We start from the raw sequence: 54,722 nt of genomic DNA on the forward strand, positions 1-54,722 counted from the left end.
GCCGCCACCGGCAGGAACGAGCTGTCCTGACGGAACAGGTCCGTGCCGTTCGAGCGTTCCACGCGGAGCTGGTAGGCGTAGTGGCGCAGGTAGTGGCCGGGGTGGTTGTACGACTCGAAGCGGACGGAGCCCGCCGCCGCGCCGGCGCGCAGGACGAACGTGGCGTCCCCGGCGAACGTGCTGGTGCCGTCGTTCGCGTCGAAGCGCGCGCGGAAGTCCCAGTGGCGCAGGTACTTGCCGAACGCGTCGCGGAAGGAGTAGCCACTGCCGTCGGCGAGGCCGGCGACGACCGTGAAGGTGGCGGCCTGCTTCTCCGCGGTGGTGCTGGAGCCGCTGACGACCGGCAGGTCCAGCAGCGAGGACCGCTGCTGCCAGTAGCGGGTCGCGTAGTTGGCGGAGCGGAAGGAGCGGGTGACGTTCCGGGCCAGGGCCGGTCCGCCCGCCACGGTCTCCTTGACGACCGTGAAGTGCCGGGCCGTGCCGGAGATCGCGGGCAGTGCGGCCGGCGCCGTCCAGGTGGCGAAGGTGTCATGGCTGTCGCTGTAGTAGTAGTTCCCGTCGCCGTAGCCGTCGAAGAAGATCCGCCAGGCCCCGTTGTCGAGCCGCACCAGCGCCGGGCCCTCGCGGTAGCCGCCCCAGCCGGCCCAGTCGCCGGTCCGGCGGATCGTGTAGGGGCCGGCGAGGTTCGAGGCGGTGGCGTACTCGATGTACTTCGTCGTCTCGTTCTTCGGGAAGGCGTGGTACGTCGAGCCGGTCCGCACGATGAACGTGTCGATGTGGTTGGCGCCGATGCCGGCCAGGGGCACTGGTGAACTCCACGCCGTGAGGGCCGAGTCGGTGGCCCGCAGCAGATAGGGCGTGAAGATCCACTCGTTGTCGGTGGTGGAGCAGGAGACGATGAGGTGCACGCTGCCGTCGCCGTCGACGAACCACTCCGGCGCCCAGGCCCGGGAGAGGTTGGCCACGGGAACTCTGTAGTCGTACAGGAAAGTCCAGTTGACGCGGTCGGAGCTGCGGGCGAAGCCGATGGTCGTGCTGGTGTCCTGCCAGGTGCGCGTGGTGTAGGTGACGTAGTAGGAGCCGTCGGTGTGCCTGATGACGCTCGCGTCGCGGATCCGGCCGGCGGGTGGCGTGTACGCGGAGGCGCGCAGCAGGCGGAAGTCGGTGGCGTCGTCCGACTGGTAGACGTTCACCGTGCCGTCGTCGCTGTCGAGGAACGGCACGATCGTGTAGCGCGTGGCCGAGCCGCTCGGGGGTGCCGCCGCCAGGGCGCTGCCGAGCAGTCCGGGCGTCCCGCCCAGCAGCGCCGCCGAGGCGGGCACGGCGGCCAGGGCGCGCAGCAGGCCGCGGCGGGACGGGGCGACGGGATGTGGGGTCACGGAGCTCTCCCTCGAGCAACCGGATTCGACATGTCGAACAGAGTTCGGCACATCGATCAGCGAGTGGGGGCTCAGAAACTAGAGGCCGGTCGAAGGGCCGTCAATGGTTTGAACAGCGGCGGATGAGCCCAGTGAGGAAGACGTGGCCCGTGGGTGAACGTCCACTGCCGACAGCGGCGTTCCCCCGCCGGCCACCGGACGTTACCGTTCGGTAGACAAGCCGCTTCCGGAGGTGTCCGCATGACGCTCGACCGTGCCGCAGGCCTGACGGAGACCGCTCGTGCGCTGGCCGCCGGGGAGGTGACGTCCCGGGCGCTGGTGGAGCGCACCCTGGCGCGCGTCGAGGCGACGCAGGGCGACCTCAACGCCTTCCGGATCGTGCGGACCCGGGCGGCGCTCGCGGAGGCCGAGGCGGCCGACCGGGAGCTGGCCGCCGGGATCCGCAAGCCGCTGCTCGGTGTGCCCGTCGCGGTGAAGGACGACATGGACGTGGCCGGCGAGCCGACCGCGTTCGGCTGCTGCGGGGAGTTCCCGCCGGTCACCGAGGACGGCGAGGCCGTACGGCGGCTGCGCGCGGCCGGGGCCGTGATCGTCGGCAAGACCAACACCTGCGAGTTCGGGCAGTGGCCCTTCACCGAGGGGCCCGCCTTCGGCGCGACCCGCAACCCGTGGAGCCCGGACCACACCCCTGGCGGTTCCTCGGGCGGCTCGGCGGCGGCGGTCGCCGCCGGGCTGGTGCCCGCCGCGCTCGGTTCGGACGGCGCCGGTTCGGTGCGGATCCCGTCCGCCTGGACCCATCTGGTGGGCATCAAGCCGCAGCGCGGCCGCATCTCCACCTGGCCGCGCGGCGAGTCCTTCCAGGGCATCACCGTCAACGGCACCCTCGCCCGCACGGTCGCCGACGCTGCCCTGCTGCTGGACGCGGCGAGCGGCAACCACGCCCGGGACCCGCACCGCCCGCCGGCGCTGGACGTCTCGGCCGCCGTGGGGCGTGACCCCGGGCGGCTGCGCATCGCGCTCTCCCTCAAGCCGCCGTTCACGGCGGTGCCCGCGCGCCTGCTGCCGGAGGTCCGCACCCGGGTCGAAGCACTCGCCGAGCACCTCGCCGCCGCGGGACACCGGGTCGAGGAGGCCGACCCGCCCTACGGGCAGATCGGGCTGACGTTCGTGCCGCGCGCGACGGCCGGGATCGCCGAGCGGGTGGGCGAGGCGCCGTTCCCGGCGCTGCTGGACCGGCGCACCCGGGACGCGGCCCGGCTGGGCCGGCTCCTCGGCGGGGCCCCGCTCAGGGCGGCGCGGCGGGCGGAGGCCGTGCTGCACCGCCGTATCGGCGCGTTCTTCACCTCCTACGACGTCGTCCTCGCGCCCACGACCGCCGCTCCCCCGCCCCGCATCGGCGCCCTGCTGGAACTCAGCGGGTTCGCCACCGACCGGGCGATGATCGCCGCCTGCCCGTACGCCTGGCCGTGGAACGTGCTGGGCTGGCCGGGGATCAACGTGCCCGCCGGCTTCACGCCGGACGGCCTGCCCGTGGGGGCCCAGTTGCTCGGCCCGGCGAACAGCGAGCCGCTGCTGGTGCAGGTCGCCGCGCAGCTGGAGGCGGAGCTGCGCTGGTCCGAGAAGTGGCCGTCGCCGCCGGTCACGGTCCGTTCCGCCGCGGCCTGAGCGCTCCTGGGCGCCGGGTGCCGCACGCCGCTCGACGCACGGCCGGGAAGGGCGCCGGTGGACGACGAGCGCCCCGCCGGGCGTGGTCGCGGACGCAGCCTCTAGGGTGCCCCCGTGACCGCGATTCCGGATGAGAACGTCCCCGGCCGCCACGGCCCCTCCGCCACCGTCCAGGCCGACCCGCGCGAGGTGGGCCGGGTGCGCACGGAGTACTCGCCCGCCCACGACGGCGACCCCGACCCGGGCGAGATCGTCTGGACGTGGGTGCCGTTCGAGGAGAACGACGGGCGGGGCAAGGACCGGCCCGTGCTCGTCGTCGCCCGCGAGCCGGCCGGGACGTTCCTCGCCGTACGGCTGTCCAGCAAGCGGCACGACGGCGACCGGGAGTGGGTGCCGATCGGCAGCGGCCCCTGGGACCGGTCGGGCCGGGAGTCGTGGGTCGACGTCGACCGGGTGCTGCGCCTGCACGAGGACGGCATGCGCCGGGAGGCCTGCGCGCTGGACCGCATGCGGTTCAACGCGGTCAGGCGCCGGCTGCAGGAGCGCTACGGCTGGAGCTGAGCGCCTCGGCGGGGCCCGGGCCGTCCGCGTGAGCGGTGCCGAGCACCTTCTCGAAGGCGCCCAGCACCCCGCGGTCGTTCGTCCGGTCCAGGACCCGGAACATCCCGTGCTCGAACATGCCCGCGAACTGCTCGCCGGGCCCCAGCAGCCCCGAGCGCCCCCGCCCCCTGCGCCGGGTCGTCGCGGAGCACCACGCCCGCGTGGGGCGCGTGCCCGGGCGCCGTTGAGGCAGCCGCCGCCCGGGATGGGGGCACCTCCCTGCTCGAACGAAGTCGAGAGCTCGCCGGGACGGCCGAGGCGGAGTTCAGCACGGCCACGGGTCCGCCCAGCCGGCTGGCGGCCTCCGGACCGCTCCCGCCGGTGACCTCGACCAGCGTGCGCGTCACCCGGACGGCGGACACCGTTACCGGTTCCGGCCCGTGGACCCGCGTGCCCTCGCGCGCCGCCCGCACCGGCGCCGCGCAGGAGACCTCGCGCCCGCCCGGGGCGCGGCCAGGCCCCGCCGCGACGATCCGCCCGGATCCCGCGCGATACCGCGCAGCCGCGCGCTCACGGCGCCACCCCCGTGCGCGCCGTGACCGCGTGCCGCGCGGCCGGTTCTGTCGTGCTCACGACGGCATCGTGGCCGACGCCGAACCCCGGCGCAACGCGATTTCCGTGGCCGGGAGAACGCCGGGAAAGCACCGCAGAACGCACGACCGCCCCCCGTGACGGAACCAGAACGTCCCGATTCGCCCCCTTGTGCCGAGCGGCTCGAACGTCTTGGGTGGAACGAGTGATCCCGGCCCGGGCCGCCGAAGAGCCCGGACCGGTGGCATGGTGGAATCTCAGGAGGATCCCGACATGTCCGATGCGACAAGTGGCTGTACCGAGCCACGCACCCTGTTGTCCGAGGCGGAGGTCGAGGCCCTGGTCCGCGGCATCTGTTTCAAGACCGGCCCGCCGCGCCGCCTCGGTGTCGAGGTGGAATGGCTCGTCCACGAGCTGCGCGCACCGCAGCTCCCCGTCACACCCGAACGACTCGAAGCGGCCTACGCCGCACTGCGGACCCTGCCCCTGAGGTCGGCGCTCACCGTGGAGCCCGGCGGCCAGCTGGAGCTGAGCTCGCCCCCCGCCGCCTCCCTGACGGAGGTCGTCCGCACCGTCTCCGCCGATCTGGACGCCGTCCGCGCGGTCCTGCGCGAGGACGGTCTCGCCCTCGTCGGCCTCGGCCACGATCCGTGGCACGAACCCCGCCGGTTCCTGCGCGAGCCGCGCTACGACGCCATGGAGGCCTGCCTGGACCGCGACGGTCCCGCCGGCCGCGCCATGATGTGCACCTCGGCCTCCGTGCAGGTGTGCCTGGACGCCGGCCACGAGGAGCCCGGCCCCCTCGGCCATGTGCGGCGCTGGTGGCTCGCCCACCACCTGGGCGCGGTCCTGGTGGCGGCGTTCGCCAACTCCCCGCTCGCCGGCCACCGGCCGACCGGCTGGCTGTCGACCCGGCAGCTGCTGTGGACCAGGATCGGCGCCGGCCGGGCGGGCGGCCCGCCGCTGGACGCCGACCCGCGCGGCGCCTGGGCCCGGCACGTGCTGGACGCCCCCGTGATGTGCGTACGGCACGACGGCGCGCCGTGGGAGGTCCCGGACGGGCTCACCTTCCGCGAGTGGATCCGCACCGGCGCGCCCCGCCCGCCCACCCGGGAGGACCTCGACTACCACGTCAGCACGCTGTTTCCGCCGGTCAGGCCGCGCGGCCATCTCGAACTGCGCATGATCGACGCGCAGCCCGGCGACGACGGCTGGATCGTGCCGCTGGCGGTGGTCGCGGCGCTGTTCGACGACCCGGAGGCCACCGAGACCGCCTACCGGGCCGTGAAGCCGCTGGCCGAACGGACACTGGGGCTGCCCGCGCCGCACAACCCGCTGTGGCTGGACGCGGCCCGCTCGGGACTGGCCGACGCCGAACTGCGCGAGGTGGCCGTCACCTGCTTCACGACCGCGCTGGACGCCCTGCCCCGGCTGGGCGCCGCCCCCGGGGTCGTCGAGGCCGTCACCGCCTTCCTGGACCGCCATGTCGTCCTGGGCCGCTGCCCCGCCGACGACCTGCTCGACCGACAGCGCGGCACGGACGGTCGCGCCGACGAGAAGGACTTCCGCCCATGACCGACCTCTCCCCCGCCGTCGCCACGGACGGCGGCGCCGCCGATCCGGAGGCACTGCGTTCGCGCGCGGTCGCCGCGCTCATCGTCGCCCGCGACCGCACCACACTGCTGACCAGCTGCGTCGAGGAGCCCGACCTGACCGCGCAGCACTCACCCCTGATGTCGCCGCTGGTGTGGGACCTCGCCCACATCGGCAACCAGGAGGAGCAGTGGCTGCTGCGGGCCGTCGCCGGGCAGGAGGCGATACGGCCCGAGATCGACAGCCTCTACGACGCCTTCGAGCACCCGCGCGCCGAGCGGCCGAAACTGCCCCTGCTCTCCCCCGCCGAGGCCCGCCGCTACACGGCCGACGTACGCGCCCGGGCGCTGGACGTGCTGGAGAAGGCCGCCCTCCACGGGACGCGGCTGACCGAGGCCGCCTTCGCCTTCGGGATGATCGCCCAGCACGAACAGCAGCACGACGAGACCATGCTGATCACCCATCAGCTGCGCACCGGTCCACAGGCCCTGACCGCCCCGGACCCGGAGCCGGTGCCGCTGTTCACCGGCCCGTCCGAAGTCCTCGTGCCGGGCGGCCCCTTCACCATGGGCACCTCCGACGAACCGTGGGCCCTGGACAACGAACGCCCCGCGCACCGGCGCGAGGTGGCGCCTTTCTTCATCGACACCACGCCGGTGACGAACGCCGCCTACCAGGCGTTCATCGAGGACGGCGGGTACACCGACCACCGCTGGTGGGCGCCAACGGGCTGGGCGCACATCCGCAGGCACGACATCGGCGCCCCGCTGTTCTGGCGGCGGGACGGCAGGCAGTGGCTCAGGCGCCGCTTCGGCGTCACGGAGGTCGTCCCGCCCGACGAGCCCGTGCTGCACGTGTGCTGGTACGAGGCCGACGCGTACGCCCGCTGGGCCGGACGCCGGCTGCCCACCGAGGCCGAGTGGGAGAAGGCGGCCCGCCACGACCCGGCCGGCGACCGTTCCACGCGCTACCCCTGGGGCGACGCCGACCCGGGCCCCGAGCACGCCAACCTCGGCCAGCGGCACCTGCGCCCCGCCCCCGCCGGCAGCTACCCGGCCGGCGAGTCGCCGCTCGGCGTACGGCAGTTGATCGGCGACGTCTGGGAGTGGACGGCGAGCGACTTCCTGCCCTACCCGGGCTTTCGGGCGTTCCCGTACAAGGAGTACTCGGAGGTCTTCTTCGGGCCCGAGCACAAGGTGCTGCGCGGCGGTTCGTTCGCCGTGGACGCGGTGGCCTGCAGGGGCACGTTCCGCAACTGGGACTACCCGATCCGCCGGCAGATCTTCTCCGGGTTCCGCACGGCCCGCTCGGAGGACGTCTGATGTGCCGTCACATCGCTTATGTGGGACCCGAGGAGCCGCTCGGCCGGTTCCTGGTGGAGCCCCCGCACGCGCTGTACCGGCAGTCGTGGGCACCCCGGCACCAGCGGTACGGGACGGTCAACGCCGACGGTTTCGGCGTCGGCTGGTACGCGGAGAAAGACCCGGTGCCGGCCCGCTACCGCCGGGCCGGGCCGATCTGGGCGGACCTGTCGTTCGCCGACCTCACCCGGGTCGTGCGGACCACCGCGCTGCTCGCCGCGGTGCGGGACGCGACCCTGTCGGGCGCCGACGCGGAGGCCGCCGCGGCCCCGTTCGCGGCGGGGGCCTGGCTGTTCAGCCACAACGGTGCGGTCCGGAGCTGGCCCGGCTCCCTGGCCGCGCTGTCCCGGACGCTGCCGCACGAGGACCTGCTGTCGCTGGAGGCCCGCAACGACTCGGCGCTCGTCTGGGCGCTGGTCCTGGCAAGGCTGCGCGGCGGTGACGAGGAGGGCCAGGCATTGGCCGACACGGTGCTGGAGGTCGCGGCGGCGGCCCCCGGCTCCCGCCTCAACCTGCTGCTCACCAACGGCGACACCGTCACCGCGACCGCCTGGGGCGACACCCTGTGGTACCTCACCCGGCCCGGCGGCGGCACCGTCGTGGCCTCCGAGCCCTACGACGACGACCCGCACTGGCGGGAGGTCCCCGACCGCACGCTCCTCGCGGCCAGCCGCACGGACGTGCTGCTCACCCCGTTGAAGGAGCCGGCCGAACCCCTCGCGCCATCCTCGAAGGAGCCCCGTACGTGAGCCCGTTCCACCTCACCCGCACGCTGCCCGGGGACGCCACGGAGGCCGCGCTGCGCGCCGACGTCCACCGGGGTCTGACCGGCCGCCCCAAGACGCTGCCGCCCAAGTGGTTCTACGACGCGCACGGCAGCGACCTGTTCGAGCAGATCACCGGACTGCCCGAGTACTACCCGACACGCGCCGAACGGGAGATCCTCCTCGCCCGCTCCGGCGCCATCGCCGCGGCGACCCGCGCCCGCACCCTGGTCGAGCTGGGCTCCGGCTCCTCCGAGAAGACGCGGCACCTGCTGGACGCCCTGACGGACCTGCGCACATACGTCCCGGTCGACGTCAGCGGCAGTGCCCTCACCCAGGCCGGGCAGGCGCTCGCCGCCGAGCGGCCCGGGCTGGACGTGCACGCGCTGATCGCCGACTTCACGGCGGAGCTGACGCTGCCGGACACGCCCGGGCCCCGGCTGGTGGCGTTCCTCGGCGGCACCATCGGCAACCTGCTGCCCGCCGAGCGCGCCGCGTTCCTGGCCTCCGTGCGCGCCCTGCTCGCCCCGGGCGACGCCCTGCTGCTCGGCACGGACCTGGTCAAGGACGAGGAGGTGCTGGTCCGGGCCTACGACGACGCCGCCGGGGTGACGGCCGCGTTCAACAAGAACGTGCTGACCGTGATCAACCGGGAGCTGGGCGCCGACTTCGAGCCCGGCGCGTTCGACCACGTGGCCCTGTGGGACGCCGGGCACGAGTGGATCGAGATGCGGCTGCGCTCCCGTACGGCGCAGACGGTGAAGGTGCCGGCGCTCGGCCTCGCCGTCGACTTCGCGGCGGGCGAGGAGCTGCGCACCGAGGTCTCGGCGAAGTTCCGGCAGCAGGGCGTGCGCGCCGAACTGTCCGCGGCGGGGCTGGACCTGGCGCACTGGTGGACGGACGACGCGGGCCGGTTCGCGCTGTCGCTGAGCGTGGCGCGCTGACACCGGAGGGTTCCTGGACGGCGGCGGGGCGGGGACGACGTCTCGCGCTTCGCCGTCGCGTGGGGCACGGTGGAGTGACGCGTGGCACACCGGTCACTCACGGAGGAGCAGCGGCATGTCGAACCACACCTACCGGGTCACGGAGATCGTCGGCACCTCGCCCGACGGCGTCGACCAGGCCATCCGCAACGGCATCGACCGGGCCTCGCAGACCCTGCGCAACCTGGACTGGTTCGAGGTGACGCAGGTGCGTGGCCAGCTGGAGGAGGGCCGGATCGCGCACTGGCAGGTGGGACTCAAGGTGGGCTTCCGGCTGGAGGGGTCCGAGTAGCGCAGCCGGTCCACCGCACGGGTCCCGGTCTCAGGTGCGTCCTTCCCGCTCCTGCGCCGCCTTCATCTCGGCGGACCGGTCCGCCCAGTCGGCCCGTACGACGGTGAAGCCCGCGCGCCGGGCGTCCTCGCAGACCAGTTCGTCGTCGTCGACGAGGACGCGCACCTCGCGCGTGCGGGCGAGGCGCTTCAGGATCTCCAGCTTGGTGAACCGGGCGGGCCGGCGGTCGGCGTCCCGCCGCATGTACACACGGCCCTCGGGCAGCCCCTGCGCGGCCAGCCAGTCCAGCGTGTCGCGCCGGCAGCGCTCGGGCCGCCCGGTGAGGTAGACGATCTCGCAGTCCCGGGCGCTCTCCCCGACCAGCGCGATGCCCTCGGTCAGCGGCCCGTCCTGCGGCGCCGCCGCGAAGAACCCGTCCCAGTCCTTCGGCCTGCGCTCCAGGAAGCGCTGCCGGTGCGCGGTGTCGGCGAGGGTGTTGTCCAGGTCGAAGACGGCCAGCGGGGCCTTGCTGCGATCGTCGTTCACGCAGCCCAGCCTAGGCCCCCGGCCGCCGTCCCCGCCCCCCGGCCGCGTCGGTCCGCACCAGGCCGAGCCGGTGGCGCATTTCGGCCAGCCTGGCCGGAGAAGCGATCCGGATCACTCGCCGCTCTGCCTTTTCCCGCAGGCCGTCGCGGGATCGTCCGTTTCGCGACCAGGCGTGAACGAGCCATGCGCGCGGGGCCATTCATCGGCACAGTTGATGGCTCAAGCACGGCACTGACATACTCCGCTTCCAGCCTCGCCACCACCCGTGGCCGGGGCTGGTCGGGGATCTCCACACCGATCCCCAGGCCGTATACGTGTTTCCGGGCAGCGAGTCGTCCCGGTTTCACGAACCCCCCACACAGCCCGCACCCCCACAGTGTCCCCGGCGTCCCTCCACCCTGCGCGAAAAGCCGGGCGCGGCGCTGACTCGACGGGGTCGAGTGCGGGGCACGAAGCAGCGAAGAAGGTGCGCCTGTGCCCGAATTTCCACCGCGGCGGGACGACACTCCCCCCTTTCCGCATTCGCCCGTCGAACATACTCCGCGGTCCCGCGTATCCGACCATCCGGAATTTCACTCTCTGCGTCGCGCACAGCGCCGGTTCGGCATCAGGGCGACGATCCTTTCGGTCGGCGGATTCCTGCTGTATGTACTGCTGTCGAGTTTCGTCCCCGCGGTGATGAACCAGCCCCTGTTCGGCCGTCTCACGATCGGACTCGGGCTCGGCCTGGGGCAGTTCGCCGTCATTGGCGTCACCGCCTGGTGCTACGTCCGGCACATGCGCACCCGGGTCGACCCGCTCGCCCGGGGCCTGCGCTCCCGCCTGCAGCACGAGAACCAGAGCCGTCGCGCCCGGTCCGCCGCGCGGACCGACGGGGCCGGCCGCCCGCTCCAGCCGGGCACCGGGGGGTTCCGCACGTGGTGACCGCCGCCGCCATCGACGACCGCAGCCTGCAGCTGACGTTCGTCCTGTTCCTGACCGTGGTCGTGATCACCCTGTTCACGGCCCTGCTGACGGCTCCGCAGCGGGACGAGATCAGCGAGTTCTACCTCGGCAACCGCGCCATGTCGCCGCTGCGCAACGGCCTGGCCATGTGCGGCGACTACCTCTCCGCGGCGACGCTGCTGGGCAGCACCGGACTCGTCGCCCTGACGGGGTACGACGGGCTGATGTACCTGGGCGGCACCACCGTGGCATGGATGATGGTGCTGCTGCTGATCGCCGAACCCCTGCACCGCACGGGCAGGTTCACGCTCGGCGACACGGTCGCGCTGCGCCTGCCCCGGCAGCAGCGGCCGGTGCGGGTCGCCCTGGCCGTGTGCGTCCTGGTCATCGCGACGCTCTACCTGGTGGCCCAACTCGTCGGCAGCGTGGCGCTGCTGACGCAGTTCACCGGCGTGCCGAGCGGCACCACCCGCACCCTGTGCGTGGTGGTGATCGGCACCTTCGTGATCCTTTACGCCTCCCTCGGCGGCATGCCCGGCGCGACGGTCATCCAGATCAGCAAGGCCGTGATGCTGGTGGTGGGCGTGCTGTTCACCGCGGGCTGGGTGCTGTACCACTTCGACTGGAACCCGAGCGCGCTGCTTCAGCGGGCGTCCGAGCGCAGCGGATCCGGGCCGGGCTTCCTGGAACCCGGACTGCGCTACGGCGGCACCGTCAGCAACAAGCTGGACTTCCTCAGCCTCGAACTGGCCATCGTGCTCGGTCTCGCCGCCCTTCCGCACGTGCTGATGCGCCTGCTCGCCCCGCGCAGGAGCGGCGTGCTGCGCTCCTCCGTGCTGTGGGCCGTCGGCCTGGTGGGCGCGGTCTGTTTCGGCGCCGGCATCGTCGGCCTCGGCGCCACCGCGCTGCTCGGCCGGGAGACCATCGTCAGCACCGACCGCACCGGCAACTCCGCCGTACTGCTGCTCGCCCACGAGCTGGGCGGCAGTGTGCTCACCGCGCTGCTGACCTGCCTGGCGTATCTGACCCTGCTGGCCGTGGCGGTCGGTCTCACCCTGGCCGCGGCCTCGTCCCTGGCGCACGACCTGTACAGCGAGGTGATCCGCAAGGGCCGGGCGACCGAGACGGAGGAACTGACCGTGGCCCGGCTGTCCGGGGCGGTCATCGGGATCCTCGGCATCCTGCTCGCCCTGGTCGCCTGGGGCGCCAACACCGCGACGCTCGCCTTCCTGGCCTTCGCCATCGCCGCGTCCGCGATCCTGCCGACGATCGTCTACACCCTGTTCTGGCGGCGCTTCTCGGCCGGGGGAGCCCTGCTCAGCCTCTACGGCGGCCTGCTCTGCTCCGTCCTGCTCGCGGCGTTCTCCCCGGTGGTCTCCGCCACCCCGGGCTCGTTCTATCCGGACGCGGACTTCGCCTGGTTCCCGCTGCAGAACCCGGGCATCGTCTCCATCCCCGCCGGTTTCCTGCTGGGCTGGCTCGGCACGGTGCTCGACAAGGGGCCGGCGGAGGAGGCCGGGACGCGCGAGGCGTTCGAGGTGCGGATGTTCGTGGGCGCCGACGACTGACACGGACACCGCGCGGGACGGCGGCCGGACGGCACGGGGACGCACGTTGTTAATGGGATCCATTTTCATGTAGCGTCCTCGGTGCCGTCCACCCGAGGAGGAGTCCCATGGCTGTCCCGAAGCGGAAGATGTCCCGCAGCAACACCCGTCACCGCCGCGCCCAGTGGAAGGCGGCGACGCCGGCGCTGGTCCCGGTCACCGTCGACGGCGTCCGGCACCTCGTCCCGCAGCACCTGGTCAGGGCCTACGAGCGCGGCCTGCTACGCCCCGAGGGCTGAGCCCGCCGCCGTGTAGAACCGCGCGCGGACCCGGTGCAGCCAGGCCTCCACGGGAGCCTCGTCGGGCTCGTCCGGCAGCACCGTGGGTCCCGCCCGGAAGGCGTCCACGTACCGCTCCAGCAGCGGCTCGGCGGCCGACGGGTCGGCGGCGACGCGCTCGCCGAAGGCGTGGTACTCCGCCGGGTCCTCGACGCGGATCGTCAGCCGCCCGGTGGTGTACAGCTGCAGGCCCTGCTCGCACAGCCGCTTCAGGTGCCGCGCGTGCTTCGCGGTGCGCCTGCGGGTGTCCGCGGAGAACGATCCGTCGCCGCGGGCCTCCAGCCGCCGGAACTGCCGGGTGGCGTAACCGAGATAGGCGTCCCGGACGCGCCGGGCGGACAGGAACGCGGTCCGTATGCCGATGAGCTCGTCACCGAGCGGGGTCCGCACCTCGTACAGGTCCTGAGGGAGCCACACCAGCTCCATCGCCGTCGGGTTGCCGCCCAGCGCCAGCCGGCACCACTTGGCGGCCTCGTGCAGCGTGCGGTCCGGTGCCGTGCTGACGTGGGACTCCCTGGGCCGGTGCAGGCCGTGCAGCTGGGCCGTGGGCGCGGCGAACAGGCCGAGGCGGTCGATGTCGGAGCCCTCGCGGGCGAGTCCGTAGGCGGTCGATCCGACGATGCCGCACAGCAGGACGTTGGGGACGGTCACGGGCGGCCGCCTTTCGCTTCCGGGTACCCGGACATTGTCGTGACCTGGGCGAACGCGGTCATCCGAATTTCCGGCGGTGCTGCCGGTGCGGCGACGGAATACCGGCGGCCCCGTGCGGCGTAGAACCTCGTATGGAACCCGTGCGCCTGTCCGTCCTCGACCGCTCCCGCACCCGCGAGGGGCACACCCACCCCGAGGCGCTGCGCGACACGGTGCGGCTGGCGCGGGAACTGGAAGCGCTCGGCTACCACCGGGTCTGGGTGTCGGAGCACCACGGCGTCCCCGGGGTGGCCGGTTCCGCGCCGACCGTGCTGGCCGCGGCGGTGGCGGCCGCGACCCGCACGATCCGGGTCGGCACGGGCGGGGTGATGCTGCCCAACCACCGGCCGCTGGTCGTGGCCGAGCAGTTCGGGGTGCTGGAGTCGCTCTTCCCCGGGCGGATCGACATGGGCCTCGGCCGCTCCGTCGGCTTCACGGACGGGGTGCGCAAGGCCCTCGGCCGCGACAAGGGCGACGCCGAGGACTTCGAGGCGCAGCTGCGGGAGCTGCTGGGCTGGTTCCGGGGCACCTCCCCCACCGGGGTGCGCGCCCGCCCGGCCGAAGGGCTGACCGTGCCGCCGTTCGTCCTGGCCATGGGCGAGGGCGCCGGCATCGCGGCCCGCCTCGGTCTGTCCCTGGTCATCGGCGACCTGCGCGACCGGGACAAGATGCGGCGCGGCATCGACCACTACCGCGAGCACTTCCGTCCCTCACCCTGGGCGCCGGAACCGTACGTCGTCGTCTCCGGCACGGTCGCCGTGGCCGCCACACCCGAACAGGCCCGGCGGCTGCTGATCCCGGAGGCCTGGTCGATGGCGTACTCGCGCACCCACGGCACCTTCCCGCCCCTGCCGCCCGCCGAGCGCGTGGAGGCGCTCACCCTCACCGGCAAGGAGCGCGACTTCTACGAGGCCGGGCTCGCCGGGCACATCGCGGGCACCGAGGAGCAGGTCGCGCACGAGCTGCAGACCCTGCTGAAGGAGACCGGGGCGCAGGAGGTCCTCGTCACCACCAGCACCTACGACCGCGAGGCCCTGCTGGACTCCTACCGGCGGCTGGCCGCGATCACCTCCGGTTAGAGTCGGTGCCCATGCACGACCCCGATGACGCCCCCGACCCGTACGTCCGTGTCCGAGGAGCCCGCGAGCACAATCTGCGTGGGGTGGACGTCGACGTCCCGCGGAACGCGCTGGCCGTGTTCACCGGTGTGTCCGGCTCGGGGAAGTCGTCCCTGGCGTTCGGCACGATCTACGCCGAGGCGCAGCGGCGCTACTTCGAGTCGGTCGCGCCGTACGCGCGCCGGCTGATCCACCAGGTCGGCGCGCCGAAGCTCGGGGAGATCACCGGTCTGCCCCCGGCCGTGTCGCTCCAGCAGCGGCGCGCGGCACCCACGTCGCGCTCCTCGGTCGGCACGGTCACCAACCTCTCCAACTCGCTGCGCATGCTGTTCTCCCGGGCCGGCACCTATCCGCCCGGCGCCGGGCGGCTCGACTCCGACGCCTTCTCGCCCAACACGGCGGCCGGGGCCTGCCCGGAGTGCCACGGGCTCGGGCGGGTGCACCGGACGACCGAGGAGTCGCTGGTGCCCGACCCGTCGCTGTCGATCCGCGAGGGCGCGATCGCCGCGTGGCCGGGCGCCTGGCAGGGCAAGAACCTGCGGGACGTCCTGGACGCGCTCGGGTACGACGTGGACCGGCCGTGGCGGGAGCTGCCCGCCGAGCAGCGCGAATGGATCCTCTTCACCGACGAGCAGCCGGTGGTCACCGTCCACCCGGTGCGGGACGCCGACCGCATCCAGCGGCCCTACCAGGGCACGTACATGAGCGCCCGGCGCTATGTGATGAAGACCTTCGCGGACTCCAAGAGCCCCACACTGCGGGCGAAGGCCGAGCGGTTCCTCACCAGTGCCCCCTGTCCGGCCTGCGGCGGCAGCCGGCTGCGGCCCGAGGCCCTGGCGGTGACCTTCGGCGGCCGGACCATCGCCGAGCTGGCGGCCGTGCCGCTGGTGGAGCTGGCCGCCCTCCTCGACGCGACGTCGCAGACGGCCCGGGTCCTGACCGACGACCTGAAGTCCCGTATCGCACCGGTCGTGGAACTGGGTCTCGGTTACCTCGGCCTGGACCGCCCCACCCCCACCCTCTCGGCGGGCGAACTGCAGCGCCTGCGCCTGGCCACCCAGCTGCGCTCCGGCCTGTTCGGGGTGGTCTACGTGCTGGACGAGCCGTCGGCCGGGCTGCACCCGGCGGACACCGAGGCGCTGGTCACGGTGCTGGAGCGGCTGAAGCGCGCCGGGAACTCGGTGTTCGTCGTGGAGCACCACCTGGACGTCGTACGCGGTGCCGACTGGCTGGTGGACGTGGGCCCGGGCGCGGGCGAGCACGGCGGGCGGGTGCTGTACAGCGGCCCCGTGGCCGCCCTGGCCGGTGTCGAGGAGTCGGCCACCGCCCGTTACCTCTTCGACCGCTCCCCCGCCCCCACCCGGGAGGTCCGCACCCCGAACGGATGGCTGAAGACGGGCCCCGTCACCCGGCACAACCTGCGCGGGGTGAGCGCCGCGTTCCCGCTCGGCGCGTTCACCGCGGTCACCGGCGTGTCCGGTTCCGGCAAGTCCACGCTCATCGGTGAGATCACCGAGGAGACGGCGGGGGTCGGCCGGCTGGTCTCGGTCGACCAGAAGCCCATCGGCCGCACGCCGCGCTCGAACCTCGCCACCTACACCGGCCTGTTCGACGTGGTGCGCAAGGTGTTCGCGGCCACCGACGGAGCCCGGGAACGCGGCTTCGGCGTCGGCCGGTTCTCCTTCAACGTGGCCGGGGGGCGGTGCGAGACGTGCCAGGGCGAGGGGTTCATCAGCGTGGAGCTGCTGTTCCTGCCGAGCACGTACGCGCCCTGCCCGGACTGCGGCGGGGCCCGGTACAACGCCGGGACGCTGGAGGTGACGTACCGGGGGCGGAACATCGCGCAGGTGCTGGACCTGACGGTGCGGAGCGCGGCGGAGTTCTTCGCGGACACCCCGGCCGTGGCGCGCAGCCTCGCCACGCTGCTCGACGTGGGCCTCGGCTACCTGCGGCTGGGCCAGCCCGCGACCGAGCTGTCGGGCGGCGAGGCGCAGCGCATCAAGCTGGCGAGCGAACTGCAGCGCGGCCGGCGCGGCCACACGCTCTACCTCCTCGACGAGCCCACGACCGGCCTCCACCCGGCCGACGTGGACGTCCTGATGCGCCAGTTGCACGGCCTCGTGGACGCCGGGCACACCGTGATCGTGGTCGAGCACGACATGTCCGTCGTCGCGGGCGCGGACTGGGTGATCGACCTCGGCCCCGGCGGTGGAGACGAGGGCGGCCGCATCGTGGCGGCGGGCCCGCCGGCCCGGGTGGCCCGCTCGGCGAAGAGCCGGACGGCGCCGTATCTGTCCCGCACGCTGTCCGGGATCCGCTGAGGCGACCGCACGTCTGCCGCGGGGCGGGTGCACCCGCCCGTCCCACGGCGCCCGCCAGTGAGCCGGCCCTGGGACCCCCGGCCCGGACGGCGGCTCGCGTCAGGCCACGAGCGCCGTACGCGTCCAGGCCGGGACCGCCTCGCGGGGCTGGGCGGCATCGGCGAGGGAGCGGCGGTCGGGGTGGGTGCCCGGCGGGATGGGGGCGCGGACCTCGACCTCCGCGAGCAGGCCGCGGGCCGTCGCCACCCGCCACAGCGAGGCGAGCAGGGTGTCGTCGCCGACGAACGCGGCGGCGGTGCCCGGCGCTCCCCCGGAGAGCCGGTAGCCGATGCGGACCGGCTGGACGGGGACCCCGGCGTCCAGCGCGGCCTGGAAGACGGCCCGGCGGAAGGTGCCCTGGGCCCGGCCGCACCAGGTGCTGCCCTCGGGGAAGGCCGCGACGGCCGTGCCCTCGCGCAGGGCGTGGCCGATCCGGGCGACGGTGTCCGGCAGGGCGCGCAGCCGGTCGCGGTCGATGAACAGCACGCCGCCGCGCGCGGCCAGCGCCCCGGCGACGGGCCAGCGCCGCACCTCGCTCTTGGCCAGCATCCGGGCGGGGCGCACCGCGGCGAGCAGCGGTACGTCCAGCCAGGAGATGTGGTTGGCGACCAGCAGCAGTCCCCCGGCCGGGGCGGCGGTGCCGGTGATGCGGACCCGGACCCCCGCGGCCCGCACGATCCACCGGCACCACCGCCGGACCAGGGGCGCCGGTACCCGGGCGCCGAACGGCAGCAGCGCGATCCCGGCGAGGAGCAGCACGGCGACTCCCGTCAGCCGCAGCACGGCGCGTGCCGCGACCCGCGCGGGCACCGCCCCCGGCGTCTCGACGCAGGCCCGCGGCGTGCAGGGCGCGGTGGGCAGCCAGGCGCTCATCAGGCCGGCACGAGGGAGAGGAAGTGCCGCAGGTAGCGGGCGTTGACCCGGCTCATCGGCAACAGCACGTACAGGTCGGCGACGCCGAAGTCCGGGTCGTGGGCCGGCTCGCCGCACACCCAGGCGCCCAGGCGCAGGTAGCCGCGGAGCAGGGCGGGCGGTTCGACACGGGCGGCGGGCGCGGGACCCGGCACCCAGGGCAGCAGCGGCCGGACGCGGTACTCCTCGGGCGACAGGTGCTTGGCGCGCACCCGGTCCCAGGTGGCGGAGGCCAGCGTGCCGCCGTCGGCGAGCGGGACGGAGCAGCAGCCGGCGAGCCATTCGTGGCCGCGGTCGACCATGTAGCGGGCGATGCCGGCCCAGATGAGGCCGATGACGGCGCCGTCGCGGTGGCCGGGGTGCACACAGGACCGGCCGACCTCGACGAGCTGCGGCCGGATCCCGTCCAGCGCGGACAGATCGAACTCGCCCTCGCTGTACAGCCGTCCGGCGACGGCCGCGCGCTCCGGCGGCAGCAGCCGGTAGGTGCCGACGACCTGGCCGGTGGTCTCCTCCCGGACGAGGAGGTGGTCGCAGTACGCGTCGAACGGGTCGACGTCGAGGCCCGGCTCCGCGCCGGTCAGCAGGGCGCCCATCTCGCCGGCGAAGACGTCGTGCCGCAGCCGCTGCGCGGCACGGACGTCCTCCTCGGTGCGGGCGAGGGTGACGGTGTAGCGGGTGGGGGCCGTGGGCTGCGCGGGACGGTCGACGGTCAGTACGCCGGTCATGGCTCTCTCCTGGTCACGGGCCGGGGGCGGCGAGCGGTGCCGCCGCCCCCTGTTGTGCCCATGCCGCCTGTCCACCGCGTGACGAGTGCCAGGAGGAAGGATGTGCGCCGGTTGAACTACTGCTTGGCGACCTTCCGGGTGGCCCGCAGCCACTCCTTGTTCATGCGGGTGATGGACATCAGCGGGATGCCCTTGGGGCAGGCCGTGGCACACTCCCCGGCGAGCGTGCACCCGCCGAACCCCTCCTCGTCCATCTGCGCCACCATGTCCAGTACGCGCGTCTCCCGCTCGGGCGCCCCCTGCGGCAGCACGTTCAGGTGGTTGACCTTGGCCGACGTGAACAGCATGGCCGCGCCGTTGGGGCAGGCGGCCACGCACGCCCCGCAGCCGATGCACTCGGCGTGCTCGAAGGCGAGGTCGGCGTCGGGCTTGGGCACCGGCGTCGCGTGCGCCTCGGGAGCCGACCCCGTGGGGGCGGTGATGTAACCCCCGGCCTGGATGATCCGGTCGAACGCCGACCGGTCGACGACCAGGTCCTTGATCACCGGGAACGCGGCCGCCCGCCACGGCTCGATGTCGATCGTGTCGCCGTCCCTGAAGGACCGCATGTGCAGCTGGCAGGTGGTCGTCCGCTCGGGCCCGTGGGCGTCGCCGTTGATGACCAGCGAGCACGCCCCGCAGATGCCCTCCCGGCAGTCGTGGTCGAAGGCGACCGGGTCCTCGCCCTTGAGGATGAGTTCCTCGTTGAGCGTGTCGAGCATCTCCAGGAACGACATGTCCTCGGAGATACCGTCCACCTCGTACGTGGACATGCTGCCTTCGGCGTCGGCGTTCTTCTGGCGCCAGACGCGCAGGGTGAGCTTCATGCGTAGCTCCGCTGGGTGGGGTGGACGTAGTCGAAGACCAGGTCTTCCTTGTGCAGGATTGGAGCCTCGCCGGTGCCGGTGAACTCCCAGGCGGCCGCGTAGGCGAACTCCTCGTCCTTGCGGGCGGCCTCGCCGTCCGGGGTCTGGGACTCCTCGCGGAAGTGGCCGCCGCAGGACTCGGAGCGGTGCAGCGCGTCGAGGCACATCAGCTCGGCCAGCTCCAGGTAGTCGACGATGCGGTTGGCCTTCTCCAGCGACTGGTTGAACTCCTCGCCGGTGCCGGGCACCTTGATCCGCCGCCAGAACTCCTCGCGGATCTGCGGGATGCGCTCCAGCGCCTTGCGCAGGCCGGACTCGCTGCGGGCCATGCCGCAGAACTCCCACATCAGCTCGCCGAGTTCGCGGTGGAAGGAGTCGGGGGTGCGGTCGCCGTCGACGGACAGCAGCAGGTTGAGCCGGTCCTGCGTCTCGGCCAGCACCTCCTGCACGACGGGGTGTTCGTCGGTGACGTCGTCGTGGCGGGGGTTGCGGGCCAGGTAGTCGTTGATGGTGGCCGGGAGCACGAAGTACCCGTCCGCGAGGCCCTGCATCAGCGCGGACGCGCCCAGCCGGTTGGCCCCGTGGTCGGAGAAGTTGGCCTCGCCGATCGCGAACAGGCCGGGCACGGTGGTCTGCAGGTCGTAGTCGACCCACAGGCCGCCCATCGTGTAGTGCACGGCGGGGTAGATGCGCATCGGCACCTCGTACGGATCCTCGTCCGTGATCCGCTGGTACATGTCGAAGAGGTTGCCGTACTTCGCCTCGACGGCCCCCCGGCCCATGCGCCTGATGGCGTCGGCGAAGTCCAGGTAGACGCCCTGGCCGCCGGGGCCGACTCCCCGGCCCTCGTCGCAGACGCTCTTCGCGGCGCGGGAGGCGATGTCGCGCGGCACGAGATTGCCGAAGGACGGGTAGATGCGCTCCAGGTAGTAGTCGCGCTCGTCCTCGGGGATCTCGTTCGGCGGCCGCGTGTCGCCCTTGGCCTTGGGCACCCAGATCCGGCCGTCGTTGCGCAGCGACTCGCTCATCAGCGTCAGCTTGGACTGGTGGTCGCCGGTGCGCGGGATGCAGGTGGGGTGGATCTGGGTGAAGCAGGGGTTGGCGAACCAGGCGCCGCGCCGGTGGGCCCGCCAGATGGCGGTGGCGTTGGAGTTCATGGCGTTCGTCGACAGGTAGAAGACATTGCCGTAGCCGCCGGAGGCGAGCACGACGGCGTCCGCGAAGTACGTGTCGATCTTCCCGGTGATCAGGTCCCGGGCCACGATCCCGCGCGCCCGCCCGTCGACGACGATCAGGTCGAGCATCTCCGTGCGCGGATGCATCTCCACGTTGCCCGCCGCGATCTGCCGGCTGAGCGCTTGGTAGGCGCCGAGCAGCAGCTGCTGTCCCGTCTGGCCGCGGGCGTAGAAGGTGCGTGAGACCTGGACGCCGCCGAAGGAGCGGGTGTCCAGCAGACCGCCGTACTCGCGGGCGAACGGCACGCCCTGGGCCACGCACTGGTCGATGATCTCCACGGAGATCTGCGCGAGCCGGTGCACGTTGGACTCGCGCGCCCGGAAGTCGCCGCCCTTGACGGTGTCGTAGAACAGCCGGTGGATCGAGTCGCCGTCGTTGCGGTAGTTCTTCGCCGCGTTGATGCCTCCTTGCGCGGCGATGGAGTGGGCGCGGCGCGGGGAGTCCTGGTAGCAGAACTGGACGACGTGGTAGCCCTGTTCGGCGAGGGTGGCCCCGGCGGAGCCGCCGGCCAGGCCGGTGCCGACGACGATGACGGTGTGCTTGCGCCGGTTGGCCGGGTTGACCAGCCTGGCCTCGAACCGGCGCTTGTCCCACCGCTCGTGGATCGGCCCGGAGGGCGCCTTGGTGTCGACGGCCGGTTCGCCGGTGACGTAGTCCGAGTACGAGGTCATGTCAGCTCACCACTCCGGTCATGACGGCCACGGGTACGGCGATGAAGCCGGCCGTGAGCAGCAGCGCGAGGACGTTCGCGACGGCCTTCAGGGCGCGGTCACGGGTGCGGCTGCCGGCGCCGAGGGTCTGGGCGGCGCTCCAGAAGCCGTGCCGCACATGCAGGCCGAGCGCGAGCATCGCGACGATGTAGACGACGTTGCCGTACCAGGTGGAGAAGGTGTCCACCACGTTCTGGTACGGGCGGCCCGTCTCGAAGCCGGGGTGCACGGTGCCGGTCGTCAGGTCGAGGATGTGCCAGACGATGAACAGGCCGAGGATGATCCCACCCCAGCGCATGGTGCGCGTGGCGTAGGAGGCGCGTGGCTTCTTGTGCACGTACTTGCCGGGCCGCGCCCTGATGTCACGGCGGCTGAGCTGGTAGGCGGAGACCGCGTGCGCGACCACGGCCACCACCAGCACGACGCGGACCAGCCACAGGGTCCACTCGTAGTGCATGAACGGCTCGCCGACGGTGCGCAGCCAGTGCGCGTAGTGGTTGAACTCGCCCGCACCGAAGAAGATCTTCAGGTTCCCGATCATGTGGACGACCAGGTACAGCAGCATGATCAGACCGCTGACCGCCATCACGGTCTTCTTCCCGACGGTGGAGTCCCACACGGTGCGTGCCATGGACGGCCGTCGGTCCGTCCGCGTTGCCAGAGCCATGAACAGCACGCTACGGACGCCGGGCCGATCGGTCCAAGACATGGTCCGGCTTGATTCCATAGAGCGGGGCTATCGTGGGTGCATGCAGTTCCAGCAGCTCCAGTACTTCGTGGCCGTCGCCGAGACCCGGCACTTCACCCGGGCCGCCGATCTGGTCCATGTCGCGCAGCCGTCGCTGTCGCAGCAGATCAAGGCGCTGGAGCGGGAGCTGGGCGCGGACCTGTTCCTCCGCGCGCGGGGCAACATCACGCTCACCGACGCCGGTCAGGCCCTGCTCCCGCTGGCCCGCCGCATCCTGGCCGACGCGGACACGGCCCGGCACGAGGTGCAGGAGCTGGTGCAGCTGCGGCGGGGCCGGGTGCGGCTCGGCGCCACGCCCAGCCTCTGCACGGGCCTGCTGCCGGACGTGCTGCGCGCCTTCCACGACCGCTACCCCGGTATCCGGCTGCTGATCGAGGAGGGCGGCTCGCACGACCTGGTGCGGGAGCTGGCCCGCGGGGCGCTGGACCTGGCGCTGGTCGTGCTGCCGCTGCCGACACCGTCGCCCGCGCTGACGACGGTGGAACTGCTGCGGGAGGACCTGGTCGTGGTCTCCTCCCCCGACGAGCCGAAGCCGGGCCGGGGACGGCGGACGGTACGCGTCGCCGACCTGGAGGGCGAACGCCTGGTGATGTTCCGCCACGGCTACGACCTGCGGGAACTGACGGTCGCCGCGTGCCGCGCGGAGGGTTTCGAGCCGGACTTCGCGGTGGAGGGCGGGGAGATGGACGCGGTGCTCGGTTTCGTCCGGGCCGGCCTGGGCGTCGCCGTCGTACCGCGGATGGTGGCGGCCAGGTCCGGACGCGGGCTGCGGGTCACTCCGCTGGCCCGGCCGGGGCTGCACCGGACGATCGCCCTGGCCCACCGCAGCGACGTGGCACCGCCCCGCGCGGCCCGCGAGCTGCAGCGGATGCTGCTGGAGCGGTGAACGGACCCGGACGGTCCGGACGCGGTCAGGGCACGGATGGGCGGCCGGGGGCCGGCCGGCGGGAGGACGCCAGCCGGAGGAGTTCGTCGACCGGCCACTGGTCGTAGGCGTGCTCGCCGTACTTGGCAGCGAGGATCCGGCCGTCGGGGCCGATCAGGAAGTCGGCGGGAAGGCCGAGCCTGCCGCCGGGCTGGCTCGTCGCCGGGAACCGCTCACGCCCCCGGACGACCTCCCACAGGCCGCGCAGCACCGGCCCCGGCCACCGGCCCCCAGGCGCGCGGGCTGAGCAGCGCGCGAGGAGCCGACTCGACACCGAACTCGGCGTACAGCCGCTTGTCCGGGTCGGCGACGACCGCGAAGGGCAGGCCGTCGGTGTGCACGCGCAGTTCCTCGGCGGGCGAGTGGAAGACCACGACCTCCCGCACCCCGGCGGCCTCGATCTCCCCGTGCCTGCGCACCACGGACCGCAGGTGCAGATGGCACACCGGGCACCCGGCGAACCTGCGGAACTGATCCCTGGCCGGGCTGCGCTGGTCGGAGGCGGTGCTCGGCGTGCTCCAGGAAGCGGGGTTCGAACTCGGTCAGCGGGTGGGCGCGCTGCGGGGCCTGCTCGGGTACGTCATCGGCGCCATCCAGCTGGAGCACCTCGGGCCCCTGTCCGGCGACGGCACGCTCGCCATCGCCGGCCTGCCGCCCGACGCCTTCCCCCGCATGACCGAGACCGCCCGGCACGCCCGGACGGTCAGTGCCGACCAGGAGTTCCTGGGCGGTCTGGCCCTGCTGCTGCGCGGGCTGGGCGCCTGATCCCGCTCCGCGCAGCGGCCCGCCGCGTCACCCCGTCGCGTCCACCAGAGCCAGTTCGTGCAGCCGCTCCGGTGGGCCCGGGCGGGCGTAGTACCAGCCCTGGGCCGTGTCGCAGCCGAGTATCCGCAGTTGCTCGGCCTGGGCGCCGGTCTCCACGCCCTCGACCGTGACCGCGAGGTCCAGGCTGTGGGCCAGCGAGACGATCCCCTCGACGATCTTCAGGTCGACCGGATCGGCCGGGAACTGCTGCATGCTCTGCGTGAAGGACCGGTCCAGTTTGAGGATGCTGACCGGCAGCCGCCGCAGGTTGGCCAGGTTGGAGTAGCCCGTCCCGAAGTCGTCGAGCGCGATGTCGACGCCCATCTCCGCGAGTCGGCGCAGCGGTTTCAGCAGGTCGTCGTCGGCCCCGATCAGCGCCGACTCGGTGACCTCCAGGCACAGCGCGTCCGGCGCGACGCCGGTCCGCTCCAGGATGTCGACCGTGTCCTGGACCAGCCCGGGGTGCGTCAGCTGGCACGGCGACAGGTTCACGTTGATGCGCAGCGGCCCCGCCTCCACGCCGCCGCGCAGCGCCCGCCACTCGCGGGCCTGGCGCACCGACTGCTCCAGCACCCACCGGCCCAGCGGCACGATCAGCCCGGTGTGCTCGGCGAGCGGGATGAACCGGTCCGGGCCGAGGACGCCGTGCTGCGGGTGCAGCCAGCGCACCAGGGCCTCGGCGCCCCGGACGCTGCCGTCGCCGAGGTGGACCAGCGGCTGGTACTCGATGAAGAACTCGCCCCGCTCCAGCGCCGTCGGCAGCGCGGTCGTCAGGCCGTGCCGGGTGATGGCGCGGGCGTCGGCCTCCGGGTCGGCCAGCTCGAAGCGGTTGCCGCCCGCCGACTTGGCCCGGTACATGGTGATGTCCGCGCTGCGCAGCACCTCCGCGGGGCTGCGCTCCCCGGCCGGGCCCTCGACGATGCCGATGCTGCCGCGCACGGTCAGCTCCCGGCCGTCGACGCTGATCGGCGCGAGCAGCGCGTTCATGATGCGGGCGGCGAGCTCGTCGACCTCGTGCTGGGTGTCGGGGCCGGTGGTCAGCGCCACGAACTCGTCGCCGCCGAGCCGCGCGACCATCTCGCCGGGCGCGGTGGCGCAGGACTGCAGCCGGTCGGCGACCTCCACGAGCAGCCGGTCGCCGGCCGCGTGGCCGAGGCTGTCGTTGACGGTCTTGAAGCCGTCCAGGTCCAGGTAGCACAGCCCGAACCGCTGGCCTTCGCCCGCGCTCAGCGCCTTCTCCAGGCGCTCGAAGAAGAAGGTGCGGTTGGGCAGGCCCGTGAGGGCGTCGTGCGTGGCCTCGTAGCGCAGCCGCAGATTGAGCAGCCGCCGCTCGGTGGTGTCCTCCATGAGGGCGAGCTGGTACTGCGGGTTGCCGTCTGCGTCGCGCAGCAGGGAGACCGTCAGGTTGGTCCACAGGACCGTCCCGTCGGGGCGGTGGAACGCCTTCTCCAGGTGGTAGTGCTCCCGCTCGCCGCGCACGAGTTCGTCGTAGAGCCGCCAGGTCTGCGGGGCGTCGTCGGGGTGGGTCCACTCCCGGACGTTGCGGCTGCGCAGCGTCTGCTCGGAGAGACCGAACATCCGCAGCAGCGCGCCGTTGACCTGCAGGATGTTGCCCTCCAGGTCGGCCATGCCGATGCCGATGGCCGCGCCCTCGAAGACGGCGCGGAAGCGGGCCTCGCTCGCGTGCAGGGCCTGGGCGACCACGCCCTGCGCCTGGAGGGCGGCCTGCGCGATGGCCTCCTGCTCGGCCAGGGTCCGCTCGCGCAGCGCCCGGGCGAAGCCGGCGGCCATCGCGTGCTGCAGGCGCGCGCACCGCGCCCGCAGGTCCTCGGGGTCGCCGTCGCCGCCGCAGTACAGCACCAGGTAGGCGTCCACGCAGTCCAGCGTGCGGCTGAGCGCCTCGGGGTCGGTGCAGTGCGCGTCCACCAGGGCGGCGCCGACCGCCTTGCCCGTGTCGGCGTCGAAGGCCCGGGCCAGCAGTGCCTCGCTCAGCCGCCGGGCCAGCGGCAGCAGCAGTTCCTCGAACTCCGGCCGGGTCGACGACGTCGAGGTCACCGGGAAGACCGCCCGGCTCCAGATCGTCGCGAACCGGCGGAGTCTGTCCTCCGGCCCGTCCGGTTCCGCGATCACGCCGTACGCCCCACGCCCGCGAAGCCGGAGAACGCGTACGGGTCCTCGTCCTCCGGTGCGGTGTCGGGCCGCCAGCGCCCCATCGCCACCAGTCCGGGTTCCACCATGTCGTACCCCTCGAAGAACCGCGCGATCTCCTCGCGCGAGCGCATGATCAGCGGGTTGCGGATGTCCTCGTACACGTCCACCGCGCCCCCGGCCCGCTCCGGCGGCAGCGGGATCCCCTCGTAGGAGGCGTGGGTGAGCACGAGCAGGCTGCCGGGCGCGAGCGCCGCGCCCAGCTCCGCCACCGCCCCGTACGGGTCGTCCTCGTCTTCCACGAAGTGCAGTATGGCAACGAGGAGCAGGGCCACTGGCTGATTCAGGTCGATCAGCCGCTCCACCTCGGGGCTGCTCAGGATGTTTTGCGGCTTGCGCAGGTCCCCGGCCACGACGGCCGCGTCCGCGTTGCCGTCGAGGACCGCCTCGCTGTGCGCCACGGCCACCGGGTCGTGGTCCACGTACACCACGCGCGCTCCGGGGCGGGCGGCCTGCGCCACCTCGTGCACGTTGCCGAACGTGGGAATGCCGGAGCCGATGTCGAGGAACTGGCCTATGCCCTCACCGGCCGCGTAGCGCACGGCGCGGCGCATGAACGCCCGGTTCGCCTGCATGATCTTGGGGAGTCCCGGCATGAACTCCATGGCCCGGCGGGCCGCTTCCCGGTCGACCTCGAAGTTGTGCGATCCGCCCAGGTAGTAGTCGTACATCCGGGAGACGCTGGGCACCGATATGTCGATGCTCCGTGGGGCCCAGGCGGGACGCTCCATCAATCTCTCCAAGGCGTAGGCGATCCGGTGTTCGAGCAGAGGCTACTGATCGCCCGCCAAGGGAGCGACCTGAAACGGAAATTGACCATCCGTTCCCGGTCACTGCCTGCGGCACGTGCCGAATTGATACCCCTCCGCCTGCCCTTCGAACATATGACGATCAGTGCCCGGGGCATTCCGGAGAGTCCCGGTCCGCAAGAGCGGGAGTGCCGGGAATTCGACGCGTTCAGGTGGAGGACGGCACAACGGTCCGCCCCTCCGTGCGGGCACGGAGGGGCGGACCGGGTGGGCGCCGTCGGGTGAGGAGATGAACCCTGGGGAGGTCGCTCCGCTATTCCGAGGCGCCGACCAGCTTGCCGTCGGGCCGCACGGCGTACCAGGTGCCGCCGACCCCCTGGCCGTTGGTGTCGCCGGGGGCCTTGTCACCGGCGAACGTGTAGATCGGCGAGCAGTTGATCGTCTGCTGCTTGCCCTTCCCGTCGGTCCGCTCGAAGATCATGTAGCCCTTCTCCTGGATGCCCTTGGTGTCGGCGAAGTCGACGGGCTCCACGATCGGCCACTTCTCCAGGCAGGCGCCGACGCAGTTGGAGACGGGCTTGGGCCACGCCTCGTCCTTCTTGAACCGGTAGACCGTCATGCCGTTCTTGTCGACGACGATCTCACCGAGCTCGGGGTCCTTGCGGGTGGACAGCCCGAGTTCCTCGGCGTTTCCGGCGCCGGCGCCCGCGCCCTCCTGCACCTTCTTGCCGTCGGGGGCGAGCGCGTACCACTTGCCGCCCACGCCCTGGCCCTTGACGTCACCGGCGTTGACGTCCTTGGCGTAGCGGTAGGCCGGCCAGCCGCCCACGGTGAGCTGCTTGGTGCCGTCGGCCCGGGTGACCGAGCCGAGCAGCGACTTGTCGATCCCCTCGCCGGCCTCGGCGTCGTCCGCGGGGACCGGCGGCCACGTCTTGGCGCAGTCGCCGTCGCAGTTCGACTTGGGCGGCTGGTCCGTGTCCTGGTCGAACCGGTACAGGGTGAGGCCGAGACTGTCGGTGACCACCTTGCCGATCTCGGCGGTGGAGACGGACAGCTTGCCCGCGGGGTTCGACGGGCTGAGGGCGCTCGGGGCGGCCGGCTGGCTCGGCGTGCCGGCGGCGCCGTTCCCGGTGCCCGAGCCGATGCTTCCGTAGTCCCCGGGCGCGGCCGTGGCGCCCACGTTCTGGCTGGCCGCCGGTGGGCTGTCCTGACCGCACGCCGTCGTCAGCGCCAGGACCGCCGCGGCGCTCGCCACGAGTGAGGCGCTCCGCCAGGAGGTCTTCATCGTCAACTCCCCATAATCGCAAGGGTGTTGCAGCGCCCTGCTGCGCCGCCGCACGGCCATGAGTACGCACGGGGACGGCCGGTGCGTTCAACGGCCGGCGAAATTTCTTCCCGGCAGCCGCGACGTCCGCCGCCCGCCACCCGCACACAGGTGCGTGTCACACGCCTCACGGGGGACCGCGCGGCAAACCGGCGCCGCCGGAACATCCCTCTTTCGGGGCAATCCCCTTGCGCACCGGCACGTCTCGGCTGCACAGGGCTCATGATCTTCGTCGTGCATGGACCCGTATGGACTCAATCCGCCCTCGCCGCACGGGCTTTGGCGCTGGCGACGCTCACCTGGGCGCTCGTCGGAGCACCGGCCCAGGTGGCGGTGGCCGATGCCTGCGCGTACGCCTCGACGGGACCGGACGGCACCGAGGCGGTGGCGGTCGCCGGCAGCATGACCTGGCCGACCGGGCCGCCGTGCCCGCCACCGCCACCGCCCCCCGACTGCACGCCGCCCCCCAAGCCCCCGCCGCCCCCCAAGCCCCCGCCGCCCGCACCGACCCCGACGCCGAGCCCGGACCCGCCACCACCGCCGCCGCCGTCTCCCGAGCCCCCGCCCCCTCCCCCGCCGCCGAGACCGGCCCCGACGGCACGGCCCGAGCCGCCGGCACCGCCCCCCGCGCCACGTCCGGTGGAACCCCCGCCCCGGCCGGCGCCCAGGCCCGTGCCCCCGCCGCCCCCGACCCCGAAACCGAAACCGTCGGCGACGCCCGCACCGGGCCCGTCCGCGAAGGCCGTGCACTACCCGCGCTACCGCGCCACGCCGCCGCGGCCCCGGCGGACCGGCGGCACACTGTCGCCGCTCACCTTCGTCCTGCTCGTCACGGTGCCCGCGGTGGTCGCCGTCGCCGCGCTGCGCGCGCGCTGATCCCTGAACCCCTGGAGGCACCTCTTGCCGGAATGGCTTGTTCTCACCCTCGCGATGCTGGCCGCCTGCGCCGTGGTGGTCGTCATCACCCTCGTACGGCACCGCAGGGCGCCCGAGGACGAGGACCCCAGCGAGACCCCTGACGTCATCGAGTACATGACGATGTGGATCGGCGTGGTGTACGCCATCGTCCTGGGTCTGGCGATCGCCGGTGTCTGGGAAGGGCGCAGCGCCGCCCAGGACCACGTCCAGGCCGAGGCCACCGCGCTGCACGAGATCTCGGAGCGGGTCCGGGTCTACCCCGCCGGGGAACGCGACCGGATCCGCGACGACATCCGGATCTATGTGAACCATGTCGTCACCACCGAGTGGGACAGCATGGCCGACAAGGGCGAGGTCACCGAGCGCGGCGGCCGGCTCTTCGAGCGGATCCGCGCGGACGTCACCGACTACCAGCCGAAGTCGGACTTCGAGGCGCAGGCCTACCAGCCCCTCCTCGACCAGGTGACCGCGGCGAGCCAGGCCCGGATCGCCCGGGCGGAGTCGACCGGGGAGACCATGCCGGGCGTGGTCTGGTTCGGGCTGATGGCCGGGGCCGTGATCACCATCGGGATGATCTTCGCCCTGCAGATCCGCAGAACGACGCGCGAGCTGATCCTCGCCGGGCTGTTCTCGGCGCTGATCGCCTTCCTGCTGTTCCTCATCTGGGACTTCGACGCACCCTACAGCCGGGGCGTGACGGCGTCGGCGGACCCGTTCCTGAACCTCTTCCCGGGCGTCGGGGACTGACGGGCCCGGGCACCACGCACCCCGGCCGGGGGACCGCGACACGCCGTCGCGGTCCCCCGGTCGCGGTAGCGGTGTTCCCCCGAGCGGCCCCTCCGTGTGACCCGTTCGCACTACTGCGATCGCGCCGCGGGGTCCGCCTTCTTAGCGTTTCGGGCATCGAGGTGCATTTGTGACGTGAGCGGAACAGGTCCGCGACTGCCCCTCGGAGACCCGGAGGTTCACCATGCGCGCGATACGCGTCGCTTCGGCCGTACTGCTGGGCGCCGGCGCCCTCACCTCCTGCGTGCCCGCCGCCGGTGCGGCGATGCGGACCGACTTCGGCTTCGCTGTGGAGCCCTCCACCGTCGCGCCGGGCGGGAAGGTCACGCTGAGCGTGGAGCGCAACGACGCGTGCCAGGGCGAGGCGGCGGTCAACTCACCGGTCTTCGACCTGGTCACCATCGGGCCCGAGGAATCCCGGGCGACGGCCGTCGTCGACTGGGACGCCAAGCGCGGCGCCGTCTACGACGTGCGGTTCGAGTGCGACGAGTCGAGCGGCACGGCCCGGCTGACCATCGCCGGGGGCGGTCCCACGCACCACCCGACACACCACCCCACGCACCACCCCCACAAGGGAGTGCACGCGGGTGAGGGCGGCACGCTCGCCGGTTTCGACCTCAGGGAGATCGGCCTGGGCGCCGCACTCATCGCCGGTTCGCTCGGTGCCGCCTACCACTTCTCACGCCGCCGCACCGACGAGGACGCCGGCTGACCCCTATCGCACACCTCTATCGCACACCTCGTCCTCGCCCCGGGCCCCCGCTATGAGGGGAACCTGGGGCGAGGACCGTCCATGTGCGAGGCGACGGCCCGGTCGGGAGGGAGAGCCGGGTATCAGATGCGCCGCTCGGCGCGCCGGCGCATCCAGAACACGCCACCGCCGACGACCGCGGCGGCCACGAGTCCGCCGCCGATGGCCACGTCGGTCGGGGTCGCGCCCGTGGTGCTGCTGCCGCCGATGCCGCCGCGGACACCGCCGATGACGCTGAACGCCTGCGGCTTGGTCAGGGTCCGGCCGTTGCAGGTGACCGTGATGTCGTACGAACCAGGGCTGGCGTTGCGGTTGATGGTGGCGGTGCCCTTCGCCTTCTCGTCGTAGCCGCCGTGGACGGGCGAGAGGGTCGTCGGCGAGAAGGCGTTGGACGTCGCCGTACCGCCGTTCTTGCAGCCGTCCACCGTGATGGTGAGCTGGCCGCCGCGGGCGATGACGCTGGGCAGGGCGGTGATGTTGCTGGGTGTGTCCCACGCGACGGCCGCGGGAGCCGAGAAGCCGAGGGCGGCGACCGCGGCGCCGGCGACGGCCAGGGCACGAGTGTTACGCATGTGAACCTCCGCGGAAGACGCCCCGGGACCCGTTCCCCGGTCGATCGGCGAGAAAGCGCCTCCCAGAAAGACAGTCAGTTGCCTTGCCCGTGGGCGCATTTCGGGAATGGTCCGTCCTGGTGAGGGGGGACACCGCGGGAAAACCGCACGAGGGGATATCGCCGCAGGTCACGGCCCGTCGGAAATTCTCTCGGGGTGGCAACTCGGATGGCGCACCTGATGCCCTGACCGGCTTCCGCAGAGCCTTTTGTGTGCCCGGGCCACCCGTTCGCTCCCGCCCCGTCGCCGGTTTCGCGCACGGCACTTAGCGTCTTGGTATGCGCGATTGACCCGGCGACGGCCGCGTCGAGAGGGGATGGCGAATGTCTGCGTCCGAGCTGGCCCAGGCGGAAGAGGAGGCACGGCCGAGGAAGCGCGCCCCGTGGGGCGTGATAGCGCTTGTTCTGCTGACCGGCCTCGCGCTCATCCGGAACGGTTCGGGGGAATTCGACGAGGGCCCGCCGCAGCCGGCCACGGCTGCAGCGGCGGAGAGGCACGTGCCCGGCGCCTCCTTCGCCGGTTCCGTGCGCCCCCTGCCCTACGCCCTGCCGGACCGGGTCAGGATCCCGGCGATCCAGGTCGACGCGCCGATGATCCCCGTGGGCCTGGACCCGGACGGCTGGGTCGGCGCCCCGCCGCCGGAGGACCCCAATCTGGCGGGCTGGTTCACCGGTGCCGTCACCCCGGGCGAGAAGGGCACCGCGGTCGTCGTGGGCCATGTCGACAACCAGCAGGGCCCCGCCGTCTTCTACGGCCTCGGGGCCCTGAAGAAGGGCAACCGCGTCGAGGTCTTCCGCCAGGACGGCAAGACGGCGGTGTTCGAGATCTACGGCGTGGAGGTGTTCGAGAAGGACAACTTCCCCGGCGACCGCGTCTACGGATCCAAGGGCGCGGCGGAGCTGCGGGTCATCACCTGCGGCGGCGGCTTCTCCGCGCAGGAGGGGTACGCGGGCAACGTCGTGGCCTTCGCCCGCCTGGTCGAGGTGCGCTGAGCGCTCCCCACCGGGCGGGCGGAGGCCGCCGCGGCGGCTGCTACGTGCCGGGCCGCACGGGCACGGTGACGTGGTAGCCGGAATCCAGCAGTTCGGGCAGATAGCGCCGCAGGGCCCGCACGCTCTGCGAACGGTCGCCCCCGGCGTCGTGGGAGAGCACCACCACGCCGGGGGCGGCGCCGTTCTCGACGCGCCGCACGATGGAGCGCACGCCCGGGGTGGTCCAGTCGAGCGTGTCGAGCGTCCAGCCGAGCGGTTCCATGCCGAGGTCGGCGCCGATCCGCAGGGCGGCGCGGTTCCACGCTCCGTAGGGGGCGCGGAACCATGCGGGGCGCTCGCCGCAGGCCTCCTCGACTGCGTCACTGGTGCGTTCCATCTGGGAGCGGATCTGGCGGCGGGTCAGGCGGGTGAGCAGGGGGTGGGACCAGGTGTGGTTGCCCACGACGTGGCCCTCCTCGGCCATCCGGGCCAGCGCCTGCCTGCCGCCTGCGACCATCTCTCCGCACACGAAGAACATCGCGCGGACCTCGTACTCGGCCAGGACGTCCAGGATGGCCGGGGTGTAGCGGGGATCGGGGCCGTCGTCGAAGGTCAGCACCATGGTCCGGCCCCGGCCGGACACCCGCAGCAGCGGTTCACGGCGCACCAGGGTGCGGCGGGGCGCGGCGCGCGGTGGGGCGTAACCGGTGAGGGGCTGCAGACGGTACGCGGAGGCCTTGAGCGGGCGGCGGGCGGCCTCGGCCCCCGCCGCCGGGGCGGCAGGGCCGGCGGGCCCGGCGGGTGCCTCCCCGGTGACCGCCGTGAGCACTCCGGCCGTGGCGGCCGCTCCCACGGCGCCCGCGCCCGCGATCAACGCCGCGCGTCGGGTGAGCAACTGATCCTTCTTCATGACTCATCAGTCGCCCGGCGGCAGACCGACGCACCTGAGCAACACCGGTGCGGCGGCACGGTTTCACCCGGACGGCTCAGGCGGACGGGTCAGCGGCGGCGCACCAGGGGGAAGGGCTGGGTCTCGCGGATGGTGAGCGCGGTGAGGAACATGACCAGCCGGTCGACACCGATGCCGCCGGTGGGCGGCATGGCGTATTCGAGGGCGTCGAGGAAGTCCTCGTCGAGTTCCATCGCCTCGGGGTCTCCCCTGTCGGTGAGCTGCCAGGAGGTGACGAACACGGTCGGTTCGCCCCGGTCGCTGACGCCGGCGTGGCCGGTGGCGGTGATGTGGTCCGCGACTTCGGCGGCATCGTCTTCGCCGTCCTGGCGACTGGTCGGGCGACCACCGGCTCGCCCTCACCCGCGACCGCTCCGGCCCCGCCCTGGACCGCTTCACCGCCGACACCGACATCGGCGACCACGGGCAGGCCGGCGTGGGGGTCGGCGGGCTCGGTCCCGTCCCCTCCGTCGAGGCCGAGCGCCGCCAACGACGGCAGCCCCGCCGTGGTGGCGGGCCGCTGTCCGCCCTTCGGGTGCCCGTTTCCCCACGACTTTCGCATCGACGGTACCGAGACGAAGCCCTCGGCGATGCCGGAGACGAGACCGACCCGGGCGAGGGAGGCGGCCGTTGGCGCTGACCGGGACGAGCAGCAGGTCGAGGGGGCGCAGCCCGGTGCGCGGCGGCGGGACGAGTGCGAGCAGGGCGAAGAGCAGTGCGAGGGCGCCGAGGGCGACCGCGGACCCCTGCGGCACCCGGCCCAGCAGGCCGTGGGCCCGGTGCGACGGGGGTATGGGGCCCGCCGGGTCCTTCTCGGCCGCCCGGTGCCCGCGATGGCACTCATGTGTCGACTTCAGGAACAGCGGCTCCTTCTCGCCCCTCGAAGCTCCCTGCGGGCGGACGGACCCGCGGCCTCCGATAGCCTCGCGGCGTGACCGAACAGCACTCCCCTCAGTTCGAACGGGGCACGGACGGGCCCAAGGTGATCGTGGCCGGGGTGGACGGCTCCGACTCCTCCTGGCGGGCCGTGGCCTACGCCGCGGGGCTCGCCCGGCGGCAGCACGCGCTGCTCGCCGTGGTGTACGTCCAGCCCGTGCTGGCGGCGGGAGCGGCGCTCGGGGCGCCGGTGGCCGGGACGACCGACGAGATCGCCGAGGACCTGGTGGCGCAGATCCGGGACGCGGCCCGGCAGCTCAAGGGGATATTCGAGGTCCGCTGGGAGTTCCACACGTTCCACGGCGACCCGTACAGCGGCCTGGTGAAGGCGGCCGACGAACTCAAGGCGGACGCGGTGGTGGTGGGCGCGTCGGAGCAGGCGGGGCACCGGATCGTCGGGTCGGTGGCGGTGCGGCTGGTGAAGGCCGGGCGGTGGCCGGTGACGGTGGTGCCGTAGGGCGTCCACGGTTCCGTTCCGCTCCCTGCGTGGTGTCTTCCGCCGGGCGGGGGCCTGGGCCATCATGATCCGCTGTCAGCCGTTTGCCACTCGTGAAGAGGTGAGGCGCATGGCCGGGCTCCGGATGGGTGAAGGGATTCTCCGCCGCAAACCCATCGAGCGGATCGAGGAGACGGAAGCGGCCGAGGGGACGCGCCTTGAGCGGTCCCTGGGGCTGTGGCAGCTGACCGCCATCGGGGTCGGCGGGATCATCGGCGCGGGCATCTTCACGCTGGCCGGCACGGTGGCCAACGGTACGGCGGGCCCGGCCGTGCTCGTGTCGTTCCTGATCGCGGGGGTCGCGTCCGCCGCGGCCGCCCTGTCCTACGCCGAGTTCGCCGGGCTCATCCCGAAGGCCGGTTCGGCCTACACCTACGGCTACGTCGTGCTGGGCGAGCTCGCCGGCTGGTTCATCGGCTGGGACCTGCTGCTGGAGTACACGGCGATCGTGGCGGTGGTCGCCATCGGCATCTCCGGCTACTTCAGCTTCCTGGTGGGCGAGATGGGCGCCGACCTGCCGGACTGGATGCTCGGTGCGCCCGGCACGGGGGACGGGCACCGGGTCGATCTGTTCGCGGCGCTGCTGTGTCTGCTCATCGCGTATCTGCTGACCCTCGGGATCAGGAACGCGGCCCGTTTCGAGACGGTCGTGGTGATCCTGAAGGTCCTGGTCGTGCTGCTGGTGATCGGGGTCGGCGTGTTCCACATCGACACGGCGAACTACGACCCGTTCTTCCCGTACGGCGTCGGCGGGGCGTTCACGGGCGCCGCGACGGTGTTCTTCGCGGTGTTCGGCTACGACGCCATGTCCACGGCGGCCGAGGAGTCCAGGGACGCGCAGCGGCACATGCCGAAGGCGATCATCTACTCGCTGGTGATCTCGATGGTGCTGTACGTGGCGGCGTGCCTGGTCCTGACCGGCATGCAGGACTACAAGGACATCGACAAGGAGAGCGGGTTCTCGACGGCGTTCAAGTCGGTGGGGCTGAGCGGCCTGGCGAACGTGATCGCGGTCGGCGCGATCATCGGCATCCTCACGGTCATGTTCACGTTCATGCTGGGCGTCACCCGGGTGTGGTTCTCGATGTCCCGGGACGGGCTGCTGCCCCAGTGGTTCGCGAAGACCCACCCGACGCGGCACGTGCCGACGCGGGTCACCTGGATCGTGGGGGTGGCGTCGGCCGTGATCGCCGGGTTCCTGCCGATCGGCGAGGCGGCCGAGCTGACCAACATCGGGATCCTGCTGGCGTTCGTCGTGGTGTGCACGGCGGTCATCGTGCTGCGCTACCGGCGGCCGGACCTGCCGCGCACGTTCCGTACGCCGTGGATGCCGGTGGTGCCCGTGGTGGGGATCGTGTTCTCGATCTGGCTGATCACGTTCCTGCAGTGGCAGACCTGGGCCCGCTTCGCCGTGTGGTTCGCGCTGGGGCTCGTCGTCTACTTCGCCTACTCCTACCGGCGCTCGGCGCTGGCCGGGCACCGGCCGGAGCAGACGGAGTGAGGGCTACTCCCCCATCACCAGCCCGTCCTGCGCCGCGCCCCGGCTCAGGACGACCTCGCGGATGCGGTCGCGGACGGCCCGGACGTCGGCGCCCTGGGCGAGGGCCCGGTTGAGGTTGACGACCCGGCCGGCGTCGACGTCGAACAGCTGCGGGACGAACTCGGCCCGGGTCACCTCCCAGCGGCCGCCCGGCCGGACGGGCGGGGCGAAGGTGAAGCGGCCGAGGGTGGACTGGTTGCCGCGCGGGTCCTTGGCGCCCTGGTGGTTGGTCATCAGGCCGGCGACCTGGTCGCCCATGCCGTAGATCACCCAGGTGCCGTTGACCTTCTCGTAGGCCTGCGGGACGTGGGCGTGGGTGCCGAGGATCAGGTCGACGTCCGGGCGGGCGGCGGTCAGGCCGCGGGCCAGGGCCAGCTGCCGCTCGTCGGGGGCGTCCTGCCATTCGGTGCCCCAGTGCATCGAGACGACGACCACGTCGGCGCCGGCGCCGCGCGCGGCCCGGGCGTCGGCCAGGATCCGGGCCTCGTCGACGAGGTTGACGGCCCAGGGCTGTCCCTCCGGCAGCGGGATGCCGTTGGTGTCGTAGGTGTAGGCGAGGTGGGCGATCTTCGCCTGGCCCGCCTGGAGGACCGTCACGGTGCGGGCCTCCTCCTCGGTGCGGGAGGAGCCGGCGTGCCGTACGCCCGCCCGGTCGAGGGCGTCGAGGGTGCGGCGGATGCCCTCGGCGCCGTCGTCGAGGGTGTGGTTGGAGGCGGTGGAGCAGCCGTCGTAACCGGTGGCGGCGAGGGCCCGGGCGACCTCGGGCGGGGATTTGAAGGTGGGGTAGCCGGTGTAGTCGCCGTTCGCGCCGTAGACGGTCTCCATGTGGCACAGGGCGAGGTCGGCGCCGGAGACGACGGAGCGGATCGGCTCGAACATGGGCCGGAAGTCGTAGCCGGTGCCGCCGGCGTCGAAGCGGGCCCGGTCGATGATCGTGTCGTGCGGGAGGACGTCGCCGGAGGCGACGAGTGTGAAGCCGCGGGGCCCGGCGGCGGAGGGTGCCGGGCGGCCGGGGCCGGACGGTTCGTGGCTGCGGGCCTGGCAGGCGGCGCCTGCGGCGAGGACGACGGTGAGGGCCAGGGCCGCCTGTCGACTGCGTGCGATCATCCATTCACCCCACGGTGGGCGTTATGGTCATATTTACACACAAACAGGAAAGAAGGCCCGGAGCGCCCCACGCGGCTCCGACACGCTCATCAGCCCGACCGGCACCCGCCCGGTGGAGCGCCCCGACCGTTCGTCGAACCGTTCGCCGACGCGATCGACCGTCCGTCGCACAGCCGGGTACGTGCCCTGTGCCCGGGCGGCACCCTGCGGTGGCATACGGCCATGACGGCCGGATCCACTCTCACGAACGGGACGACCGCCGAGCACGAGCTCGCCGCACTGCAGCGGGAGCACGGCCGGCCCCTCTTCGCGCTCCTGCTGCGCCTGTGCGACGGGGACCGGCAGCGCGCGGAGGACCTGGTCCAGGAGACGCTGGTGCGCGCCTGGCAGCACCCCGAGGCCCTGCGCGCCGACGACTTCGACTCCGTACGGCCCTGGCTGATGACCGTCGGGCGGCGGCTCGCGATCGACGCCCGGCGCGCCCGGCAGGCCCGTCCGCCCGAGGTCGGCGACGCGGTGCTGGAGAACGCGCGGGTCAGCTCCGACCACGCCGAGCGGGCCGCGGCGATGCTCGACGTCCGACGCGCTGTGAAGACACTCACTCCGGAGCACCGTGAAGTCCTGGTGCTCGTGTACTTCCAGGGGGCGAGTGTGGCGGAAGCCGCGGCAACCCTCGGGATTCCGCCCGGTACCGTGAAGTCCCGCGCGTACTACGCGCTGCGCGCCCTGCGCCGGGTGCTTCCGGGTTACGCCGCCGACCTGCGGTGAAACCCATGGCCGAGTCAAGCCTCCGTAAAGCGCCTTGCTGAGGACCCCGGTTGAGTAATCGGGTGTTCCTATCCGTGTTCCGGATGGGGCCGACAACGCCCCGGAGCCCGGTGTCGGCCGACGACGCGCACGTACCGGAGGAAGGCAGGAAGGGATGCTGCACAGAGGTCACGAGAGCACGGACGGTTCGGACGGCGAACTGACCGTCCCCATGGCGTGGTTGTACGCGGAGTACATCGCCGACGAGCTGCTGCGGACCGGCGATCTGATGCCGCCGACGTCCTTCGAGTTCCGCGCGGGGCGTGACGCCCTGGCGCTGACCATCTTCCTCTCCGACGCGGACGGCGAGCTGTCGGGCATCCGGGTGGTGACCCAGCTGGAGACGTGGCTGTCGCTGACCGCGTACGACCAGCCGTGGCAGGAGTGGGTGCGCGAGCGGCTGGCGCAGCTCGCCGCCGAGGCGGCGGCGTCGGACCGGACCGCCCCGGACCTGGACCTCGCCGAGGAGGCCTGGCGCTGGCTGCAGGAGACGGAGCTGCTCGCGCCCGACCTCAACGCGGTGCCGGGCGGTGCTCCGGTGGTCGGGGAGGACGAGGGGCCGAAGGTCTGGACGCCCGCCTGGCAGCTCGGACTGCCCCTGGGACACCTCGCGATCCATCTTTTTTGAATTTCCGGGGCCTCCGACCAATCCGCGGGCCGGACGGCTCCGAATCCTTTGGTTGCGATTGTGTCACCGGCTTGAGTGATTCCGCTGCCTGGTCCGTACCGGTGGGAGCAAGGAGTAACCCCACCCGCACCCAACGGCACGAGGATTCGGCATGAGGTCCCTGGAAAGGCATCGCGACGTCGGCGCCTACGCGCTCGGCGTGCTGGACGAGGCGGAGGCCTTCCGCTTCGAGGACCACCTCATGGAGTGCCCCAAGTGCGCTGCAGAGGTGACGGAGTTCGGCCCGACGGCACGGCAGTTGATGCTGTACCGGCGGGCTACGCCGCGGCTGGTGAACCCGGTGGCCCAGCCCGGCCCGCGCATGCTGGATCGGCTGCTGGCCGAGGTGGCGGCCCGGCGCCGGGCCGGCCGCAGGCGCATGGTGTTCGCGCTGGCCGCCTCGGTCGTCCTCGCGGTGTCGGTGCCCGGCGTCGCGATGATGGCCGAGGGGAGCGGCGAGGAACTCCTGACGGTCGCCGCGACCGATGTGCGCACCGGGGTGTGGGCACAGGTCACGACGGCGGACGAGGCCTCGGGCAGCCAGGTCGAGCTCAAGGTGAAGGACACGGCCGAGCGCGCCTGCCACCTGGTCATCTTCGGCCGGGACGGCACCGAGGAGACCGCCGCCAGCTGGCACGGGCACGCAGACGCCGCCGAGCCGAACACGATGATGGCCAGCTCGTCCCTGCACCCCGACGAGATCGTCCGGTACGAGATCCGCTCCGCGTCCGGGGAGGTCCTGGTGCGGCTCGAACCGAGCTGACCATCCGTCCGCCCCGGTCGCCGGGCAGCCGGGCGCCCCGGTGTGAGACTGCTGGACGACGCGCTCCGCAGCCCGCCCGGGGTGCCCGCGGTCGGGGTGACCGAGGCCCGGGGCAGCGACGGCGGTGAGTTCGGCCTCGAACAGTTCGCCGACTACATCATCCGGGCGACGGCGGCGGGCGGGCTGGCGCCCGAGACGCTGCGGCGGCTCGTCCACTCCATCCTCGACGCGCCCACCAGTCGGCTGCGGGACGACGCGACCATCCTGATGTTCGAGTGGAACCCGGCCTCCCGGTGACGGGCCGGGCCGCTCACTTCAGCAGGCGGGACATCCTCCGGTCGGCCAGCGGCTTGCCGCCCGTCTGGCAGGTCGGGCAGTACTGGAGCGAGGAGTCGCTGAAGGACACCTCGCGGATGGTGTCCCCACACACCGGGCAGGGCTCGCCGGTGCGGCCGTGCACGCGCAGTCCGCTCTTCTTCTCGGCCTTCAGCCGCCCGGCCGCCACGCCCCGGGAGCGCTCGACCGCCTCGGTCAGCGTGTCGCGCAGGGCCGCGTACAGCCGCCCGGTCTCCTCCTCGCTCAGCGACGCGGCCAGCTTGAAGGGCGACATCCTCGCCGCGTGCAGGATCTCGTCACTGTAGGCGTTGCCGACGCCCGCGATCAGGCTCTGGTCGCGCAACACGCCCTTGAGGCGGCGCCGTTCACCGGCCAGCAGCTCCGCCAGACGCCGTTCGTCGAAGTCGTCGGCGAGCGGGTCCGGGCCGAGCCGGGTCACGCCCGGCACCTCCCGCGGGTCCCCGACGACGTACACCGCGAGGCGCTTCTGCGTGCCGGCCTCGGTCAGGTCGAAGCCCGCGCCGGTCTCCAGGGCCACGCGCAGGGCGAGGGGACCCTTGCCGGGGCGGGGCGGGCCGTCGGGGAGGCGGTCCTTGAAGTGCAGCCAGCCCGCGCGGGCCAGGTGCGTCACCAGGTGCGGGCCGTTCTCGGTGGCCAGGTCGAGGAACTTGCCGTAGCGGCGTACGGCGGCGACCTCGTGGCCCTCCAGCGCGGACAGCGGCGGGTCGTACGTCTTCAGGACGCTGATCGCGACGGGCAGCACCCGTACGATCTCGTGGCCGACCAGGTGCTCGGTCAGGAAGTCCTTGAGCGCCTCGACCTCGGGGAGTTCCGGCATAGGTCCAGAGTGCCACGCGGGGTCAGTCGTGGTCCGGCACCACGAACTCGCACCAGACGGCCTTGCCGCCGCCCCGGGCCTCCACGCCCCACACGTCGGTGAGCAGCTCGACCAGCAGCAGGCCCCGCCCGGAGACGCCCGAGTCGCCCGCCTCACGGCGGCGGGGCAGGGCGCTGGAGGAGTCCTCGACCTCGACGCGCAGCCGGCGGTCGGAACCGGTGAGCACCCGCAGGGTGAGGACCGCCGAGCCCTCGGTGTGCATGAGGGCGTTGGTCATCAGCTCGTCGGCGACCAGTTCGATCTCGTCGGCCCGGTCGCCGGCGCCCCAGGCGGCGACCGCGGTGCGGATCATGTGCCGGGCCTCGGAGAGTGCGGCCGGGTCGCCGGGGGCCACCTGGCGCTGGAGACGGTGGCCGGCGTGCGGACCCTCCGGGCCGCGCCGGCGCAGCAGGAGCAGGGCGACGTCGTCCTCGCCGCCGCGTTCGTCGGCCACGTCGATGAGCCGGTCGGCGAGGTCACGCACGTCCTCGGGGCCGGTGGCGACCAGGGCGGTGAGGGTGCGCATGCCGTCGTCGAGGTCGGCACCGGGCTGCTCGACCAGGCCGTCGGTGCACAGCAGCAGGGTGTCGCCCGGGTCGAGCTCCACGGTGCCCACCGGGTAGTCCAGGCGGCCGAACTCGGCGGACAGGCCGAGCGGCAGGCCCCCCGGGACGGCGACGCGACGGCAGGAGCCGTCGGTGAGCCGGACGAGCGGGTCGATGTGCCCGGCGCGGACCACCTGCAGCACGCCGGTGGACAGGTCGGCCTCCGCGTAGAGGCAGGTCGCGGAGCGGTCCGTGTCGAGTTCGTGCAGGAACACCGAGGCGCGGGCCATCACGGTGGCCGGCGGGTGTCCCTCGGCGGCGTAGGCGCGCAGCACGATGCGCAGCTGGCCCATGACGGCGGCGGCGTGCGTGTCGTGGCCCTGGACGTCACCGATGACGGCACCGACCCGGCCGCCGGGCAGCGGGATCAGGTCGTACCAGTCGCCGCCGATGTCCCGGCCGACGGAGCCGCCGATGGTGGCGGCCCGGTAGCGCACGGCGACGTCGGCGCCGGGCACGCTCGGGATGGTCCGGGGCAGCATGGCCTGCTGCAGGCCCTGGGCGAGGTCCATCTCCTGCTCGTAGAACATGGCCCGCTGCAGGCTCTGGGCGATGCTGCTGCCGAGGGCGACGAGGATGTTGCGCTCCTCGGGGGTGAAGCCCCGCCGGTCGCTGTAGAGCAGGCCCAACGCGCCGATCGGGCGGGCCTGGACGATGAGCGGCAGATAGGCCGCCGAGGTGATGTTCAGATCGGTGATGTGGGGCCAGAGGATCGGGTAGCGCTCGGCGAACTCCTCGGGCGATTCGATGAAGCACGGGGCGAGGGTGCGCACGGCCTCGCTCATCGGATAGGGCTCGTCGATGCGGGTGACCCGGGTGCCGGGCACGAAGGCGTCCTCGGGCCCCTCGGCGACCAGGCGGATGCGGCCGGCCTCGACCAGGCCCATGACGAGGCTGGTGGCGCCCAGATGGGTCAGGCCGTGGGTGTCCTTGAGGACGTCGATGACGTCCTGGACGGTGCGCGCGTGGGCGAGGGCGGCCGTGGTGAGCTCGACGACGCTGGTCTGTTCCCGGTGGGCCTCGTCCCGGTCGGCCTGCTCGCGCAGGGCGTCGATCTCGCCGAGCTCCCGGGTGGCGTCGCGGACGATGCCGATGATGCGGCGGGGCCGGCCGGTCTCGTCCCGCCGGATGTAGCCCTGCGTGTGCGTCCAGCGCAGGCTGCCGTCGCGGCGGCGGATGCGGAAGTACGCGCCGTAGTTCTCGCTGCCGTCCTTCAGGGCCTGGGTGACCACGGTGTCCAGGCGGCGTGCCTCGCCGGGCGGGACGCGCCTGGAGAGGCTCTCGGGGTGGTCGTCGTACTCGCCGGGGCGCAGGTCGAAGATGTCGTGGGCCTGCGCGTCCATCTGCATCAGGCCGGTGTCCAGGTCCCAGTCGAAGCTGCCCATCCGGTTGAGCGCGAGGATCGGATCCGGGTGGGCGGACCAGTCGTCCGGGAGTGACAGGGCGCCGCTCGCTCCCCGATCAGCCATGGGCCCACCTTGCCAGGATTCGTCCGATTCTTCGACTGGACGTGCCGAGTGTACGGGCCGCTTGGCGGGACCGGCCCTCAGTTGCTGAAGACGTCGGTGGGGCTGCCGAAGATGCTGTCGTCGGCCGGTTCGTCGGGGATCAGCCCGGCCCCGTCGGGCACGTCGGGGCCGTCCGGGACGGCTTCGGGGCCGACCTCGTCCGGTTCGCCGAGGTCCTCCGCCTCCGGTACCCCGAGATCCTCCGGCTCCGATGCGCCGAGGTCATCCGCCTCCGGTGCGTCGGCCTCCCGGGGCGCCGGTTCGCCGGGGGGCGGTTCGATGCCGTCCGCCCGGGGCGGGGCGGGGTCGGCGGCCGGGTCCGCCCCGGGGGCGGTGCGGGAGGCGCCCGGGGGGACGGGCGAGGGCGCGGACGGTGCCGGGGACCGGGTCGCCCACACCGGCGGCGGCAGGGCCCGGTCATGGCGCACGTCGTGCCCGGGCCGCCGTTCGATCCAGGTCCGGGCGGCCAGGTCGATGATGGTGAAGTCGGTGACGGCGCGCGGGGCGGGGGTCACGACGATCACCTCGCCGGGCCGGTAGCCGGGCCAGGGCGTGCCCCGGGTCGCCGGCGTGCCGCCCAGGGCGAGCGGCGGGCGCAGCGGGTTGCCACAGGCGCAGCGGAGGCGCGGCACGCCCCGGTCGTCGACCAGGACGGCGGTGCCCGCCTGGAGGACGGCCTGGTAGCCGGTCACCCGGCCGGCGCGGTGACCGTGGCCGGTGACGCGGGTGTCGGCGCGCAGCACGACCGGGGTGAGGGCCCGCACGTAGTCCGGGAGGGCCTCCGGGGGCACGCCCGCGACCCGGGCGAAGGCACGGCCCGCGGCGCGGTCGCGGGTGAGGTGGCCGATCTGCCGGCCGATGTCGCAGTTGCCGGTCCGCTCGGCGCCGCCGTAGAGGCCGGGGGTCGCGCCGGACAGGGAGCGCGGGCCGGTGGAGACGCGGACGGTGCCGCCCGCCGTGCGCGGTGCGGGCCCGGCGGGGGACGGGGTGGGCCCCGCCTCGGCCGTGGAGTCCGTGAAGGGGTCCGGTCCGGGGTCGGCGGCCGGCTGGAGGACGAGCGCCGCGGCCGTCGCGCCGTCGCCCTCGCCGCCGCGGCCGGCGCCGCACGCAGAGAGGAGGAGCGCGGCGGAGAGCGCGCAGGCCGCGGTGACGGCCCCGGTGGGTGTCCGCACCTCGTCCTCCCGCTCACCTCGGCCCGTTTCGGGCAGTTCCTCACTATTGTTTGCTGCGCTCACTCGGGTTACGCAACCGGAGCAGTGGTACGCGGAGCGTGACACCGCCCTCCGGCGTGTCACGGGGAGGAGCGCACGGCCGTGGACTGGTTCACCGCATCCGATTACTGGCTGACCCGGCTGGTCTTCCAGCGGGCGCTGGCCGCCGTGTACCTGGTGGCGTTCCTGACGGCGGCGCTGCAGTTCCGGGCGCTGATCGGGCGGCGCGGCATGCTCCCGGTGCCGCGGTTCGTCGAGCGGGTGCCGTTCAGGCGGGCGCCGAGCCTGTTCCAGCTGCACTACTCGGACCGCTTCTTCGCGCTCTGCGCCTGGACGGGCTGCGCGGTGTCGGTAGCGCTGCTGGCCGGGCTGGACGCGCTGCTGCCGCTGTGGGGCGGCATGCTGCTGTGGCTGGTGCCGTGGGTGCTGTACCTGTCGATCGTCAACGTCGGGCAGACCTGGTACGCGTTCGGCTGGGAGTCACTGCTGCTGGAGGTCGGTTTCCTCGCCGTGTTCCTCGGCAACGACGAGGTGGCGCCGCCGCTCGTGGTGCTGTTCCTGCTGCGGTGGATCCTGTTCCGGGTGGAGTTCGGCGCGGGGCTGATCAAGATGCGCGGCGACGCGTGCTGGCGGAAGCTGACCTGCCTGGACCACCATCACGAGACGCAGCCGATGCCGGGCCCGCTGAGCTGGTTCTTCCACCACCTGCCCCGCCCACTGCACCGGGTCGAGGCGGCCGCGAACCACGTCACGCAACTGGTGGTGCCGTTCGCGCTGTTCACTCCGCAGCCGGTGGCGACGGCAGCCGCCGCGCTGATGATCGTCACCCAGCTGTGGCTGGTGCTGTCGGGCAACTTCTCCTGGCTGAACTGGATCACGATCGTGCTGGCGCTGTCGGCGGTGCGCTTCCCGGCCGACGCGCCCGACGTGCCGGACGCGCCGCTGTGGTACGTCGTGCTGGTCCTCGCGGTCTCCGCGCTGCTCGTGGGCCTCAGCCACCGGCCGGTGCGCAACATGCTCTCCCGCCGCCAGGTGATGAACCGCTCCTTCGACCCCCTGCACCTGGTCAACACCTACGGCGCGTTCGGCAGCGTGAGCCGGGTGCGGTACGAGGTCGTGGTCGAGGGCACCGCGGACGACAGGCCGCGAGCGGACTCCGACTGGCGGGCGTACGAGTTCAAGGGCAAGCCGGGTGATCCGCGGCGGTGGCCGCGCCAGTTCGCGCCCTACCATCTGCGCCTGGACTGGCTGATGTGGTTCGCGGCCCTCTCCCCCGCCTACGCCGACCCCTGGTTCGGCAGGCTTGTGGAGCGGCTGCTGGAGAACGACCGGGACACGCTGAGGCTGCTGCGCCGCTCGCCGTTCCCGCCGGACGAGCCGCCGCGGTTCGTGCGCGCCCGGCTGTTCCGCTACCGCTACACGACCTGGCGCGAGCTGCGGGAGACCGGCGCCTGCTGGGAGCGGACGTACGTGCGGGAGTACCTGCCGCCGACCAGGCTGGCGGAGCCGGTTCACAGGCCGTAGACGCGGGCGGCGGTGGTGCCGAGGATCTGCGCGTGGTCGGGCGGGCCGGTCAGCCGGCGCGCGGTGCCGAGCATGCCGCCGTAGGTCCCCGCCAGGGTGCACACCGGCCAGTCCGAGCCGTACATCAGCCGGACGGGCCCGAACGCCTCCAGGGCCACCTCGGCGTACGGACGCAGGTCCTCGACGGTCCAGCCGGCGGGGTCGGCCTCGGTGGCCAGGCCGGAGAGTTTGGCGACGGTGTTGGGCAGGGCGGCCAGGGCCCGCAGGTGCGACGCCCAGGGTTCGAGGACGCCGGCGGCGACGGGCGGTTTGCCGAGGTGGTCCAGGACGAAGGTGAGCTCGGGCAGGGCGGCGGCCGCCCGGACGCAGGCCGGGAGCCGGCCGGGCAGGACGACGAGGTCGTAGACCAGTCCGGCGGCGGCGACGGCGGTCAGTCCCCGCAGGACGTCCGGGCGCAGCAGCCACTCGGGGTCGGGCTCGTTCTGGACCTGGTGGCGGATGCCCTTGAGGTAGCGGCCGCCGGGGAGTTCGCGCAGCCGGGCGAGTTCGTCGGCGACGCCGGGGCGGGTGAGGTCGGTCCAGCCGACGACGCCCGCGACCAGGTCGTGCTCCTCGGCCAGGGCCAGGAGCTCCGGGGTCTCCTCGGGCACGGTGACCGTCTGCACGAGGACCGTGCGGCCCACTCCGGCGGCTCTCGCCTCGGGTTCGAGGTCCTTCATCGTGAAGTCGCGGCGCAGCGGCCGCAGCGCGGGTCCGGTGATCCAGTCCTGGTCGCGCACGGACAGGTCCCAGACGTGGTGGTGGGCGTCGGTCACGGTCATGCGGGCAGCTCCCGGACGACGGGCAGGCCGGCGTCCGCGCCCGCGCCGGTGTGGTCCTGCGCGACGTCGGGCAGCTCGGCCGGGCGGGCCTGCCACCTCCAGGAGCCGGCGCCGGCGGCGCGGACGGTGTCGGTCCCCTCCCGGGGGACCTCGCGGTGGGCGGCCTCGTAGGCGGCGACGCGGTCGGCGCGGACCCTGGTGTGCAGGGCGACTGTCATGACGGCTCCTTCGCGGGCGGCTCGCCGGGCACGGGCGCGTCGGCGGGCAGCAGGCCCCCGGCGCGCAGCTCCTGCCAGAGGGCGCCGGGCACCCGGGCGGCGAACTGGTGGGCGCAGTCGCGCACTTCATGAGCCGAACGGGCCCCGACGAGGACGCTGGCGACGGCCGGGTGGGCGGCGCAGAAGGCCAGGGCGACGGCGCGCAGCGTGGTGCCGTGGCGGTCGGCGACCGACTTCAGGCGCAGGGCCCGCTCGACCAGCTCGGACGGTGCGGCGGTGTAGTTGTAGCGGGCGCCCGGCTCGGGGTTGGCCAGCAGGCCCGAGTTGAAGGCGCCGCCGATGACCACCGACGTACCGCGTTCCAGGGCGGCGGGCAGCAGGTCGGTGAGGGCACTCTGGTCGAGGAGGGTGTAGCGGCCGGCGCAGAGCACCACGTCCACGTCGGTGTCGCGGACGAAGCGGGTGAGCATCGCCGACTGGTTCATCCCGGCGCCGATCGCGCCCACCACACCTTCCGCGCGCAGCTTCTCCAGGGCCGGGTAACCCTCGCGGAAGGCCGCTTCGGCGTGCTCGTCGGGGTCGTGGAGGTAGACGACGTCGACCCGGTCGAGGCCGAGGCGTTCGAGGCTGGACTCCAGGGTGCGGCGGATGCCGTCGGCGCTGAAGTCCCACACGCGCCGGTGGGTGGCCGGTACGGCGAAGCCGTTGGCCAGGTCGTCGCCGGTGCCGTCGGCGGGTTCGAGGCGGCGGCCCACCTTGGTGGAGATCGTGTAGTGGTCGCGGGGGTGGTCGCGCAGGGCGGCGCCGAGCCGGCGTTCGGAGAGGCCGAGGCCGTAGTGCGGGGCGGTGTCGAAGTAGCGGATGCCGCGCTGCCAGGCGGCTTCCACGGCCTCGTGGGCCTCCTCGTCGCCGACCGCGGTGTACAGGTTGGCGATGGCGGCGGCGCCGAAGGACAGGGCGCTGACCTCGACGCCGCTGCCGCCGAGCCGGTTCACCGGGCCACCGGGCGCGGTCGCAGGCCCTGCATGCCGCCGTCGACGGCGAGCGCGGTGCCCGTGGTGGCGCCGGACAGGGGGCTCGCCAGGTAGGCGATGGCGCCCGCGACCTCGGCCGGGGAGACCAGCCGGCCGGTGGGCTGGCGGGCCTCCAGGCCCGCGCGTTCGGCGGCCGGGTCGGGGGCGGCGTCGAGGAGGCGGCCCACCCACGGGGTGTCGACCGTGCCGGGGTTGACGCAGTTGACGCGGATGCCCTCGCGGACGTGGTCGGCGGCCATGGCGAGGGTCAGGGCCTGCACGGCGCCCTTGGTGGCGCTGTACAGGGCGCGCTGCGGCAGGCCCGCGGTGGCGGCGACGGAGCAGGTGTTGACGATCGCGGCGTACGCGGAGGCCCGCAGATGGGGCAGGCAGGCTCGGGTGGTGCGGACCATGCCGACGACGTTGACGTCCCAGACGCGGTGCCACTCGTCGTCGGGGTTGTCCTCGACGGTGCCCTGGGCGCCGATGCCCGCGTTGTTCACCAGGACGTCCAGACCGCCGAGTTCCGCGACCGCCGCGGTGACCGCCGCGCGCACGGACGTGTCGTCGGTGACGTCCGCGCGGTGGCCGAGGAGTGGCTTGCCGACCGGGGACGGATCGAGGTCGAGGACGGCGACCTGTGCGCCGCGCTCGGCCATGAGGTCGGCGGTGGCCCGGCCGATGCCGGACGCACCGCCCGTCACCAGGGCCCTGAGGCCCTCGAAGTCGCTCATGCGGCGTGCCCCTTCTTCGTCGCGTCGAGGTCGGCGGCCCAGAACTCGCCGCCCGGGTACGTGTACCGCGCCAGCGCCTCGGGCCGCAGGGCGGCCGAGAAGCCCGGCGCGGTGGGCGCCGTGTAGTGACCCTGCCGGATCACCACCGGGTCGAGGAAGTGGTCGTGCAGATGGTCGACGTATTCGATGACGCGGTTCTCGGTCGTGCCGGTCAGGGCCACGTAGTCGAACATCGACAGATGCTGGACGAGTTCGCACAGGCCGACCCCGCCCGCGTGCGGGCACACGGGCACGCCGAACTTGGCCGCGAGCAGCAGGATCGCGAGGTTCTCCGGGACGCCGCCGACCCGGGCCGCGTCGATCTGGACGACGTCGAGCGCGCCGGCCTGGAGGAGCTGTTTGAAGACGATGCGGTTGTGCGCGTGCTCGCCGGTGGCGACCTTCACGGGGGCGACGGCCCGGCGGATCGTCGCGTGCCCGAGGATGTCGTCGGGGCTGGTGGGTTCCTCGATCCAGTACGGGTCGAACGCGGCGAGGGCCTCGGTCCAGCGGATCGCCTCCTCGACGTCCCAGCGCTGGTTGGCGTCGACGGCCATCCGGATGTCCGGGCCGATGACCGAACGGGCCACCCGGCAGCGGCGGATGTCGTCGTCGAGGTCGGCGCCCACCTTGAGCTTGATCTGGGTGAAGCCGTCGGTGACCGCCTGGGCGGCGAGCCGGGTGAGTTTCTCGTCGTCGTAGCCGAGCCAGCCGGGTGAGGTGGTGTAGGCGGGGTAGCCGCGCTCCAGCAGCCGGGCCGTGCGCTGCCCGGCGCCCTCCCGGCCCCGGCGGAGCAGGGCCAGGGCCTCCTCGGGGGTGAGGACGTCGGTGAGGTAGCGGAAGTCGATCTGGTGGACGAGCCATTCGGGCTCGGCCTGGGCGAGCAGCCGCCACAGCGGAAGTTGGGCCCGCTTGGCGGCGAGGTCCCACACGGCGTTGACGACGGCGCCGATCGCCATGTGCATCACGCCTTTCTCGGGCCCGAGCCAGCGCAGTTGGCTGTCGCCGATCAGGTCGCGGTTCAGGGTGGCGGGGTCGGCGCACAACTCGGCCAGGTCGCGGCCGAGAAGGTGTCCGCGCAGGGCGTCGATCGCGGCGACCTGGACCTCGTTGCCCCGCCCGATGGTGAAGGCGAACCCGTGCCCCTCGTGCCCGTCGGCCGCGTCGGTGCGCAGCACGACGTAGGCCGCCGAGTAGTCGGGGTCGGGGTTCATCGCGTCGGAGCCGTCGAGTTCGTGCGAGGTGGGGAAGCGGATGTCGTGGGTGTCGACCGCGGTGATGCGGGCGGGCGTCGGGGACACGGAGGTCCTTTCGTCGGCCGGGGGTCCAGCGGATGCCCGCATACTTATCAGACCAATCAAGCGCCGAAACACCCTTCGTCGGACGGAATCCGCGCTCCGGACTCATAGTGGTCGGACCATTTGGCTGGCTAGACTGCGCCGAAGCGCTGTGATCGGAGGAGTGGCGTGGACGACGAGACGGCCCCGCAGAAGGGCACCGTGACGCAGCGCGCCATCGAGCGGATCAAGGCGATGATCGCGGAGGGCCGGCTGGAGCCCGGCCAGCGGCTGCCGACCGAGCGCGACCTGGCCGCGCAGCTGGGCATCTCCCGCAGTTCGATGCGGGAGGCGATCCGCGCGCTCACCGTGCTGGGGGTGCTGGAGGCCCGGCACGGCTCCGGCATCTACGTCACGCAGCTGGAGGCCGGCGACCTGCTGGAGACGTTCGGGGTCGTGGCGGACCTGTCGCGCGGCCCGCGTCTGGTGGAACTGCTGGAGATCCGGCGGATCCTGGAGTCGACGGCGACGGCGCTGGCCGCCGCGCGGATCACCGAGGACCAGCTGGCCGAGGTGGACAAGCACCTGACGGCGATGAACGCCACGGACGACCCGGAGGAGATCATCGCCCACGACCTGGCGTTCCACCGGGTGATCGCGGCGGCCGCGGGCAACGAGACGATGGCCGCGATCCTGGAGGGCCTGTCGTCCCGCACCTTCCGCGCCCGGGTCTGGCGCGGCTACCAGGAGGAGGGGGCCTTCGCCCGCACCCGCCGCGAGCACGCGGCGATCCACCGCGCCCTGGCCGCCCACGATCCGGAGGCGGCCCGGGCGGCGGCGGCCGCGCACGTGGGCGAGGTGGAACAGTGGCTGCGGGCGCGGCTCGGGCCCTGGAAACCCAAGGGCCCGGCCTCGGGCCGCTAGGCGAACTGCCCCGGCTGGTAGTCACCCGCCGGCTGCTGGAGGATGACGTTCAGCCGGTTCGCCGTGTTCATGAAGGCGATCAGGGTCACCAGCGCGACGAGCTGCTCCTCGTCGTAGTGCTTGGCGGCCCGCTCCCACACCTCGTCCGGGACGCCACCGGCGCCGTCCGCGATGCGGGTGCCCTGCTCGGCCAGTTCCAGCGCGGCGCGTTCGGCCTCGGTGAAGACCGTGGCCTCCCGCCATCCCGCGACCAGGTGGAGGCGCACGGCGGACTCGCCCGCCGCCGCGGCCTCCTTGGTGTGCATGTCGATGCAGACCGCGCACCCGTTGATCTGGCTCACCCGCAGGGAGACCAGCTCCCGCGTGGCGGCCGGCAGCGCTGACTCCACGACCAGCCGCCCCACGGAGGTGAACTGCTTGACGAGCCTGCTGCCGCTCGGAGTGGCGAAGACGTCCAGACGCGCGCTCATGGTGAGCTCCTTCGTCGTTGTCGGTGCTTACGCCGTTATGAGCCGGCGACTCACCCCGATGTGACACGCACGGATGTGACCTGTGTCTCCGCCCTCCCGCAGGCGCGCCGCAGCCGGAGTCACCAGTTCGAACGGGCGCAGCCGCAGCGCGATCCGGCCGTCCTCGGCCCGCGGTGCCGGCGCCGTCGGTCAGCGGCCGTTACAGCAGGTCCGTGACCGCGACGTCCGCCAACCGGGTGGACGGCCTGCTCGTGGTCGACCCGCGCACCGACGACCCCCGGCCCGGTCTCCTCAACGGACTCGGCCTGCCAGCCGTGGTGATCGGCGGCGCCCCGGACGAACGGCATCCCCGGCTGTCGACGGTGTGGGCGGACGTCGCGGGCGCGATGGCGGCGCTGGTGGACGGCCTGTACGCGCTCGGCCACCGGCGGATCGCGCACATCGCCGGGCTGCCCGGGCCGGCCCGCACCGGGCGCCGGATCCGCACGCTGCGGGCGCAGGCCGAGCGGCGGGGCCGGTCCGAGGTGCAGTCGGTGCCGACCGAGTACTCGGACGCGGCGGGCGCGGCGGTCACCCGCCGGGTGCTGGACGGCCCCGGCGCCCCGACGGCCCTGATCCACGACAACGACGTGATGGCCGTCGCCCGGGTGGCCGCGGCGGCCGAGCTGGGTTTCTCGGTACCGGCCGACGTGTCGGTGGTGGCCTGGGAGGACTCCGCCCTGTGCCGCCTGGTCAAGCCGTGGCTGTCCGCGCTCTCCCGCGACAGCGTCGAGTTCGGCCGCACGGCGGCGCGGGAACTGACCGCCCTGCTGGACGGCGGCCCGGCGCGGACGGTGCGGGTGCCGGCGCTGATCGGAAGGGACAGCACGGGCCCGGCGCGGGGCAGGTCCTAGCCGAACCCTGCCCGGCGGGACCTCACGGGAGTCACAATGGACGGTATGCGCCTACGGGGCACCGCCTGTGCCGCCGCCGGACTGCTGCTGGCCGTCACCCTCGGCTGCACCGGCGGCGACGGACCCGCCGCGCCCTCGACCGGTACGGTGACCACGAGCACGGCGGGGGACCCGAGCCCCCGCAGCACCTCCCCCTCCCCCGGCCCCGTCGACCCGGTCTCCCTGCCCGCCCTGATGCGGCGCGAGCACACCGGCTCCGGCCTGCGGCTCGGCGAGGTGCTCGACCGCACCTCCGCCTACACCCGCTACGCCGTGACGTACGAGGCCAACGGCCTGACCGTCTCGGGGATCATGAACATCCCCGAGGGCGAGGGCCCGTTCCCCGCCCTGGTGCTGGCGCACGGCTACATCGACCCGGACACCTACTTCAGCGGCCAGGGCATGCCGCGCGAGCAGGACCGCCTGGCCCGCAGCGGTTACGTGGTCCTGCACACCGACTACCGCAACCACGCCCGCTCCGACGACGATCCCGACAACGACGTGAACCTGCGCCTCGGCTACACCGAGGACGTCATCGGCGCGGCCCTGGCCCTGCGCGACTCCGGGCGCCCGGAGATCGACGGCGACCGGATCGGCCTGTTCGGCCGCTCCATGGGCGGCGGGGTCGTGTACAACACGCTGGTCGTGGCGCCCGGGCTGTTCGACGCGGCCGTCGCGTACGCGCCGGTGAGCGCCCGCCCGCAGGAGAACATCGACCACTTCCAGCGGCCCGACGGCGACCCGCTCGTGGCGGAGATCGAGGAGAGGCACGGCACGCCCGAGGAGAACCCGGCGTTCTGGCGCGGCGTCTCGCCCCTCACCTACGCCGGCCGCCTGACCGAGCCCCTGCTGATCCAGCACGGCACCGCGGACGACACCTGCCCCCTGGCCTGGTCACGGGAGGCCGCCCGGGTGTTCCAGGAGGCGGGCAAGGACGTGGAGTTGCGCACCGTCGCCGGTGAGGGTCACACGTTCGGGCCCCGGTGGGCGGCCGAAATGGACGTCACGGAGGCCTTCTTCGAGCGCCACCTGCGCTGAGCACCGCAGAGCCCGCCCCGAGCACCCCTGACAGCGTGCTCCGGCACGCAAAACGGCTCGCGATCTCGACGCGCGCCCCCGGCCGGTGCACAGTTCTCCCTACGTACTCACCGGTAGCCCGTCTCCCCCGTCCTCCGTCCTCCCGAGGAGCCTCTGTGACCACCTGGGCCGGCCGCACCGCCGCCGAGATGTCCGCCGCCGTCCGCGAGAAGCGGGTCACGCCCCGGGAGGTGGTCGCCGAGCACCTCGAACGGATCCGGCGGCTCGACGGCCGGCTGGGCGCCTTCCGGCTGGTGCGTGCCGAGAGGGCACTGGCCGAGGCCGACGAGGTGGCCGCACGCGGCGACCTCTCCGAACTCCCCCTGGCCGGCGTGCCGGTGGCCGTCAAGGACAACCTCGCGGTGCGCGGCGAGTCCCGCCGCGTCGGCTCGGCGGCCACCCCGGACACGCCTGCCGCGCAGGACCATGTGACGGTGGCCCGGCTGCGGGCCGCGGGCGCGGTCGTCGTGGGCCTGACGAACGTGCCCGAACTGTGCGTCTTCGGCACGACGGACGGCGTGCTGGGCACCGCCCGCAACCCCTGGGACCCGGCGCGTTCGGCGGGCGGCTCCTCCGGCGGCAGCGCCACCGCCGTCGCGGCCGGGATGGTGCCGGTCGCCCTCGGCAACGACGGCATGGGCTCGCTGCGCATACCGGCCGCCAACTGCGGTCTGGTCACCATCAAGCCGGGCCGCGGGGTGGTCCCGGCCGGGGCCGGGGACGGCGACTGGTTCGGCCTGTCGGAGAACGGACCGCTCGCCACGACCGTCGAGGACGCCCGCCTGATGCTCGCGGTCCTCGCCGGCACCGAGCCCGCGCCCCCGTCCGCCCCCGGTACCCTCAAAATCGCCGTGTCGCTGCGCAGTCCGCTGGCCGGCGTCACCATCAGCCGGCCGTACGCGGCGGCCGCCCGGGACGCGGCCGGGGTGCTCATGCGGTCGGGCCACCAGGTCCGGCGCGCCGACCCGCCCTACCCGCTGTCCCTCGCCGTCACCTCCCTCATGCACTGGACGGCGGGCACCGCGGCCGACGCCCGGCCCCTCGACCCCCGGCTGCTCACGCGCCGCACCCGCGTGCACGCCCGGCTCGGCCGGCCCTTCGTGGGCACCGTCGGTACCGGGGCGGCCCGCGAACGGCTGCGGCACCGGCTGGAGCCGTTCTTCGCCGAGTACGACGTGCTGCTCACCCCCGCGCTGGCCCGCCGCTCCCCGAAGGCCGGACCCTGGCACGAGCGCGGCTGGCTGAGCAACCTGCTGGTCAACACCAACCACTCGCCCCTGACGCCCGCGTGGAACCTCACCGGCTGGCCCGCCATGGCCGTCCCCTGCGGCACCCTGCCCTCCGGCGCCCCCTGCGCCGTGCAACTGGTGGGACGCCCCGGCACGGAGGATCGACTCCTGGCCGTGGCGGGGCAGTTGGAGGCCAGAAATCCGTGGCGGCGTACGGCGCCGGTCGGCTAGGGTCGGCCGGGTGACTGCCGGGTCGGCCGTAGGCCATGCACGAGTGAGGCGCCCGGCCTCGGCATGAGGGCGGCGGGGGTGACCCCGTCCGGCCCCGGCCGGGAGCCGGAGCGGGCACGCGCCCCGCCTGATGTCTCCGCGTTCCCTCTTCCCGCGCCCCTTCCGGCGCGTCCTCACCACCAGTGAACCGGAGACGAATCCACTCATGTCCCTCGCAGAACACAGCACCGAACCGCCGGCCACGATCGCCCGCCTCGACCACACGGTCGTCTACGCCTTTGACCGGCAACTGTCGGCCGAGTTCCTGGCGACCGTGCTGGGCCTGAAGGTCGGCGCGCCCTTCGGGCCGTTCCTCCCCGTCGACCTGGGCAACGGCGTGACCCTCGACTTCTACGAGAAGAGCGACGAGCCGATCCAGCCGCAGCACTACGCCTTCCTCGTGCCCGAGGAGCAG

The 54,722-nt window shown here is 73.2% G+C and carries 56 protein-coding genes and 3 pseudogenes (2 of these 59 cut by a window edge); 30 read left to right on the forward strand and 29 right to left on the reverse strand.

Annotated elements, in window-relative coordinates; all coding sequences use genetic code 11:
- Positions 1–1,379: the 5' portion of a glycoside hydrolase family 43 protein gene (locus ABTZ58_RS07565; protein WP_351351589.1), read on the reverse strand. Its footprint begins 10 nt before the window's first position; 1,379 of the gene's 1,389 nt are visible here — the first part of the coding sequence; the start codon lies at positions 1,377–1,379; the stop codon falls past the left edge of the window.
- A 240-nt stretch (positions 1,380–1,619) separates the two neighbouring features.
- Here ABTZ58_RS07565 and ABTZ58_RS07570 point away from each other — a divergent pair, with 240 nt between their 5' ends.
- Positions 1,620–3,044, forward strand: a complete 1,425-nt coding sequence (locus ABTZ58_RS07570; RefSeq protein WP_351351591.1) for an amidase — start codon at positions 1,620–1,622, stop codon at positions 3,042–3,044.
- 114 nt (positions 3,045–3,158) lie between these two features.
- A complete protein-coding gene (locus ABTZ58_RS07575; RefSeq protein ID WP_351351595.1) occupies positions 3,159–3,605 on the forward strand; it encodes a type II toxin-antitoxin system PemK/MazF family toxin in 447 nt (148 codons plus the stop codon).
- Here the strand turns inward: ABTZ58_RS07575 and ABTZ58_RS07580 are convergent.
- Positions 3,568–3,723: a hypothetical protein gene (locus ABTZ58_RS07580; protein ID WP_351351598.1), complete on the reverse strand. Its 156-nt coding sequence runs from the start codon at positions 3,721–3,723 to the stop codon at positions 3,568–3,570. The two genes, ABTZ58_RS07575 and ABTZ58_RS07580, sit on opposite strands and share 38 nt — an antisense overlap.
- 232 nt (positions 3,724–3,955) lie before the next feature.
- Positions 3,956–4,117 (reverse strand): annotated as a pseudogene (locus ABTZ58_RS40115) (TIGR02452 family protein); the annotation flags it as partial.
- A 331-nt stretch (positions 4,118–4,448) separates the two neighbouring features.
- On the opposite strand from ABTZ58_RS40115, the gene egtA reads away from it, so the two are divergent.
- From egtA to ABTZ58_RS07605, 5 genes are all read left to right on the forward strand, one after another.
- A complete protein-coding gene (egtA, locus tag ABTZ58_RS07585; RefSeq protein ID WP_351351601.1) occupies positions 4,449–5,750 on the forward strand; it encodes an ergothioneine biosynthesis glutamate--cysteine ligase EgtA in 1,302 nt (433 codons plus the stop codon).
- Positions 5,747–7,090 (forward strand): ergothioneine biosynthesis protein EgtB, encoded by a 1,344-nt coding sequence (gene egtB / locus ABTZ58_RS07590; RefSeq protein WP_351351604.1) that lies wholly within the window; start codon positions 5,747–5,749, stop codon positions 7,088–7,090. The genes egtA and egtB overlap by 4 nt, the downstream gene beginning before the upstream one ends.
- The gene (gene egtC / locus ABTZ58_RS07595) at positions 7,090–7,878 is read left to right on the forward strand and encodes an ergothioneine biosynthesis protein EgtC (RefSeq protein ID WP_351351607.1); all 789 of its coding nucleotides are present in this window, start codon (positions 7,090–7,092) and stop codon (positions 7,876–7,878) included. The genes egtB and egtC overlap by 1 nt, the downstream gene beginning before the upstream one ends.
- Entirely contained in the window at positions 7,875–8,837 is a 963-nt protein-coding gene (gene egtD / locus ABTZ58_RS07600) for an L-histidine N(alpha)-methyltransferase (RefSeq protein WP_351351610.1), read from the forward strand. The genes egtC and egtD overlap by 4 nt, the downstream gene beginning before the upstream one ends.
- Before the next feature lie 115 nt (positions 8,838–8,952).
- Positions 8,953–9,168: a dodecin gene (locus tag ABTZ58_RS07605; protein WP_094053312.1), complete on the forward strand. Its 216-nt coding sequence runs from the start codon at positions 8,953–8,955 to the stop codon at positions 9,166–9,168.
- A gap of 30 nt (positions 9,169–9,198) precedes the next feature.
- Here the strand turns inward: ABTZ58_RS07605 and ABTZ58_RS07610 are convergent, their stop codons facing one another.
- Positions 9,199–9,693: a phosphatase domain-containing protein gene (locus ABTZ58_RS07610; RefSeq protein ID WP_351351614.1), complete on the reverse strand. Its 495-nt coding sequence runs from the start codon at positions 9,691–9,693 to the stop codon at positions 9,199–9,201.
- Positions 9,694–10,167: 474 nt separating this feature from the next.
- Between ABTZ58_RS07610 and ABTZ58_RS07615 the strand changes: the two genes are divergently transcribed.
- From ABTZ58_RS07615 to rpmF, 3 genes are all read left to right on the forward strand, one after another.
- Positions 10,168–10,617 (forward strand): DUF485 domain-containing protein, encoded by a 450-nt coding sequence (locus ABTZ58_RS07615; RefSeq protein ID WP_351351617.1) that lies wholly within the window; start codon positions 10,168–10,170, stop codon positions 10,615–10,617.
- Complete coding sequence (locus tag ABTZ58_RS07620; protein ID WP_351351620.1) at positions 10,611–12,206, forward strand: sodium/solute symporter; 1,596 nt, start codon at positions 10,611–10,613, stop codon at positions 12,204–12,206. The genes ABTZ58_RS07615 and ABTZ58_RS07620 overlap by 7 nt, the downstream gene beginning before the upstream one ends.
- Positions 12,207–12,313: 107 nt before the next feature.
- Entirely contained in the window at positions 12,314–12,484 is a 171-nt protein-coding gene (gene rpmF, locus ABTZ58_RS07625; RefSeq protein WP_030896418.1) for a 50S ribosomal protein L32, read from the forward strand.
- Here the strand turns inward: rpmF and ABTZ58_RS07630 are convergent.
- Positions 12,467–13,174 (reverse strand): nucleotidyltransferase domain-containing protein, encoded by a 708-nt coding sequence (locus ABTZ58_RS07630; protein ID WP_351351623.1) that lies wholly within the window; start codon positions 13,172–13,174, stop codon positions 12,467–12,469. The genes rpmF and ABTZ58_RS07630 overlap by 18 nt on opposite strands.
- 131 nt (positions 13,175–13,305) lie before the next feature.
- Here ABTZ58_RS07630 and ABTZ58_RS07635 point away from each other — a divergent pair, with 131 nt between their 5' ends.
- Both ABTZ58_RS07635 and ABTZ58_RS07640 read left to right on the forward strand, forming a co-directional pair.
- Positions 13,306–14,292 (forward strand): LLM class flavin-dependent oxidoreductase, encoded by a 987-nt coding sequence (locus ABTZ58_RS07635; protein WP_351351625.1) that lies wholly within the window; start codon positions 13,306–13,308, stop codon positions 14,290–14,292.
- 11 nt (positions 14,293–14,303) lie between these two features.
- The gene (locus tag ABTZ58_RS07640; protein WP_351351628.1) at positions 14,304–16,652 is read left to right on the forward strand and encodes an ATP-binding cassette domain-containing protein; all 2,349 of its coding nucleotides are present in this window, start codon (positions 14,304–14,306) and stop codon (positions 16,650–16,652) included.
- Between the two features lie 99 nt (positions 16,653–16,751).
- Here the strand turns inward: ABTZ58_RS07640 and ABTZ58_RS07645 are convergent, their stop codons facing one another.
- From ABTZ58_RS07645 to ABTZ58_RS07665, 5 genes are all read right to left on the reverse strand, one after another.
- Complete coding sequence (locus tag ABTZ58_RS07645) at positions 16,752–17,564, reverse strand: lysophospholipid acyltransferase family protein (protein ID WP_351351631.1); 813 nt, start codon at positions 17,562–17,564, stop codon at positions 16,752–16,754.
- Positions 17,564–18,331 carry a GNAT family N-acetyltransferase gene (locus ABTZ58_RS07650; protein ID WP_351351634.1) on the reverse strand — a complete coding sequence of 256 codons (768 nt, stop codon included), beginning with the start codon at positions 18,329–18,331 and terminating at the stop codon, positions 17,564–17,566. The genes ABTZ58_RS07645 and ABTZ58_RS07650 overlap by 1 nt, the downstream gene beginning before the upstream one ends.
- Before the next feature lie 116 nt (positions 18,332–18,447).
- Entirely contained in the window at positions 18,448–19,197 is a 750-nt protein-coding gene (locus ABTZ58_RS07655; RefSeq protein ID WP_351351637.1) for a succinate dehydrogenase/fumarate reductase iron-sulfur subunit, read from the reverse strand.
- Entirely contained in the window at positions 19,194–21,143 is a 1,950-nt protein-coding gene (locus ABTZ58_RS07660) for a fumarate reductase/succinate dehydrogenase flavoprotein subunit (protein ID WP_351351639.1), read from the reverse strand. Before ABTZ58_RS07660 ends, ABTZ58_RS07655 begins: the two co-directional genes overlap by 4 nt.
- Before the next feature lies 1 nt (position 21,144).
- Positions 21,145–21,813 (reverse strand): succinate dehydrogenase, encoded by a 669-nt coding sequence (locus tag ABTZ58_RS07665; RefSeq protein ID WP_351351641.1) that lies wholly within the window; start codon positions 21,811–21,813, stop codon positions 21,145–21,147.
- 118 nt (positions 21,814–21,931) lie between these two features.
- On the opposite strand from ABTZ58_RS07665, the gene ABTZ58_RS07670 reads away from it, so the two are divergent.
- Positions 21,932–22,816 (forward strand): LysR family transcriptional regulator, encoded by an 885-nt coding sequence (locus ABTZ58_RS07670; protein ID WP_351351644.1) that lies wholly within the window; start codon positions 21,932–21,934, stop codon positions 22,814–22,816.
- 25 nt (positions 22,817–22,841) lie between these two features.
- Here ABTZ58_RS07670 and ABTZ58_RS40120 read toward each other — a convergent pair whose 3' ends face one another.
- Both ABTZ58_RS40120 and ABTZ58_RS40125 read right to left on the reverse strand, forming a co-directional pair.
- Positions 22,842–23,066 (reverse strand): hypothetical protein, encoded by a 225-nt coding sequence (locus tag ABTZ58_RS40120; RefSeq protein ID WP_502996022.1) that lies wholly within the window; start codon positions 23,064–23,066, stop codon positions 22,842–22,844.
- The gene (locus ABTZ58_RS40125; protein ID WP_502996023.1) at positions 23,029–23,277 is read right to left on the reverse strand and encodes an AhpC/TSA family protein; all 249 of its coding nucleotides are present in this window, start codon (positions 23,275–23,277) and stop codon (positions 23,029–23,031) included. The genes ABTZ58_RS40120 and ABTZ58_RS40125 overlap by 38 nt, the downstream gene beginning before the upstream one ends.
- Positions 23,278–23,368: 91 nt before the next feature.
- On the opposite strand from ABTZ58_RS40125, the gene ABTZ58_RS07680 reads away from it, so the two are divergent.
- Positions 23,369–23,620 (forward strand): hypothetical protein, encoded by a 252-nt coding sequence (locus ABTZ58_RS07680; protein ID WP_502996024.1) that lies wholly within the window; start codon positions 23,369–23,371, stop codon positions 23,618–23,620.
- Between the two features lie 27 nt (positions 23,621–23,647).
- Here the strand turns inward: ABTZ58_RS07680 and ABTZ58_RS07685 are convergent, their stop codons facing one another.
- The 4 genes from ABTZ58_RS07685 to ABTZ58_RS07700 form a co-directional block, all read right to left on the reverse strand.
- Positions 23,648–25,789: a putative bifunctional diguanylate cyclase/phosphodiesterase gene (locus tag ABTZ58_RS07685; RefSeq protein ID WP_351351646.1), complete on the reverse strand. Its 2,142-nt coding sequence runs from the start codon at positions 25,787–25,789 to the stop codon at positions 23,648–23,650.
- Positions 25,786–26,598 (reverse strand): SAM-dependent methyltransferase, encoded by an 813-nt coding sequence (locus ABTZ58_RS07690; RefSeq protein ID WP_351351649.1) that lies wholly within the window; start codon positions 26,596–26,598, stop codon positions 25,786–25,788. The genes ABTZ58_RS07685 and ABTZ58_RS07690 overlap by 4 nt, the downstream gene beginning before the upstream one ends.
- Positions 26,599–26,929: 331 nt before the next feature.
- Positions 26,930–27,901 (reverse strand): SCO0930 family lipoprotein, encoded by a 972-nt coding sequence (locus ABTZ58_RS07695; protein WP_351351651.1) that lies wholly within the window; start codon positions 27,899–27,901, stop codon positions 26,930–26,932.
- 293 nt (positions 27,902–28,194) lie between these two features.
- Positions 28,195–28,398: a hypothetical protein gene (locus tag ABTZ58_RS07700; protein ID WP_351351653.1), complete on the reverse strand. Its 204-nt coding sequence runs from the start codon at positions 28,396–28,398 to the stop codon at positions 28,195–28,197.
- A gap of 286 nt (positions 28,399–28,684) precedes the next feature.
- Between ABTZ58_RS07700 and ABTZ58_RS07705 the strand changes: the two genes are divergently transcribed.
- The 3 genes from ABTZ58_RS07705 to ABTZ58_RS07715 all read left to right on the forward strand — a co-directional run bounded on the left by ABTZ58_RS07705 (position 28,685) and on the right by ABTZ58_RS07715 (position 30,356).
- Positions 28,685–28,816 (forward strand): hypothetical protein, encoded by a 132-nt coding sequence (locus tag ABTZ58_RS07705; protein WP_351351655.1) that lies wholly within the window; start codon positions 28,685–28,687, stop codon positions 28,814–28,816.
- A 24-nt stretch (positions 28,817–28,840) separates the two neighbouring features.
- Positions 28,841–29,605, forward strand: a complete 765-nt coding sequence (locus ABTZ58_RS07710; RefSeq protein WP_351351658.1) for a bestrophin-like domain — start codon at positions 28,841–28,843, stop codon at positions 29,603–29,605.
- Between the two features lie 223 nt (positions 29,606–29,828).
- Complete coding sequence (locus tag ABTZ58_RS07715) at positions 29,829–30,356, forward strand: hypothetical protein (protein ID WP_351351660.1); 528 nt, start codon at positions 29,829–29,831, stop codon at positions 30,354–30,356.
- A 122-nt stretch (positions 30,357–30,478) separates the two neighbouring features.
- Here the strand turns inward: ABTZ58_RS07715 and ABTZ58_RS07720 are convergent, their stop codons facing one another.
- On the reverse strand, positions 30,479–30,967 hold the full coding sequence (locus ABTZ58_RS07720; protein WP_351351663.1) for a hypothetical protein: 489 nt from the start codon (positions 30,965–30,967) through the stop codon (positions 30,479–30,481).
- Positions 30,968–31,329: 362 nt separating this feature from the next.
- Between ABTZ58_RS07720 and ABTZ58_RS07725 the strand changes: the two genes are divergently transcribed.
- The gene (locus ABTZ58_RS07725; protein WP_351351666.1) at positions 31,330–31,998 is read left to right on the forward strand and encodes a class F sortase; all 669 of its coding nucleotides are present in this window, start codon (positions 31,330–31,332) and stop codon (positions 31,996–31,998) included.
- Between the two features lie 40 nt (positions 31,999–32,038).
- Here the strand turns inward: ABTZ58_RS07725 and ABTZ58_RS07730 are convergent, their stop codons facing one another.
- Both ABTZ58_RS07730 and ABTZ58_RS07735 read right to left on the reverse strand, forming a co-directional pair.
- The gene (locus tag ABTZ58_RS07730) at positions 32,039–32,887 is read right to left on the reverse strand and encodes a polysaccharide deacetylase family protein (RefSeq protein ID WP_351351669.1); all 849 of its coding nucleotides are present in this window, start codon (positions 32,885–32,887) and stop codon (positions 32,039–32,041) included.
- Between the two features lie 89 nt (positions 32,888–32,976).
- A pseudogene (locus ABTZ58_RS07735) lies at positions 32,977–33,135 on the reverse strand (amino acid--tRNA ligase-related protein); the annotation flags it as partial.
- Between the two features lie 722 nt (positions 33,136–33,857).
- On the opposite strand from ABTZ58_RS07735, the gene ABTZ58_RS07740 reads away from it, so the two are divergent.
- Positions 33,858–34,319 (forward strand): universal stress protein, encoded by a 462-nt coding sequence (locus ABTZ58_RS07740; RefSeq protein WP_309094318.1) that lies wholly within the window; start codon positions 33,858–33,860, stop codon positions 34,317–34,319.
- A 109-nt stretch (positions 34,320–34,428) separates the two neighbouring features.
- A complete protein-coding gene (locus tag ABTZ58_RS07745; protein ID WP_351351673.1) occupies positions 34,429–35,859 on the forward strand; it encodes an amino acid permease in 1,431 nt (476 codons plus the stop codon).
- 3 nt (positions 35,860–35,862) lie between these two features.
- Here ABTZ58_RS07745 and ABTZ58_RS07750 read toward each other — a convergent pair whose 3' ends face one another.
- On the reverse strand, positions 35,863–37,005 hold the full coding sequence (locus ABTZ58_RS07750; protein ID WP_351351676.1) for a CapA family protein: 1,143 nt from the start codon (positions 37,003–37,005) through the stop codon (positions 35,863–35,865).
- A gap of 222 nt (positions 37,006–37,227) precedes the next feature.
- Between ABTZ58_RS07750 and ABTZ58_RS07755 the strand changes: the two genes are divergently transcribed.
- The 4 genes from ABTZ58_RS07755 (at position 37,228) to ABTZ58_RS07770 (ending at position 39,539) form a co-directional block, all read left to right on the forward strand.
- Entirely contained in the window at positions 37,228–37,773 is a 546-nt protein-coding gene (locus tag ABTZ58_RS07755) for a sigma-70 family RNA polymerase sigma factor (RefSeq protein WP_351333335.1), read from the forward strand.
- A gap of 154 nt (positions 37,774–37,927) precedes the next feature.
- A complete protein-coding gene (locus ABTZ58_RS07760) occupies positions 37,928–38,440 on the forward strand; it encodes a hypothetical protein (protein ID WP_351351679.1) in 513 nt (170 codons plus the stop codon).
- Positions 38,441–38,591: 151 nt separating this feature from the next.
- On the forward strand, positions 38,592–39,242 hold the full coding sequence (locus tag ABTZ58_RS07765; protein ID WP_351351682.1) for a zf-HC2 domain-containing protein: 651 nt from the start codon (positions 38,592–38,594) through the stop codon (positions 39,240–39,242).
- Between the two features lie 42 nt (positions 39,243–39,284).
- Entirely contained in the window at positions 39,285–39,539 is a 255-nt protein-coding gene (locus ABTZ58_RS07770; protein ID WP_502996025.1) for a SpoIIE family protein phosphatase, read from the forward strand.
- Between the two features lie 13 nt (positions 39,540–39,552).
- On the opposite strand, the gene ABTZ58_RS07775 is transcribed toward ABTZ58_RS07770, so the two are convergent.
- The 3 genes from ABTZ58_RS07775 to ABTZ58_RS07785 all read right to left on the reverse strand — a co-directional run bounded on the left by ABTZ58_RS07775 (position 39,553) and on the right by ABTZ58_RS07785 (position 43,803).
- On the reverse strand, positions 39,553–40,416 hold the full coding sequence (locus tag ABTZ58_RS07775) for an Fpg/Nei family DNA glycosylase (protein ID WP_351351689.1): 864 nt from the start codon (positions 40,414–40,416) through the stop codon (positions 39,553–39,555).
- A 22-nt stretch (positions 40,417–40,438) separates the two neighbouring features.
- Entirely contained in the window at positions 40,439–42,529 is a 2,091-nt protein-coding gene (locus tag ABTZ58_RS07780; protein WP_351351692.1) for a SpoIIE family protein phosphatase, read from the reverse strand.
- A 77-nt stretch (positions 42,530–42,606) separates the two neighbouring features.
- Positions 42,607–43,803, reverse strand: coding sequence for a DUF6777 domain-containing protein (locus ABTZ58_RS07785; RefSeq protein ID WP_351351695.1), 1,197 nt, complete (start codon positions 43,801–43,803; stop codon positions 42,607–42,609).
- A 78-nt stretch (positions 43,804–43,881) separates the two neighbouring features.
- Here ABTZ58_RS07785 and ABTZ58_RS07790 point away from each other — a divergent pair, with 78 nt between their 5' ends.
- Positions 43,882–45,303: a lipase maturation factor family protein gene (locus tag ABTZ58_RS07790; RefSeq protein ID WP_351351698.1), complete on the forward strand. Its 1,422-nt coding sequence runs from the start codon at positions 43,882–43,884 to the stop codon at positions 45,301–45,303.
- Here ABTZ58_RS07790 and ABTZ58_RS07795 read toward each other — a convergent pair.
- Genes ABTZ58_RS07795 through ABTZ58_RS07815 form a run of 5 tightly spaced genes read right to left on the reverse strand, consistent with a single transcriptional unit; the run spans position 45,291 to position 49,429 of the window.
- A complete protein-coding gene (locus ABTZ58_RS07795) occupies positions 45,291–46,124 on the reverse strand; it encodes an amidohydrolase family protein (RefSeq protein WP_351351701.1) in 834 nt (277 codons plus the stop codon). The genes ABTZ58_RS07790 and ABTZ58_RS07795 overlap by 13 nt on opposite strands.
- On the reverse strand, positions 46,121–46,342 hold the full coding sequence (locus ABTZ58_RS07800; RefSeq protein ID WP_351351704.1) for a hypothetical protein: 222 nt from the start codon (positions 46,340–46,342) through the stop codon (positions 46,121–46,123). Before ABTZ58_RS07800 ends, ABTZ58_RS07795 begins: the two co-directional genes overlap by 4 nt.
- Entirely contained in the window at positions 46,339–47,337 is a 999-nt protein-coding gene (locus ABTZ58_RS07805) for an aldo/keto reductase (protein ID WP_351351707.1), read from the reverse strand. Before ABTZ58_RS07805 ends, ABTZ58_RS07800 begins: the two co-directional genes overlap by 4 nt.
- The gene (locus tag ABTZ58_RS07810) at positions 47,334–48,089 is read right to left on the reverse strand and encodes an SDR family NAD(P)-dependent oxidoreductase (protein ID WP_351351710.1); all 756 of its coding nucleotides are present in this window, start codon (positions 48,087–48,089) and stop codon (positions 47,334–47,336) included. Before ABTZ58_RS07810 ends, ABTZ58_RS07805 begins: the two co-directional genes overlap by 4 nt.
- Positions 48,086–49,429 carry an L-fuconate dehydratase gene (locus ABTZ58_RS07815; RefSeq protein WP_351351713.1) on the reverse strand — a complete coding sequence of 448 codons (1,344 nt, stop codon included), beginning with the start codon at positions 49,427–49,429 and terminating at the stop codon, positions 48,086–48,088. Before ABTZ58_RS07815 ends, ABTZ58_RS07810 begins: the two co-directional genes overlap by 4 nt.
- A 165-nt stretch (positions 49,430–49,594) precedes the next feature.
- On the opposite strand from ABTZ58_RS07815, the gene ABTZ58_RS07820 reads away from it, so the two are divergent.
- Positions 49,595–50,329 carry a FadR/GntR family transcriptional regulator gene (locus tag ABTZ58_RS07820; RefSeq protein ID WP_351351716.1) on the forward strand — a complete coding sequence of 245 codons (735 nt, stop codon included), beginning with the start codon at positions 49,595–49,597 and terminating at the stop codon, positions 50,327–50,329.
- Here the strand turns inward: ABTZ58_RS07820 and ABTZ58_RS07825 are convergent.
- Positions 50,326–50,799, reverse strand: coding sequence for a carboxymuconolactone decarboxylase family protein (locus ABTZ58_RS07825; RefSeq protein WP_351351719.1), 474 nt, complete (start codon positions 50,797–50,799; stop codon positions 50,326–50,328). The genes ABTZ58_RS07820 and ABTZ58_RS07825 overlap by 4 nt on opposite strands.
- Positions 50,800–51,029: 230 nt before the next feature.
- Between ABTZ58_RS07825 and ABTZ58_RS07830 the strand changes: the two are divergent.
- The 4 genes and pseudogenes from ABTZ58_RS07830 to ABTZ58_RS07845 form a co-directional block, all read left to right on the forward strand.
- Positions 51,030–51,692 (forward strand): annotated as a pseudogene (locus tag ABTZ58_RS07830) (LacI family DNA-binding transcriptional regulator); the annotation flags it as partial.
- Between the two features lie 45 nt (positions 51,693–51,737).
- The gene (locus tag ABTZ58_RS07835) at positions 51,738–52,769 is read left to right on the forward strand and encodes an alpha/beta hydrolase family protein (protein WP_351351722.1); all 1,032 of its coding nucleotides are present in this window, start codon (positions 51,738–51,740) and stop codon (positions 52,767–52,769) included.
- A 155-nt stretch (positions 52,770–52,924) separates the two neighbouring features.
- On the forward strand, positions 52,925–54,268 hold the full coding sequence (locus tag ABTZ58_RS07840) for an amidase (RefSeq protein WP_351351725.1): 1,344 nt from the start codon (positions 52,925–52,927) through the stop codon (positions 54,266–54,268).
- 205 nt (positions 54,269–54,473) lie between these two features.
- On the forward strand, positions 54,474–54,722 hold the 5' portion of the coding sequence (locus ABTZ58_RS07845; RefSeq protein ID WP_351351728.1) for a VOC family protein. 171 nt of this gene lie beyond the right edge of the window; 249 of the gene's 420 nt are visible here — the first part of the coding sequence; its start codon is at positions 54,474–54,476; its stop codon lies off the right edge, out of view.

The sequence above is a fragment of the Streptomyces sp. NPDC094143 genome (assembly GCF_040303825.1).
Classification (GTDB): domain Bacteria; phylum Actinomycetota; class Actinomycetes; order Streptomycetales; family Streptomycetaceae; genus Streptomyces.

Coding starts and splice junctions, on each gene's coding strand:
- ABTZ58_RS07645 (WP_351351631.1), bottom strand. CDS start 17,564: ATGAGCGCCTGGCTGCCCACCGCGCCCTGCACGCCGCGGGCCTGCGTC.
- ABTZ58_RS07635 (WP_351351625.1), top strand. CDS start 13,306: ATGGAACCCGTGCGCCTGTCCGTCCTCGACCGCTCCCGCACCCGCGAG.
- ABTZ58_RS07730 (WP_351351669.1), bottom strand. CDS start 32,887: ATGAAGAAGGATCAGTTGCTCACCCGACGCGCGGCGTTGATCGCGGGC.
- ABTZ58_RS07570 (WP_351351591.1), top strand. CDS start 1,620: ATGACGCTCGACCGTGCCGCAGGCCTGACGGAGACCGCTCGTGCGCTG.
- ABTZ58_RS07760 (WP_351351679.1), top strand. CDS start 37,928: ATGCTGCACAGAGGTCACGAGAGCACGGACGGTTCGGACGGCGAACTG.
- ABTZ58_RS07665 (WP_351351641.1), bottom strand. CDS start 21,813: ATGGCACGCACCGTGTGGGACTCCACCGTCGGGAAGAAGACCGTGATG.
- egtC (WP_351351607.1), top strand. CDS start 7,090: ATGTGCCGTCACATCGCTTATGTGGGACCCGAGGAGCCGCTCGGCCGG.
- ABTZ58_RS07765 (WP_351351682.1), top strand. CDS start 38,592: ATGAGGTCCCTGGAAAGGCATCGCGACGTCGGCGCCTACGCGCTCGGC.
- ABTZ58_RS07670 (WP_351351644.1), top strand. CDS start 21,932: ATGCAGTTCCAGCAGCTCCAGTACTTCGTGGCCGTCGCCGAGACCCGG.
- ABTZ58_RS07640 (WP_351351628.1), top strand. CDS start 14,304: ATGCACGACCCCGATGACGCCCCCGACCCGTACGTCCGTGTCCGAGGA.
- rpmF (WP_030896418.1), top strand. CDS start 12,314: ATGGCTGTCCCGAAGCGGAAGATGTCCCGCAGCAACACCCGTCACCGC.
- ABTZ58_RS07780 (WP_351351692.1), bottom strand. CDS start 42,529: ATGGCTGATCGGGGAGCGAGCGGCGCCCTGTCACTCCCGGACGACTGG.
- ABTZ58_RS07750 (WP_351351676.1), bottom strand. CDS start 37,005: ATGATCGCACGCAGTCGACAGGCGGCCCTGGCCCTCACCGTCGTCCTC.
- ABTZ58_RS07715 (WP_351351660.1), top strand. CDS start 29,829: ATGCGCGCGATACGCGTCGCTTCGGCCGTACTGCTGGGCGCCGGCGCC.
- ABTZ58_RS07825 (WP_351351719.1), bottom strand. CDS start 50,799: ATGAGCGCGCGTCTGGACGTCTTCGCCACTCCGAGCGGCAGCAGGCTC.
- ABTZ58_RS07835 (WP_351351722.1), top strand. CDS start 51,738: ATGCGCCTACGGGGCACCGCCTGTGCCGCCGCCGGACTGCTGCTGGCC.
- ABTZ58_RS07795 (WP_351351701.1), bottom strand. CDS start 46,124: ATGACCGTGACCGACGCCCACCACCACGTCTGGGACCTGTCCGTGCGC.
- ABTZ58_RS07695 (WP_351351651.1), bottom strand. CDS start 27,901: ATGAAGACCTCCTGGCGGAGCGCCTCACTCGTGGCGAGCGCCGCGGCG.
- ABTZ58_RS07650 (WP_351351634.1), bottom strand. CDS start 18,331: ATGACCGGCGTACTGACCGTCGACCGTCCCGCGCAGCCCACGGCCCCC.
- ABTZ58_RS07580 (WP_351351598.1), bottom strand. CDS start 3,723: ATGTTCGAGCACGGGATGTTCCGGGTCCTGGACCGGACGAACGACCGC.
- ABTZ58_RS07725 (WP_351351666.1), top strand. CDS start 31,330: ATGTCTGCGTCCGAGCTGGCCCAGGCGGAAGAGGAGGCACGGCCGAGG.
- ABTZ58_RS07800 (WP_351351704.1), bottom strand. CDS start 46,342: ATGACAGTCGCCCTGCACACCAGGGTCCGCGCCGACCGCGTCGCCGCC.
- ABTZ58_RS07660 (WP_351351639.1), bottom strand. CDS start 21,143: ATGACCTCGTACTCGGACTACGTCACCGGCGAACCGGCCGTCGACACC.
- egtA (WP_351351601.1), top strand. CDS start 4,449: ATGTCCGATGCGACAAGTGGCTGTACCGAGCCACGCACCCTGTTGTCC.
- ABTZ58_RS07745 (WP_351351673.1), top strand. CDS start 34,429: ATGGCCGGGCTCCGGATGGGTGAAGGGATTCTCCGCCGCAAACCCATC.
- ABTZ58_RS07755 (WP_351333335.1), top strand. CDS start 37,228: ATGACGGCCGGATCCACTCTCACGAACGGGACGACCGCCGAGCACGAG.
- egtB (WP_351351604.1), top strand. CDS start 5,747: ATGACCGACCTCTCCCCCGCCGTCGCCACGGACGGCGGCGCCGCCGAT.
- ABTZ58_RS07690 (WP_351351649.1), bottom strand. CDS start 26,598: ATGGAGCGTCCCGCCTGGGCCCCACGGAGCATCGACATATCGGTGCCC.
- ABTZ58_RS07655 (WP_351351637.1), bottom strand. CDS start 19,197: ATGAAGCTCACCCTGCGCGTCTGGCGCCAGAAGAACGCCGACGCCGAA.
- ABTZ58_RS07775 (WP_351351689.1), bottom strand. CDS start 40,416: ATGCCGGAACTCCCCGAGGTCGAGGCGCTCAAGGACTTCCTGACCGAG.
- ABTZ58_RS07810 (WP_351351710.1), bottom strand. CDS start 48,089: ATGAGCGACTTCGAGGGCCTCAGGGCCCTGGTGACGGGCGGTGCGTCC.
- ABTZ58_RS07720 (WP_351351663.1), bottom strand. CDS start 30,967: ATGCGTAACACTCGTGCCCTGGCCGTCGCCGGCGCCGCGGTCGCCGCC.
- ABTZ58_RS07605 (WP_094053312.1), top strand. CDS start 8,953: ATGTCGAACCACACCTACCGGGTCACGGAGATCGTCGGCACCTCGCCC.